The sequence below is a fragment of the Roseixanthobacter glucoisosaccharinicivorans genome, from assembly GCF_043195095.2.
Taxonomy (GTDB): Bacteria; Pseudomonadota; Alphaproteobacteria; order Rhizobiales; family Xanthobacteraceae; genus NCEH01.
The window spans coordinates 4713592-4755000 of sequence record NZ_CM195538.1; the positions used below are offsets into that span (position 1 = coordinate 4713592).

Genomic DNA, 41409 nt, shown 5'->3' on the forward strand with positions numbered 1-41409 from the left:
CCGGGTACCGGCAAGCGCTCCGACGCCTTTGATCCGAACGAGGATCCGGTCGCGCCCGGCGCGCCCCAGCCCCTGGGATCGCCGACGAGCGCCTCCGCCGGCCTCGCGCGGCCGAGCGTGCCGCTGGAGATCGGCCCGGGCGGGAGCGGGGCGCCCGCGCGCGCCGGCGCGCCCGCGCAGACGGCCGCCCTGACGCCCGCGGGCACCGCGCGCGAGATGTTCGATGTCGGTTACGGGCAGATCCAGCGCCAGGATTATGCGGCGGCGGAGCAGACCTTCCGCCAGTTCCTCCAGGCCTATCCCTCTGACCGGCTGACCCCGGATGCGGTCTATATGCTCGGCGAGAGCCAGTTCCAGCGCCAGTCGTTCAAGGATGCGGCCGAGCTGTTCCTCCAGGTTTCCACCAAATATCCCAATTCCACGCGCGCGCCGGAAGCGCTGCTGCGCCTTGGCCAGTCGCTGGCCTCGCTGAACGAGCGCGAGGCGGCCTGCGCCACCTTCGGCGAAGTGGATCGCAAATATCCCCGCGCCGCCTCGACGGTGCGCCAGGCTGTGGAACGCGAGCAGAAGCGTGCCGGCTGCTGAGGCAGCGCCGCTCGCGCCGCGTCCCGTGGGGGATGACGAACTCCCCGCGCTGTTCTCCCAGGTCTTTGCCCATCCGGCGGTTCTGCTGGCCTGCTCCGGCGGCCCGGATTCCACCGCTTTGATGGAACTTGCCGCCCGCTGGGCGCGCCTGTGCCCCGCCGCGCCCGCGCTGTTCGCAGCCACCGTCGACCATGGCCTTCGCGCCGCCGCTGCAGAAGAGGCGCAGGTGGTGGCCGCCCAGGCCCGTCGCCTCGCCATTCCCCATGCGATCCTGACCTGGGCCGGCCCGCGCATCACCGGCAGTATTCAGGCGCGTGCGCGCACCGCGCGCTACGCCTTGCTGGTGGCCCATGCCCGACAGGTCGGCGCGCAGGCCATCGTGACGGCCCACACGCTCGATGACCAGGCCGAGACCATCCTCATGCGTCTCGCGCGCGGTTCCGGCCTCTCCGGCCTTGCCGGCATGGCGGCCGCGACACGGCGCGAGGGCGTGACGCTGCTGCGTCCCCTGCTCGCGATCCCGAAGAGGCGCCTGATCGCCACGCTGGAGGCGTCGCGGGTGGGCTTCGTCGCCGATCCGTCCAATGCGAACCCGGCCTTCACCCGGGTGCGCGTGCGCGCTCTGATGCCGCACCTTGCCGGCGAGGGGCTCGATGCCGCCGGCCTCTCCCGGTTCGGGCGGCGGGTGGCGCGCGCCGAGGCCGCGCTGGAACAGGCGGCGGACCAAGCCCTCGCCGCGCTCGCGCCACAACCCTGGCCGGAGGCGGGGCCGATCCGCCTCGCCCGCGCGGCTTTCTTCACCTTGCCGGAGGAAATCGCCCTGCGGGTTTTGCTGCGCCTGCTCGACGCGGTGGGCGACGAGGGACCCGTCGAGCTTGCCAAGCTTGAGCGCCTTATGGCCCGTCTCGGCGCCGCGCAGGCCGATGGGCGCAGCGTTTTCGCCACGCTTGCGGGGGCGCGCATCCACCTCGCGCCGAGCCGGCTGGAGGTTGCGCGCGCCATGCCGCGCCGTGCCCGCCGCATGGGCAATAGCGCATAATTGAGTCTTCTAGCTGCTGTTCTCCTTGGCAAGACAGAGGGCGCGACCTATTTTAACCTCGGACGCAAGGTGAGCGATGACGCAGAATGGCCATTCCGGGCAACTGGAAGCCCGATGCGGGAGCGCCGTCGCTGCGCTCCCCGTGAGGAATTTATGAACGCCAACCTTCGCAATTTCGCCCTGTGGGTCATTATCGTTCTGCTGCTTCTGGCGCTGTTCTCGCTCTTCCAGAGCCCCGGACAGCGCACCAGCGCGAACGACATTTCCTTCTCGCAGCTGCTCTCCGACGTGGATCAGGGCCGGGTGCGCGACGTGGTGATCGAGGGGCCGACCATCACCGGCTCGTTCACCGATGGCCGCGCCTTCCAGACCTACGCCCCCAATGATCCCACCCTGGTGCAGCGCCTGTACGGAAAGGGCGTTTCCATCACGGCGCGTCCGATCCAGGACAATGTGCCCTGGTTCGTCAGCCTGCTGGTCTCCTGGCTGCCGTTCATCGCCCTGATCGGCGTGTGGATCTTCCTCTCGCGCCAGATGCAAGGCGCCGGCGGCAAGGCCATGGGCTTCGGCAAGAGCCGCGCCAAGCTGCTGACCGAAGCGCACGGCCGCGTCACGTTCGAGGACGTGGCTGGCATCGACGAGGCCAAGAGCGAACTGACCGAGATCGTGGAATTCCTGCGCGACCCGCAGAAATTCCAGCGCCTCGGCGGCCGGATCCCGCGCGGCGTGCTGCTGGTCGGCCCGCCGGGCACCGGCAAGACGCTGCTCGCCCGCTCCATCGCGGGTGAAGCGAACGTCCCCTTCTTCACCATTTCCGGTTCGGACTTCGTGGAAATGTTCGTGGGCGTCGGCGCGAGCCGCGTGCGCGACATGTTCGAGCAGGCGAAGAAGAACGCCCCCTGCATCATCTTCATCGACGAAATCGATGCGGTGGGCCGTCATCGCGGCGCCGGGCTCGGCGGCGGCAATGACGAGCGCGAGCAGACCCTCAACCAGCTGCTGGTGGAGATGGACGGGTTCGAGGCGAACGAGGGCATCATCCTCATCGCCGCCACCAACCGCCCGGACGTGCTCGACCCGGCCTTGCTGCGTCCCGGCCGCTTCGACCGCCAGGTCGTGGTGCCCAATCCGGACGTGGTCGGCCGCGAGCAGATCCTGAAGGTGCATGCCCGCAAGATCCCCATCGCGCCGGACGTGAACCTGAAGGTGATCGCGCGTGGCACCCCCGGCTTCTCGGGCGCCGACCTTGCGAACCTGTGCAACGAAGCTGCCCTCATGGCCGCCCGTCGCAACAAGCGCATGGTCACCATGAGCGAGTTCGAGGACGCCAAGGACAAGGTGATGATGGGGGCGGAGCGCCGCTCGCTGGTCATGACCGAGGAAGAGAAGATGCTGACCGCCTATCACGAGGGCGGCCACGCCATCGTGGCACTCAAGGTTCCGGCGACGGACCCGGTGCACAAGGCGACCATCATCCCCCGCGGGCGCGCGCTCGGCATGGTCATGCAGCTGCCGGAGCGCGACAAGCTCTCCATGTCCTACGAGCAGATGACCTCGCGCCTCGCCATCATGATGGGCGGCCGCGTGGCGGAAGAGCTGATCTTCGGCCATGACAAGGTGACCTCGGGCGCGGCCTCCGACATCGAGCAGGCGACCCGCCTCGCCAAGATGATGGTGACGCGCTGGGGCTTCTCCGACCTGCTCGGCCAGGTCGCCTATGGCGAGAACCAGGACGAGGTGTTCCTCGGCATGTCCATGCAGCGGCACCAGAATATTTCCGAGGCGACGGCGCAGACCATCGACAAGGAAGTGCGGCGTCTTGTGGACGAAGGCTATGCGGAGGCGACCCGCATCCTCACCGAGAATCGCGAGGGCCTCGAAGCCCTGGCGCGCGGCCTGCTGGAATATGAAACCCTTTCCGGCGACGAGATCATCGACCTGCTCGGCGGCAAGCCGCCGGTGCGCGACACGGTGATCGAGCCCGCCAATCCGCGTGGCTCGGTGGTGCCCACTGCCGGCAAGAATCGCCCCCGCCCGGATGGACCGGCCGGCAGCATAGAGCCCCAGCCCCAGTCCTGATCGGAACTGAGGATGATGTCATAGAAAGAAAATGCCCGCCTTGAGCGGGCATTTTTTTTGGCGGAGCCTCAGTGGCTCGCCGGACAGGACGTGGGCGCGGGGCTGGCCCCTGGGCAGGGGGCGGCGCAATCGTCTCACCGCGCCCCTGCTTTGTGCGGCCCAAGCCTGGGCGGATCAGACCTTCCGGCAGAAATCCGTCATGGTCTGCGCCATATAGGCGAGGTGATCCGACGTGAGTCCGGGATAGACGCCGATCCAGAAGGTGGAGTTCATCACCTTATCGCTGTTCGTGAGATCGCCGTGGACCCGGTAGGTCTGAGTCTTGAAATAGGGCTGCCGGATCAGGTTTCCGCCGAACAGCAAGCGGGTCGCGATCTTATTGTCTTCCAGGTGGCGAATCAGCGCGTTGCGCGTGAAGGGGGCGCCGTCCCGGACGGTGAGGGGCAGGCCGAACCAGGACGGATCGGACTTCGGCGTCGCCTCGGGCAGGATCAGAAATTCCTCGAGGGGCTTCAGCGCCTCTTTGAGGACGGCGAAATTGCGGCGCCGGTCGGCGATGAAGCCCTCCAGCCGGTCCATCTGGCCGAGGGCCACGGCCGCCTGCATATCCGTGATCTTCAGATTATAGCCGATGTTCGAATAGGTATATTTGTGGTCATAGCCCTCGGGCAGATCGCCGAGCTGCCAATTGAAGCGCTGCTTGCAGGTGTTGTCCTTGCCCGGCTCACACCAGCAGTCGCGGCCCCAGTCGCGAATGGATTCCAGGGCGCGCTTCAGCACGCTCTTATTGGTGAAGACAGCGCCGCCCTCGCCCATCGTGATATGGTGCGCGGGATAAAAGCTGACCGTGCCGATGTCACCGAGCGTCCCGACCGTGGTGCCGTTGTATGTCGCGCCGAGCGCGTCACACGTGTCTTCCACCACGAACAGGTCGTGCTTGCGCGCGACTTCCAGGACGGTATCCAGATCGAACGGATTGCCCAGGGTATGGGCGACCATGATGGCTCGTGTCTTGCTGGTGATCGCATCCTCGATCAGGTCCGAGCGGATATTGTAGGTGGGCAGATGAACATCCAGGAAAACCGGCACCAGCTGGTTCTGCAGGATGGGATTGACGGTGGTGGGAAAGCCGGTGGCACAGGTGATTACCTCGTCGCCGGGCTTCAGATGATTGGGCACCATGGGCGAGCACAGGGCGCTGGCGGCCAACAGATTCGCCGACGAGCCGGAATTGCAGGTCAAGGCGAAGCGGCTGCCGAGGAATCCCTTGAGGCGCTTTTCGAAGGCATCGTTGAAGCGGCCGGTGGTCAGCCAAAAATCCAGGGACGCTTCCATCAGAAGCCGCATCTCGGTGGCGCCATGCACCTTTCCGGAGACCGGGACAAAAGACGAGCCGGGGACAAAAGGCTTGGGCTTGTGCGCGATATCAGAATACCGAGCGGCAAGTTCGACGATGAGGCGGCGCAGTTCTTCCGGATTATCCGATTCCCCAGAGAGGACGTCGTGGGCCTGCTTAATTAGGATGTCGTTCATGAAACTGGCACCTGATCGTGACGGGCAGGGAAGAACCTAACGCGTTCGCGCCTGCGATATCGGTTATCACTTGCCCAGTCAAACCACCAAGAATCCGGCCGTGCCAGCATGCCGCCACCGCGCCTCCGGGGCCTTCGCTGCGCTCGATCGCGGTCATCGCGTCTTGCCGAACCCGGCGCACTTTGTAATGGTGACGGCATGAAAAGCGCCTATGCTGGGCCATCCACATGCCGCGTTGAATATATTCGATCTTACCGCCAATCGAGTCGATCTCTTTTCTGATGAAATTCCCAGATCCCAAACGAAGTCCCTATTATATTGTGGCGCCGCGCTACACCCGAATGTCTGCGGGCATTAAGTGCCTTCATTTACTGTGCCATATGCTGAACCTGCGCGGCGAGCGTGCTTTTTTTTCCCCAACGCCCCTGGCGGACGGGATCGGCACGCATCCGGATCTTTTGACCCCGCTTTTGACCGAAGAGATCGTAGATTACCATTTTGAGCACGGCGCCCGGCCCATTGTGATCTATCCGGAGGTGGTGTCAGGCAATCCCTTCGACGCGGAGACAGTGGTCCGCTATGTCCTTAATTTTCCGGGGTTTCTTGGTGGAGATACGAGCTTTCCCCCGGAGACGATCGTGTTTGGCTATACCAGCATTCTCGCCGAATTCTGCGGGGCGCCGGACAATGTGCTGTTCCTGCCCCATGTGGACACCCGCATCTTCAGCGCCGCCGACACCGGCGCCCGCGCCGGCACCTGCTACACCGCGATCAAGTATAAATATGTCCACGGGGGGGAAGTTTTCGGAATTCCTCCCGATTGCATCGAGATTACCCGCGACCAGCCGGACTCCCATACGATAGAAGAGCTCGCCGCCTTGTTCCGCAAGAGCGAAGTCTTTTATTGCTTCGAAAATACATCGCTCAGCCTGGAGGCGACGTTGTGTGGGTGTCCCACCATCCTGATGCCGAATCCATTCTTTGAAGTTGCGCTCGCTGATAAGGAGATTGGCCGCAACGGTGTGGCGTGGGGCGATACCCCAGAGCAGCTGGCCCATGCAAAGGCGACGGTGCATCTGGTGGCGGAGGAGTATCGGCAGGCGGAAGTGGCGTTCGAGCGCCAGCTGAGCCATTTCATCGACGTCACCCAGGCGGCGACTGCGGGGCGGAGCTATAGCCGCAAGGTCCGCCGGCCGCTCCTGCCATTCGAGACCGGCGAGGGCTTCAAGGAAGAGCGGGCGCGCCAGGGGCGGGCCATGGCCCGCCATCCGTTCCGCCTGGCGGGGGCGCAATTGCTCAGCATGGGGCGCATGCTTCTCGATCGTTCCGCGGAGCTGAAGCTATTGCGAAGCTCTCGTTTGTTCGATGCGCGGTGGTATCTTGAGCACTATCCCGACATCGCACGCATGAAGGTCGATCCCGTCCGCCATTATCTGTTGCATGGGGCTGACGAGGACAGGGACCCCGGCCCGTTTTTCTCCACCAGGGATTATTACGCCCTGCACCGCGATCTGAAGCAGAAGGGTGTAAATCCGCTCGTTCACTATCTGAGGTCGGGTCAGTTTGACGATGGCCCAGCCTTGGGACCCGATCCAAGTAAGGCGGAGGGTGAGGGGTTGAGCGAATGAGGCGTGCCGTCTTCAGCGTGGCGGGCGCAGCATAGGTAAATATTAGACCGCAGGGCTCAGGGTTGTACAGCGCATTCGTTTTTGTGCAAGCGCAGGGCATGGATTTAGCTTGCGCGGAAGGTCTAAAACGTCGCATGCCCTCACGGTGAGGGCATCATTCAGGCCGGTGCGGCAGCGGTCGAGATTCTTTGCCGGCGTGCCTGAATATCCCACCTATAGTTGCCAAGGCAGGCTTGAACTCAATATCAAGGTGCCTTAGTAGTCCGATCCGTTTTAGGGCGGTGGAACGGGGAAGCATTAATGCAGGCGGTCATTCTCGCTGGCGGCTACGGCACGCGCATCTCCGAAGAATCCAATCTTCGCCCGAAACCGATGATCGAGATCGGCGGAAAGCCTATTCTTTGGCATATATTGAAAATTTACTCGTGGTACGGAGTAAATGATTTTATCATTTGCTGCGGCTACAAAGGTTATATGATAAAAGAGTATTTCGCCAATTATTTTCTTCACATGTCTGATGTCACCATCAACATGGACGATAATTCCATAGAAGTGCATCAACGTAAGGCGGAGCCTTGGCGCGTCACCCTCGTCGATACCGGCGAGGGCACGCAGACCGGGGGGCGTGTCAAACGGGCGGCGCCTTACATCAAGGGCGATTTCTGCTTGACCTATGGAGATGGCGTCGGGTCTGTCGATATCGGGGCGCTCATCAATTTTCATAAATCGCATGGTCAGCTCGCGACCATGACCGCGGTTCAGCCGCCGGGCCGGTTCGGCTCCCTTCAGCTCGACGGCAACCGCATCTCCGCCTTCGTGGAAAAGCCGGTTGGAGATGGCGGCTGGATCAACGGCGGCTTCTTCGTCTTGTCGCCAAAGGTCCTCGACTATATCGCCGACGATCATACGCTTTGGGAGCGGGAGCCGATCGAGCGGCTGGCTCAGGAGGGCGAACTTCAGGCTTGGTTCCATCCCGGCTTCTGGCAGCCGATGGATACCCTGCGCGACAAGACTAGCCTTGAGGCTTTGTGGGAAACCGGCAAGGCGCCTTGGAAGGTGTGGGACCGATGACACCTGAATTCTGGCGCGGAAAGCGGGTATTCCTGACGGGGCACACAGGGTTCAAAGGTGGATGGCTATCGCTGTGGCTTCACGGCCTGGGAGCCGAGGTGACGGGCTTTGCTCTCGCGCCATCGGGCTCAAGCTTCTTTGAAGTTGCACGGATACAAGAGGTGAGCCGGTCGATCATCGGAGATATACGCGACCCAGCCACCCTGTCCACGGCGATGCGCGACGCAAGCCCCGAGATCGTCATCCATATGGCAGCGCAAGCGATCGTCCTGCGTGGCTATGATGATCCGGTAGAGACATACTCCACGAACGTCATGGGGCTCGTGAACCTCTTTGAAGCGGTGCGAAACACGCCCAGCGTTCGCACAATTGTCAACGTCACGAGCGATAAATGCTACGAGAACCGCGAGTGGGTTTGGGGCTATCGTGAAACGGAGCCCATGGGGGGGTATGATCCCTACAGCAATTCAAAGGCATGCGCGGAACTGGTGACCTCAGCTTATCGGCAGTCGTACTTTTCGCGTGCTAAGGAGGAAGGTAGGCTAGTGGCGGTGGGCAGCGGGCGGGCCGGTAACGTCATCGGGGGCGGAGACTGGGCGGCCAATCGCCTCGTGCCGGACATCATGCGTTCGATCGCGGCGGGAGAGCCGGTGAAGATCCGCAATCCGTCTGCAATCCGTCCATGGCAGCACGTGCTTGAGCCATTGAGCGGCTATCTCACTTTGGCGGAGCGCCTCCATGGGGCAGGCGGAAATGACTACGCTAGCGGCTGGAATTTCGGACCTTCGCCGGATGATGTACGACCGGTAAGTTGGATTGTGGAGCATCTGACCAATCTGTGGGGACAGGGTGCGCGGTGGACACTTGATGCAAATCTGGGACCTCATGAGGCTCACTTCTTGTCTTTGGATTGTGCGAAGGCCCGCGCGGGTCTTGGCTGGCGAGCGGCCTGGCCGCTGACGCGGGCGCTGGAGGAGATCGTCACCTGGCACAAGGCGTTTCTGGCCGGGGCCGACATGCAGGATGTCTCGCGTACGCAGATCGCTGCGTATCAAGCGAGCCTGAAGGTCTGAACCAGCTCATGACGATTAAGCCGTTTGTCGCCAGAGATTAAATGGGCGCTGAACCCCGAGGCATGACGGGGCACCGTTCAAAGGAGTTGGTCAAAGGACCGATCATGGCAGATATTGAGGGTGCAAGCGTCGTCTTTGATCTCGACGGAACAATGGTGGACACAGCGCCGGATATTATTGATAGCGTGAATGAGGCGCTTGCCTCGTTGTCCTTTTCCGCAGCGCCGCCTGCGCTGATTTTGCCAGGCGTCAGCCGCGGAGCAGAAGAGATGCTCCGGCTCGGACTGGCTTTCAATGGCGTCGCGGCTGACCCGGAGATCCTCACCAGAGGGATCGATCGCTTCCTCGCACATTATGAGGCCAATATCGCGGTAAAGAGCGCGCCCTATCCTGGCCTTAGGGAGGTATGCGAGCGCCTTACACAGGCGGGCGCCAAGCTGGGAGTCTGCACTAATAAACGGCATAGACTCGCGTCAAAACTGTTAAAAAACCTTAATTTAGATGATCTTTTCCTTGTTGTAGCTGGTCGAGACACTTTTGCAAAAAGCAAACCTCATCCCAGTCACCTCCTAAACACAATTCAAGAACTCGGAGGTGATCCAAGACGAGCTGTTATGGTTGGGGATAGCGATGTTGATATTAATACGGCAGTCTCTGCAAATATTCCGATAATCCATGTTTCGTTTGGTTACGGGCCTCTTTCGTCTGATCGGCGGTCTATTGCAGGGACAATTGACCATTTTAATGAGCTTGAACTTGTCATTAGGGAGATATTCTACGACTAAGCACGGGGTAACATTTCGTGTCTTGACAGAGAATTGTTTCTTGGATATTCGGTGGCCGCGAATTTGGTGGCGATAATTTGGGCGACGGGGTCTGCGATGAATGCTCATCATGAGTTTGCGCGGTGCACTGAGGGGTCGACCAAGATTCCGGATCGTCTTTTTATTTTCGAACTTGCAAATAACCACATGGGAAACGTCGAACATGGAATTCGCGTGATTCGCGAATTTCGCGACGTTGCGAAGGATTTTGATTTTAAATTTGCATTCAAGCTGCAATATCGGCAACTCGATACCTTCATCCATGAGGATTTTAAGGATCGTCTAGACATAAAATACATTAAACGTTTTTCGGAGACGCGGTTGTCGCGCGAGGACATGAAGCGCATCGTCGGTGAAATCCGCGATGCTGGCTTTCTCGCGATCTGCACGCCTTTTGACGAAGCGTCCGTCGACGCAATCATCGAAGATCAGTTCGATGTGCTTAAGGTGGCAAGCTGCTCCTTCACCGACTGGCCCTTATTGGAAAAGATCGCCTCCAGCTCCTTGTCGGTCATCGCTTCGACGGCGGGAATCTCGCAGGACAGCATGGATAATGTCGTTGCATTCATGCTGCATCGCGACAAAGATTTTCTGCTGATGCATTGCGTGGCGGAGTACCCGACGCCGGCTGCCGGCCTTCAGCTCAATCAGATCGATTATCTTCGTAGGCGTTATCCGAGCATTCGGATTGGCTATTCCACTCACGAAAATCCGGATGAAACGGTTGCCGTTGCGATGGCGATTGCAAAGGGTGCGGTCGCATTCGAGAAGCATGTGGGTGTCGTCACCGAGGAATATGCGCTCAATAATTATTCAGCCACGCCAAAGCAGATTCATGCGTGGCTGAAGAGCGCGCAGCATGCTTACGACGTCGCGGGTCGGACAGCGGGCCGGATTGAGCCGACGAAGGCCGAGCTTGATAGCTTGATTTCCTTGCGCCGTGGCGCGTTCGTCAATCGTGATATCGATGTCGGTGAGCGTATTCGCCCGAGCGACGTCTTTTTCGCCATACCGACCCAAGATGGCCACGTGACGGCGAACGACTGGTCCAAATATTCCCATTATTATGCCACTTCGCCGATTAAGGCAAAGCAAGCTGTTTTGCAGTCGAACGCTCGTTATGAGAACGTGCGGGAAAAGGTCAGTGCCGTCGTTCAACGTGTGAAGGATCTCCTCGCAGAGGCGCGGGTCGTGGTTCCCGGGCAGGCAGATCTAGAGATATCACACCATTACGGCCTGGAAAAGTTTGACGAATTTGGAATTACGATGATTACGGTGGTCAATCGTGATTATTGTAAGAAGATTATTGCCGTTCTGCCAGGGCAGAAGCATCCGGAGCAATATCACAACTTAAAAGAAGAGACTTTCCATATCCTTCATGGCGACCTGACGTTGTCGCTGAACGGCCAAAGTCAGGTCTATGGAGTCGGCGCGGTGATTACCATCGAGCCGGGCGTACGCCATGCTTTTGAGACAGCCAACGGCGCTGTGTTTGAGGAGATTTCTTCGACACATATGGGTAGCGACAGTTATTATACGGACGAAGCCATAGGTAAGAATCCGGAGCGTAAGACTTTCCTGACCCATTGGTTGGCGTGAGGTTCTGGTGGAAATTGGGCGTATGGCTGGATACGAAAATGCTTCGGGATATCGTTCGAAATCTGGTTCTTGAATACCTTCCGCCTTCCATCTCTTATTCGATCAATATCTGGAAGAATGTTCGGCTTGGATATCTTGAGCCCGAAATGCCGGTTGTCGAGCGGGTTTTGGGTCTTCTCAAGGCTCGGAGGGGGGGCTTGTTCGCGGTTGACGTTGGCGCGAACCTAGGGCTCTTCTCATATATTCTTGCTAAGTCTGGAGCGCAGGTTCTTGCGATCGAGCCCCAGCCAAAGCTCTTCGCCTATCTCCAAAAGGTCGTCGGCAGGGGTGTCGAGGTTCGGCAGTTTGCGTTATCGGACTCTGAAGGTACAGCGAAGCTCGCGGTACCTCGCATGATGAGTTTGCGCGGTGCAGCGTCTCAACAAGATGCGCTCGCTACAATTGAAGATAGCAACCCCATTAGCAAAAGGTCAGATCTGGATCTGATCGAAGTTCCAATAACGAGCTTGGATCGCCTTCTCTCGGATCGTCAGCAGGTTGATTTTATTAAGATCGACGTCGAAGGTCATGAATTTTCTGTCTTGAGAGGCGGTTTAAACGTCATAAAGACCTTTCATCCAGTTTTCATGATCGAGATTGTGGGAAGACATAGCGCAAACGCGTCGCGTTGCGGAGATATTTTGTTCTTACATGGGTATGTGGCAGTCATTTTAGTATTTAAAAAGTTCATAGTGCTCGAGACTAATGAAGCGTTTCGTGCAGTTCTCGATCAGCCCCTCGTTGAGGGGGTAGACATTTCGAATTTCTTTTTCTTCCAGAGCCGGGACCGTGACATTATTAAATCTTTAAGTGATTGAGTCTTGTTATGCGTGAGGAGACGATGGAATGTTAGCCGCTCGTTTCCCTGCAGCTAAGCGTTTTTTTGTGTCGTTTATACTGCCGCTTGTGATTATTAATTTTGGTAACGCGACCGCTTATCTGTTTCAGTTTTTGCTCGTCCACGCTCTGACGTTGGATGATTTTGGAAGATTCAGTGCCCTTTTTTCCGCGATGAACGTGTTGTGGACACCCGCCGTTATAATTCCACTCATAGCGTGCCAGCTGGCAATAGAGCTGAAGGGGCTAGGCAAGTCCGCAGAGGCCAGACTGTTCTTTCGGGCGACGTTGGTCGTCGGAGGTGTGAGCAGTGTGATCTTTCTTCTGGTGGCGGCAGGTAGTGCCCCCTTAGCGGCGCTCTTTCACGTCTCTTTTCCCGCGATCATCGGGGCGGGCGCGTGCGTCACCTTGTTATTCGTTCAGCCAATTGGTGCGGGCCTTCTGCAGGCGCGGGGGAATTACGTCAGCTTTGCCGTAGCGCAGGGCGCCGTTTCGACATTTCGGGTGGTATTTGGGATCATATTTGTTTGGTTCGCGGGATGGGGCGTGTCGGGGGCCGTCTGGAGTTGTGCGCTACCGGTTATCCTGTCGCTCGCTTTCGTGGTTTGGAAGTTGAGGGACCTGATCGGGATCCCGACAGTTCCCTTGCCGTCGGACACCTCTGCTCGTCTCGTTCGGGTGACTTATCCTCAGGCCGTCACCGCAACCTGCATCGCACTGCTGTCTTACGCGGATATCGTAATTGTCGGCATGCAGGCGAATCCGTCTTGGACCGGGCTGTATTCCGCAGCTGCGATTCTCAGTCGCGTCGTTCTGCTATTACCGAGTGCACTTGCTGGCATTATCTTCTCCGAAGCCGCGCAAAGTCGCGCACGGGGAGAGCTCGGACGCGGAAATTTCAATATGACCTTTGGGCTCACCGCAGCAATAAGTGTCGGCTCAGGCCTATTATTACTATTTAGTGCAGAATTCATCCTAACCCGGTTTTTCGGGAAGGATTTTGCATTGGCGGTGGGTATTTCTCATTTGACGACCGGGGCTATGGTGATGCTGGCCACGGCGCAGGCGTCTATGATGTTTCTCGCAGGCAGGAAAAATTACCATTATCTGCTGCCGCTATGTCTCTTCAGCGGGGGTTTTATTTTTTACGCAACGTTATATGCGACCGATCCGTGGGGCGTTGCAGCCGCTCTTTTTTTTACGAACACGTGCGTCGCCATTGTGGTTTTTGGGTTGACTTTCGTTCCTGCGAATGGTTTCCGAAGGCGTCAAGTGATCTAATAATTTCAAAATCCCAAGGTGCATCATGACGATCCGGCTTGCCGATTACGTTGCAGACTTCGTGGCCGAAGCCGGAGTTAAAGCCGTGTTCTTAGTTCCCGGCGGCGGGAATATGTTCCTTGCGGATGCTTTCGGAAATCATTCAGACCTCGAATACATCCCCCATCATCACGAGCAGGCCGCCACAATTGCTGCCGAAGCCTATTCGCGCATTACCGAGAATATCGGCGTCGCCCTCGTCACCACCGGCCCCGGTGGCACCAACGCAATCACGGGCGTTGCTGGAGCTTGGATCGATTCAGTCCCACTAATGGTCATTTCTGGACAAGTGAAGCGCGCAGACCTGAAGGGCGAGACCGGGGTGCGTCAGATGGGCCCCCAGGAAGTGGACATTGTCGCACTGGTGACACCGATCACCAAGTACGCCGTGACAGTGATGGATCCAAAGCGCATTCGCTATGAGTTGGAAAAGGCCCTGCATCTCGCTCGCACCGGTCGGCGCGGGCCGGTTTGGGTGGATATTCCGCTCGATATTCAAGCCGCGCCAATCGATTCCGAAGCGCTTGAGGGCTATGATCCGACAGACACGTCGGTCGCCGCCCAACCGATCGACGATAAAGTGCAGCAGGTGCTGGACCTGATCTCACAAGCGGAAAGACCACTCTTGCTGGCGGGTCAGGGCGTTCGTCTGGCGGGCGCCGCCCAGGCATTTCGCACCCTCGCCGAGACGTTGAATATACCTGCGGTCACAACCTGGCTTGCCATGGATGTCATGTCGTCCGACCATCCGCTCAATGTCGGAAGGCCGGGAACCGTAGCGCTACGCGCGCCGAATTTCGCCGTGCAAAACGCAGACCTCATCATCGCCATTGGCGCTCGCCTCGACAATGTTACAACGGCTTATAACCCCGCTAAGTTTGGCCGCCTGGCGAAAAAGGTGATGGTTGACATTGATCCGGCTGAGCTGAACAAGCTCGGCGACGCGATCGATATCAAGGTTGAAGCGGACGCAAGGGAGTTCATTGAGAAGGCGATTTTCGCTTCCTCTTCAAGCGCCCCTCAGGATCGGCAGGTGTGGTTGTCACACTGCCAGAATTGGAAAGATCGCTATCCCGTGAATGACGGGAAGCCTTTCCCCACATCAGGCGTTATCGATCACTATCACGCGACAGCGGTGCTGGCGGACGAGATTCCAGAAGACACATTGATCGTTACGGGGAGTTCCGGGCTTGCGGTCGAGATTTTCTATACGTCTTTTCATGTAAAGCCTGGTCAGCGCATATTCCTCACTTCAGGACTTGGCGCGATGGGATACGGGCTCCCCGCCCTGATCGGAGGCGGTGTCGCAAATGGGCGCCGTCCGTTTGTGGCCGTTGAAAGCGACGGCAGCTTGATGATGAACGTTCAGGAATTGTCGACCATTGCTGCCCTCCAGCTCCCGGTACACATCTTCATTTTCAACAATGGCGGCTACGCCTCGATCCGTAACACACAGCGTGGCTATTTCCAGGGCCGCTATGTAGGCACCGGGCCGGAAGCAAAATTGAACTTCCCCGATCTGCGTCAGCTCGCCGAGGTCCACGGGCTCGAAGCCTGGAGCGTTTCAGACGCCAGTAACCTAAGGGAAACGGTCAGAGAAGTGTTGAAGCGCCCGGGGCCCGTCCTGTGTGAGATCCGCTTGCGCCCCGAGGAAAGCCTGCAACCGAAGTCAGCGGCTTTGCCGCAGCCGGATGGCTCAATCCTGTCCATGCCTTTGGAAGACATGAGTCCGCTTCTGTCTCTCCATGAGTTGGAAGAGACCATGATCGTTCCCCTGGATCCCGCGTCCTACAAGGCTCGGGGGCAATCACAGGTCTCTCAGTCCGGCTCCCGCGCCGATGCTATTTTGGGAGAATGACATTGGAAATTTCTGTCGGGACAGCGACGCGCCGCAAAATTTCAATTATGACACCCTGCTTCAATGAAGAAGCCAATGTGGCCATCTGCTATGAAGCGGTCAGGGATTATTTTAAGACCGAACTTCCGGAATATGATTACGAGCATATTTTTATTGATAACGCATCGCAGGACACAACGATCTCTATCCTGAGAAAGATCTGTATTCAGGATGCTCGCGTCAAAGTGATCATTAATACCCGTAATTATGGCCCGCACCGTTCTCCCTATTATGGTTTGCTGCAAATGAGCGGCGACGCCGTGATTCCCATCATGTGCGATCTTCAAACACCTGTAAGTTACATAGGTGTATTTGTGCGTAAATGGGAAGAGGGATTCAAACTTGTACTTGCGACCAGAAAGAAGACCATCAATTCAGTTGTCCTTCGCGTTATGCGCGCTGCATATTATAAATTGATTTCCGCCGTATCAGAAGTGGAGCAAATTCCGAACTTTATCGGTTTTGGACTTTTTGACCGTCAGGTCATTGATATAATCAGAAGTATGGATGACAGTTTTCCATACTTCCGAGGTGTTGTAAATGAAGTCGGATTTGAGAAATTCTTAGTCCCTTATGACGCGCCGGATCGATTGCGGGGAAAGTCAAAGCAAAAATGGTCCGATCTATTTGAATACGCAATCGTCGGTCTAACCTACAGCTCAAGGCTTCCTCTGAGGATAGTTACTTTATCTGGATTCGTTATCGGAGCAATAACATTTGTGATCGGATTAATTTATCTAATATCTAAATTGCTCTTCTGGAATCTTTTTTCGATCGGGCTCGCGCCGGTCCTGTTGGGTATTTTCTTCTTAGGGTCAGTTCAGATCGTTTTCCTGGGCTTCGTTGCTGAGTATGTAGGAATGACCTTCGAACGCGTCCGTCATCGTCCCTTGGTGATCGAGCGAGAACGCATTAATTTTTGACACGGAGCGCGATAATGGCCGAACTGAGCGAAGGGGAGCGGATCGGAACTGCCTATCCATTTCCGCGCCACATGGCCGAACTTGGTCGAAGCGCCATCGTCGACGTCGCAATTATGTTGATCACATTTTGCGTCGTCGTAGCCGCAATCTGGCCGGTCGCCTTTCTCGAAATTGACCCCCATCACGACGGATTGATGCTGAAAGTCGCCAATGATGTTGCTCATGGCGCTGTTCCGTTTCGAGATAGCTTTTCTCAATACGGACTTCTCATACATTTATTTCACGGAATGATCCTTGCCGCTTTTGGCGTTTCACTCAAGACGCTTCTAACAGTTACCGTAATATTTTATGGAATGACCGGAGTTCTATTGCTCCTGCTCTGGGGAGAGTTCATTGATCGGTGGATGGCCTTTATTTGTGTAATCATTTGGGTCCTTCTTGGTCCCTTTTATCTGTTTCCGCTTCTGCCATGGGCTTCCTCAATGGCGCTCGTGCCCCAGGTGGCCGCAATGTTATTTGCGGTACGATACTGGAAGAGCGGTGCGCCCGGCTTTCTGGTTAGTGCTGCATTTTGCGGGGTTCTGACATTCTGGATCCGGATGCCAGTCGGGTTGCTCGTGGTTGCGGCCCTTTTCTCGGTATTCCTGCTCTCTGCGGTCGTGCAGAGCTATCTTTTAAAGAGACGATTTCTCGTTGAAATGCTGTCTCTTGTGATCGGAGCTGCAGCTGGGATAGTGCCCTTTGGTCTTTATCTGATTTTAACAGGCAGTTTAAAAGACTGGTTTCTGCAAAACATCGTAATGGCTGTGGTCTTTGGCCGAACCCTGCCCGCAGCCTGGGGCACGGGCGAAGGTCTTCTACATTCAATTATCAATGGAATGATACCCTATCGACTCAATCTGATCTGGGTTGCGCTCCCGGTGGCGGCGGTGTTGACGGCGCTCGCGCCGCTCTGCCGTTTTGTGATGGCGCCTGAAATGCGGAGATCGTCGGAGCAGTGGCAGATTCTCACTCTCGGTGCGTTGTGCGTTGCGTCATGGGCTCAGTATTATCCGGTATCTGAGGAACGACACGTCTTTTGGGCAAGTTCGCCTATGATTGGCGTCCTGTGTTTGGTTGTTTGTCACTTTGTTCGGCAATTGCTTCTGCATCTTGATACATGTTCTTACCGTCGATTCGGCTGGCGAGTTGCGGATCGTGCCGGCCTAGTTCCTTCCGTGATGGCACTTTCCGTTTTGATCGGCTTTGCAATTCATCCGGTCGCTCAGCGTCTTGAAGGGGCCTTTCTACGAAGCAAAATCTTCACTCAAAGGCTGCAGACACCCTCAGTCTTGGCGGGGATGTACACTACCCCTCAGGATGCTCGCATTCTTTCCGCGATGGAACACGACGTTAAAGAAGTTCAGGAAAAATATCCGAGTAAAGCGATAATAAACGTCGGCTACGACCCGCTATCACTGAATTTCGGTAAATATAATCCGAATTGGCATCCGCTATTTGTTTATTATGATATCGGCGTTTCTATTTATCCAGACTTTCCCTCACAGCTCGGGAAATACATCCGAAAAAATAAGCCAATTATACTAACGTCTGGGTATAATTTGGAGGGGCAAGGCTACCGTGTGATTGGACATTATAAGAATGGCCTGTCTCTGCTGGCGCCAGGCAAGGAAGATACGGACCCCGTTCTCGGAAGCGGCGATGCTGAGCCATCGCACCCGCTGGTACAGGCGTCGGTTCTTAACAGGTTTAACCTCGAAAGTCCGATGCGAGTAACAGGTCACCGCTTTCCGGCCGTCTCGCTCGGTTCGGACGCCACCATTGAAATTTTGCTGATTCCGAGTAACGAGGAAGGTCCTCATTCTCACGTGCTAGGTAATCTATACGGACCGGATCCGTTGCATGGGTTCGAGGTCAGGCACACGTCGGAACAGGGAGTTTACAATTTTACCGTCGGTTCAAACGGTGTGGCCATAAATGTGTTGACCTTTCGGCTTATGCCAAATGTATGCAATTATGTGGTCATCCGGCGTCGTCAAGACCTTTGGGAGGCTTGGGTTGATGGACGGATTGTCGACAGAAGGACGGTGGCTAGTATACAACTCACCAGCAAAAATCAGTTAATAGCAAATAATTCCATGCTCCGCGCGGAATATTATTATGGCCTAATCGAAGAGCTCAGAATTGTCAATAGGGCTCTGACCTCAAACGAGATTGCTCTATCCGCCGAATTGGTGCGAAATAGATGTCAACACGCCAACCCATGAAAAGCGATAATCTTATGCTGTTAATAGCTTTCACCCGTGATTTTCTCGGTCGGGTAGATGACGCCTGCGCTAATGGGTGGATGCGCAATGCCGAGCGATTGAGCGGTGAGAAAGCCCTCCTCCTTAACGCCCAAGATTCTCTTCCGACCCTGTCACACGGGCAAACGCTATTGCTTTTTGCAGATTCCGGGCGCGGGGCGGGCGTTCTTCGCGTGCATTTGGGAGGTGAGGTGCGTGAGCCCGGAGTTGTCTGGGCAAGAGACATTGAAGCTGTTAATCGGCTGCTCGCGACGCCCATAAGCAGCGGAATCTACGAATTATTGATTGCGGGGACATCGGAGCGTGTCAAAAACTATACGCAGAACAGGTACGCGGAAGAGATTCGGCGGTTAGAAGAGAAAAATAGCGCATACGTCTTTGGTGCCAAGCGATTGGGCGAAGTTGTTGTGGGTGGACTCCGGTTATTGGGGTTGGATGTAGCTGGCGTTGTGGACAACAATTCAAAACTTTGGGGTAGCCATCTCGGGGGCACTGTTATTCAGGGGGTGGCGGATGATTTAGACCGCAGCGTTCCTGTTGTTATCGGTACCACACGGTTTCCATTTACACTTACGAAGCAATTGAAGAGCGCGGGGTTTGAAGTTGTCATTCCATATTCTGTGATGAATGTTCTAGATTCAGCCGCGTTCCCTGATGAAATTCCGTACATAAATAATCAAGACGACATCGCCGTTCACCGCGAAAATTATATTTCAGAATACCTGAATTATGAGGATGAAAAGTCACGGGCAGTCATGAACGCGCTATTGCTATATAGGCTCACGTTAGACCCAATTTATATTCAAGGCAATTTCGAATCCGAGAGTGATCAATATTTCGACAAGGACCTTGTGTCGTTCAGCCAATCCGAGGTCTTTGTAGATGCCGGCGGGTTTGATGCACAAACTACTAAATGGTTTGTTGAGCGCGTTCATGGCGTGTTCAGGAAGATTTATTATTTCGAGCCGGATCCTCGGCTGATGGCGGTTTCCCAAAATGTGCTCGCGCCTTTCCGCGATATTGAATTTGTGCAAGCGGGAGTGTTCGACGAAGATGGTACGGCTCGGTTTGTCAGCACTGGCACCGTAAACGGGGCAGTCAGTACCGATCCTTCCGCTGGTGATATGAGCATTGATGTAAAGAAAATCGACTCAGTCGCAATGCTTCCCGTCTCTTTTATTAAGATGGATGTCGAAGGGATGGAAGCGGAAGGTTTGCGAGGCGCTCGCGGTCAGATCCGGGAACATGCACCAACCCTAGCCATTGCGTGTTACCATAGGGGTGAGCATATCTGGGAACTGGGGCGGCTAATTCGCGACCTAAATCCTACGTACCGTCTGAATTTACGACATTACACTGAGGGCGGTCTAGAGACAGTGATCTATGCTTATTCGGAGAAAAGCCAAAACTGAACTGTGACAATTATTGATATTCACCTTCGAGCGCGCTTCGAGGTGGGCTACGAATCTGGGTGGTTACGATGAAGCGGGCTAGCTTATCCCCTTGGGTCATCTTTATTGCATTGATAGTTTTATCGCAGTCCGTTGCGAGTGAGGTGCTGCTGGGAAGTGCAATTGCGAGCGAAATTGATGCTCAGGAAAAGGCGCAGGGGGGGCAGCAAGGTAGTTTCTGGTTGAGCTTGAGTGAGCCGGGCAAACAACCAAGTGTGATTGATGCAAAGCCGGGAATCTATGATGTCTTTGTTCGCGTTAGTCCATCGTTTCCCGAGCATGTCGTTTTGCACGGTAATGAGTCGGTAAAATTGACGGTGACGGGAGAGGGGGTGCGGAAATTTCCGATCGATCTAAAGTCGATCGGGTTGAACGAGGGCTGCTGCGCCGATAATCACAAATACTTGCAGTTAACCTATATGGTGCCCTCGTCCGAAAGCGAGCCAGAGGTCGGCATTTCCGCAGCGTTTCAGCGAATTTTAGCTGAGCGCCCGGGAGGTGTGACGGAAGTTGATCAAAGTCTCATTTTTTTAAATAGCCTAGATGATGCCTATAAATATTATAACTCCAATAGTTATCCCAATTATTTTAGGAAATGGAGAAAATACTCCTGGCTAGATAAGGCCGCAGAATCTTTCGGCGCTGGTGGAAGCTCCTCTGTTGTTGTCAAGGGTGTTAAAGATGGCTCAATATTTAGTGTAAATACGAATATTGATGTAAGCCGTTCTGCGGAAATTCGTATCCAGCTTAATCAATGCGCCTCCGGAGCCAAGATACAGGCAATTTTTGAAAATGCGGAAAAGTCGTTTCCCGTTCCTCTGATAATAGACCGAGCTAATTACATTAAAATTCCCCTTGGTCCCATAAAAGCGCGTGCCGCTTTAGCCAATGGGGGAGATACTGTTCGCCTCCGGAAGATAATCGCATATTCGGACCTTAGCGTAGCGGATATCCTGGCCTGTCATCCGCTGCGCGAACTTGAAACGTTTACCGCTGTTGATCCGGCTTTAAGGTCTGCCGCATTGATAACGCCCGAAAGCAGGGTTTTTGATCTGGGCGCGGGTGTCAGAGTTTTGCGCGTGCCGCTTGATTCGATAAGTGATCGAGCGGATTGGGGACGCTTGCTTCAATCTTTAGACGTTGTGGTCCGTCCGGCGGCTGGGGTCGCCGAGACGGATCTCTTTTTATTGAACGTCTCATTCGTTGATCCGATGCCCGGCGAATTGATGCCGCCGGTGTCAGCCTGCGGAAGTCTACCGAGGGATTATCCCTCGGGTGTGAGGCCCTTTACTCTCGGGCCATGCCCGGTTTGGGTCAGGTCATTCAATTTCGGCGGATTAGATCCCACGCCCTCGTCGGGTGAGGGCGGCGACCTCAACGTCGCGGTGAGTGCCTCCGGTGGAGTTAGATATCGCATGGATCACACCGGGCTGACATCCGTGACCTTCTCATTGAAGGGGGCGGACGATTGGCTGACGGTATCCGTCTTGCCGGCCGCTCTTCAGCGGCCTTCCCAACCTGCCGCTTTGGAATTGGTTTTTGACCCGCAGCTTCAGGTGACGACTGCAGACAACAAGATTGTCAGGCCCGGCTTGTTTTTCTTCAGTTCGCCACAAGACCTGAAATTTCGCATTACGAAGCCGGAAGCGGACGCGCAAGGATCGGGCGGGCTTTATAAATTTATAATCCGCTACGCCGGCGGCAACGTGTCGGGCGTGCCAGTGAATGACGCGAAAGTTAAGGAATACTGCCTTAACGATAGCGCATTGCAAGTATGTCAAGCGGGATCTCTTGAAAATCTTGCGGTCGGAGACGCTGGCCTTGTATTTACGGGTCCGAGCGCCAACATCTTGCGTGCCTCTTTGAGTGGGGTCATTGATCTGCCGGAAAAGTCGGCTGTCCAGGTTCTTGGTGATGCCGAAGGTAATTCCGTGAAAATGGAATTGGATCTGATTACGGCCGATAACAAATTGACGCATCGAGTTTTAAATATTGGTGAAATAGTCCCGCTATTTGGCCAGCCAACGTCAGTAAAAGAAGCGGTTCTCAAAATTATTCCGCCCGACGGAAAATTCAGAGTCTCATTACAGAGTGTCAACTTCTTGGCGATGGCGCCGGATGTTGCTGTATCGCCATTGAATGTGGTTTACTCGGTCTCTCGGAGTTTGTCGCTCCCCGTTGATGGTCTCACCCTCGCAAAGGGGGTGGAAGTGCAAGCCGAGCGAGGCGGCCTTAATATTCGCCGCTTAGAAGCGCCTTCGGTTGTCGAGCCGATCGTTCAATGGAGTTCAAAAAGTCCGGTGAGTGTCAGCGAGCTGTCAAGTCTGATTGTAGGCGTTCAAGGTGATTCCTATAATCCGTCTCATATGTCTTTGGAGATCGAGGCGACGATAGCGGGCAAGATGCGGCTATCGCGTTATGAGGTGAATGGGCGCGATAAGCTGACGATACCTAAAAGTGAAATCCTTCCCCCTTCTCCCGATGGCGCGACCGTTCCTACGTTCGTTTTCCGCCTTTTTGCTGAACCGCGCGGGAAGCCAAGTATATTTCCGACCGTTCTGACTCTCCACGCCTTAGCCAATGTGGCACGGCCAGGGCGCGATCTCGCCTCGCTCTTCCCAATTGTAGGCGTTGGTGGGAGAGAGTTCTATCTCAACCGGAATGAACTCGACGTTCTGGAGGCTAAGGAGTATCCGAACTGGATTAAGCTTGGCCGCGTCGAACTGAAGGGGTCTTCTCCCGTAGTGCGGGGAAATAATCCGATATTTCGCGCTACCGACCTTCTTTTGGATCCCGTGAAGTAGACAAGCGGGGCGCCGCGCTTGCTGGTTCAGAAAACGAAAGATGAAGTCTCATGAGTGATTTGATTGGACGTTACCGGTACGAAACATTTTTCAACTCCGAGCATCGCAAACGGTTCTTTCTCCCCTCCAAGATGGTGTGGGGAACGGGGGTGCGAGACGAGTTATTCAATATTATTGGCGACGATACGACTGTCGGACTGTTTTTCGATCAATTTTTCGAACGCGATCCGTTTGTTCAAACTATTCGCGAGCGCGCGGGCGATCGGCTGGTAATTGATCAGGCGTGTTATGCGCTGCCAAAAGCGCAGTCCTTGATAGATATTGCGGGTAAGACGAGCCCGCCGGATCTCGTCGTTTCGGTTGGTGGGGGGAGCACCATTGATGCCGCGAAGGCGGTGGTGGCGCAGTGGATTTTCGGTACGATCGACGATGTGGGGATGGGTGCAAAACGGGGTATGCCGTGGCTGAAAAATGCCAAGCGCCCGTTGATTGTCGGCGTTCCGACGACGGCCGGGACGGGTGCGGATGCGTCGCGCTATTACGTGACCTACGATCAGGACGACAAAGGCAAAATCCATGGCAAAAGTTGGGATTTGACCGCGGATTGGATCCTTGTCGATCCTTATTTCCTAAGAAGCGCTCCTGACGATCTGCTTGTTCTCTCCGCTTTTGATGCATTCGTGCATTTTTTCGAATCGTTTATTTGCCGCTTTGAGAGGTCCTGGGCGGGCGATCTGGCCTCGGTGGACGGAATCGGGCGAATTCTCGTCGGTTTAAAAGCGGTCTTGGCAGGGGACCGATCGGATGACGCGCTGTTACAGTTGCATTATGCCGCCGCCATGGGCGGTGTTGCCATTTCGAATATTCGAACGGGCAACATTCACGAGGCTGCTGGAGCTCTTCTCGAATTGATCCCCAGTTCCCATGCTGAAACTCTATTCGTATTTTTTGATTCCGCCTATGCTCAATACAGGTCGGCGATTGGCGATCGCGAAGGTCTGCTCATGCGGCATCTCGCAGCTCATTTTCCAGAATTGGGCTTTTCGTCCTTCGACGAAATTCGAAATTGGTGGAGTGGGGTATTCGAACAGCACGGCCTTAAGGCGCGTATTCAATCCGCAATGGCGACGGTGACGGATTGGAAGCAATCCTACACCCATATTTTCAACCGCACTTTCGACGACAAGGTATGGTGCGATAAAGAAAGCCCCGTCCCGTTAGATGCCGAGGCTGTGGCGCTTTTCATACGCGCAGGGCTGTTGGCATTCCTTCCGGTTTCGGTGCAGTCCGCCCTGGATTGAGCCGGGTGGGCGCATGGCAAGGCAGGAAAACATGATGGGCATCGGCGCTCCTCCGGATGATGTTTCCGACCGGCCCGCGTGGCGCCTGGAGGATGACTTTGATTTCGTCGTCGATTCTGTCGGCGAAGGCTGGGCAGCGATGCGGGGTGCCCGTGTCTTCATCACCGGTGGGACTGGTTTCGTGGGTCGCTGGCTGCTTGAAACCCTGAGCCGTGCGGAGCAACGCCGGGCTCTAGATATTAAGGCGATGGTGCTTACGCGCGACGTCGCCAGGTTTCGCGCGAAGGCGGCGCATCTTGCAGATGACCCGATGTTCGAGTTCGTAGCCGGCGATGTGACGAGTATGGCGCCACCGTCCGGAGAATTTACTCATATCGTGCATGCCGCAACCGACTCGGGAACGGATCTGCATATTTCTGATCCACTTAAGATGTTTGACACGGTCGTCGCCGGCACGCGGAGGGTTCTGGACTTCGCGGTGGAACGTAAGGTCAAGAGAGTGTTGTTCCTAAGTTCCGGTGCCGTTTACGGTCCTCAACCTTTCGAAATCAGCCATCAACGGGAAGTGTGGGCGGGAGGGCCGAATTTTAGCGATCCGAGACATGCTTATGCGGAGGGCAAGAGGGCCGCAGAAATGCTATGCGGAATTTATGCCCGACAATCTGGAATCGAAGTCACGACGGCTCGGATATTTGCCTTGGTGGGACCCTTTCTTTCGCTCGATGCTCACTTTGCAATCGGGAATTTTATTCGCGACGCTATTGCGGGAAAAAAAGTGGTGGTCCATAGCGATGGGCGTGCGCTCCGATCTTACCTCTACGCGGCCGATTTGGCGGCCTGGCTTTGGTCGATGCTCGCAAGGGCGCCAAGAGACAGCCACTATAATGTCGGGTCAGAAGAAGCCATTTCGATCCGGGACCTCGCTGCCCGCGTTGCGCAGGTGGTCGGCACTGGCGAGTATGAGGTGCTAGGCAAGCCGGATGGGAACTGGAACCCTGGCCGGTACGTGCCCTCCACGGAGCGCATTCGCACCGAGCTCGGCCTCACAGCAAAGGTGTCTCTGAATGATGCCATTTGGCGCACGGCGATGTGGAGCCGGCCTCGCTGACTGCCGTCCGCCCGTGGCTTGATTCAGGGTGAAGTGCGGTCTGTTTCGATTCAAGGACCTGACACGAAGCGCAGCCCTTTTTTAGAAACGCGGTCGATCAGGACCCAGAAGGAGCCCGAGGTTGAGATTTCGGCGGCGCGGGCATTCCGCTCGCAGGAGAGCGATGCTGGTCCCCTAAGCGAAACACCCTTCAGAGCGGCATGGCGGTTTCCGAGGTGGGACCGTTACCGAATTAAAGGCGGATCACGACCTCACTCCGCAGCACGTGCGCGGCCGCCATCCTGGCGCTCCGCCTTAAGAAGTGGCGCGGGTGATCCGCGCGTGTCCACCAATGCCAGCACATATGCTTGCGATCTGCGGAGCCGGCAGGGTATCATCCACCCTCAAATGGGTGTTCTCAGCGTCAGATGCGACCTTGTCCATATATCACATTGCAACAATAGTTTGTCTTGAGGTAAATCGGTAAGCCTCGTCGTTTGAAAGGCGCGCACCGTTGTTCGGGGTGCTGACGACACGCCCGCGAGCGGGCGGATTTGGTGCATAAGCCGGCTCGCAATCTCTGAGGGCGCTGGGAGCGAACGTGTTGATGGAGATGGACAGCGGCCATTTGGTGGAACTGGCGGCTCTACGGGCGACGTTGGACAAGGAAATCGCCCGAGCCGAAGAGCGCATACGCCAGCAGGAAACCGAACTCGGAAACCTGAGTCTGCGCCTCGAAGCGGCCCTTTCGCGCGCCGAGATGGAACGCCGCCGGCGCCATAGTGTCTCCGATCTGATCCGAGCCCAGCCGGTTTCCGCCCGCCGTGGGGTGCGGGGCGTGAAGGGGCGGCTGATCCGGCGGTTCGGCTCGGGCGAATTGGCGGCCAATTGCCGCCTGCTGCTGGATTCCGGTCTTTTCGATCGGCAGTTTTACCTGGACCAGTATCGCCAGCCCGATTCCGTCAGTGTCGAGCCGGTCGTGGACTATCTGCTGCGCGGCGGCTTCGAAGGCTGCTGGCCGAACCCCGTCTTCGATTCCGATTTTTATCTCGCCACCTATCCGGACGTGGGCAGCGCGGCCTTGAACCCGCTGTGGCATTATATTCTCTATGGCGAGGCCGAGGGCCGGGTTCCCAGCGCGAACTTCAGCCCGATCGCCTATCGCGATGAGCATCCCGAGCTGGAACCGTGGCAATCGCCGCTGGCGGACTATCTTTCCAAGCAGGTGCCGGACCGGCGGCGCAGCAGCGGCCTTAAGGCGGTTCCGGGGGCGCTTTGGCGCGCAGGGTTGCGCTGGCTGCGGGCCTCTCGCTACAAGAAAATGGCCAAGACCACCGTTCCGGCATACCGGGCCGGGCTTCTGGGAAATCACGCCCGCCACGTCGCGTTCCGCCCCGGCCGCAAGGGCATGATGGATGATGCGCTCCCCACGGTGCGCACCGGAACCTACGAATGGCGCAACCAATCGCCCAGCTATGCCTATATCGCCCCGCGGTGCCCGCCCGATCTGGATGAGCGCATCGCGCGCTTCCGTGCGACGCCGCGCTTCTCCATCATCGTGCCGCTCTACAATACCCCGCTCGACGTGCTTCGCCGCATGGTGGCCTCGGTCGAAGCGCAATGGTATCCGCACTGGGAATTGATCCTGGTGGACGACCGCAGCCCCCGCGAGGAGGTGCGCCAGGCCCTTGCCCTGCTCAGGGACCCGCGCGTCATCGTCAAGAATCTCACCGAGAACAGGGGCATATCCGGCGCGACCAACGAAGCCATAGCCCTGGCGGGCGGGGATTTCCTGGTCTTCCTCGACCATGACGACGAACTGACCGAGGATTGCCTCTACGAGCTTGCGGCCTGCATCGACCGGGAGGATCCCGACTTCATCTATAGCGATGAAGACAAGATCGCGACCAACGGCACGTTCGTGGAGCCGTTCTTCAAGCCGGACTGGTCTCCCGACACGCTCATGAGCCTGATGTACACGTGCCACGTGAGCTGCGTGCGCCGCAGCCTGGCGCTGAAAGTCGGGCCGCTCCGCTCGGAATTTGACGGTTCGCAGGATTGGGACTTCGTCCTGCGCCTCACCGAGATGACCCGGAAAATCTCCCATATTCCGAAGGTCCTGTATCATTGGCGCATCATGCCGGGTTCGGCGGCCGCCGAGTTCGACGCCAAGCCGGAAGCGCTTTCAGCCGCGGTCAACCTGCGCCTGGAAGCGATGCAGCGACGCGGTGTCAGCGGCGCCTGCGAGCCGGTGGAAGGGCTGAAGGCCTATATGCGGGTACGGTACGATGTGGTGCAGGCGCCCCGTGTGTCGATCATCATCCCGTCCAAGAACAATTGGGCCGTGCTGCGGCAATGCCTGCGCTCGATCCAGGACCGGAGCAGCTATCGGAATTTCGAGCTGATCGTGGTCGATAATGGCTCAACCGAAGCGGAAGCCATCGCCTATCTGGACAGCCTCAAGGCGGAAGAAGGCGTGCGCGTGGTGCTGCACGATTACCCGTTCAATTTCTCGGCGCTCTGCAATGTCGGGGTGCGCGCCGCGTCGGGCGAGATCCTGCTGTTTCTCAACGACGATACCGAAGTGATCACCCCCGACTGGCTCGACCGCATGATCGGTTATGCCCAGCAGCGCCACATCGGCGCCGTCGGGGCCAAGCTTTTGTATCCCAAGTCGCAACGGGTGCAGCACGCGGGCGTGGTCTATATCGCCGATGGCCCGAGCCACGCCTTCCTCGGCGCAAATGCCAAGGACCCCTGCTATTACGCACGCAACATGCTGGATGCGAACTGGCTGGCGGTCACCGGCGCGTGCCTCATGGTGGAGCGTAGCAAGTTTGAAGCGGTCGGCGGGTTCGATGAATCCTTCCCGGTTGCCTATAACGATGTGGATCTGTGCTTCCGCCTGGTGGAGGCGGGTCTGTTCAATGTGGTGTGCCCGGCCGCCGAGCTGCTGCATTACGAATCCATGAGCCGTGGCATTGATCACGTCAGTGCAGAGAAAATGGCGCGCCTGCGCGCCGACAAGCGGCGGCTGGACGTGGCGCATCCACTTTTCTTCATGCGCGATCCCTTCTTCTCCCCTAATTTGCACCCGAACGATCTGACTTTCCGCGTTCCTTCCTGAGGACGGGATGCGTAAAGTCTGCGTGGTGTGACGGCGCAAGCGGCTTTGCGCCATCACGCGAGAAGAAGGGTGAAGGGGGTCCGGTTTTGACAATGAACGCGGCTTTGGAGGCGGCAGATATCGTCTGGTTCGATGTCTGCAAGACCTTGTTCATCCGCCCATTGGTGGAGCCGGAGCATCTTTTTGACCTGGTGGGTGCGAGCGTCGGCATGCCCGACTTCAGGTCCCGTCGCCTCGCCGCCGAGGCATTGGCGCGCCAGCAGGCGGGAGTTGAACAGCCGCTCACCCTCGACCTGATCTATGATCACCTGGAGGCGAGCCCCACCGAGCGCAATCTCGCCAAGCGCACGGAATATCGGTTCGAGCAGGCCCTGTGGCTGCCCAATCCGCGCGTGGAGCCGATGTTCCGGGACGCCGCCGCGCTGGGGCGCGCGGCTCTCGCGGGTTCAACCCATCTTCCTGCCGCCTTTTTCGAGGAATTGCTCGCGCACCACGCCTTGCCTCGGGCGCCGCTCTTCCTGTCGCAGGATGGGGCGGGGTCGCTCGATCCGGTCGCCCTGGCGATGCGCATCGCCCATGACCTCGATGTGGCGCCGGATCGGATTTTCCCCCTGGTGCATGAGGGTGCCGAGAGCGCGCCGCTCGAACAAGGTGCCTTTCCCCTGCCAACGGAAGGGGGGGCCGCCTCGGTCGCCTTCGGCATGAATCGTCTCGCCAGCGGCCTGCCTCAAGGATCCTGCGAAGCGCTGGGCTTTCGTGTCGCGGGCCCGGTCGCGACGGGATTCCACCATTGGCTGGATCAGCAGGCGCGGCGCGACAATATCGACCTGCTGCTGCTTTGTCCGGGGGTGGGAGCCGCCATCGAGAGGATGTCCCGCCATCCCGACGCGCCATCTTTGTGCCGCCATGATTATTTCCGCGTCGGTCCCACCGTGATCATGCTGGCCGGCACCCATGACCGCAATTTCGATACCCGCATCGACATGCTTCTGGCGGGAGCGCACGGGCTGCGGACGTTCGAATTGCTGCAACGCTTGGATATTCCCGCGCCCGCCAGCTTCGTGCTGGCCGATATTGGGCTCGGCGACGATGTCGTCATAGATGCAACCACCGAGCCGCTGGTGCGACGGTTCCTCAGCGCGTATCGCTGGGAAATCCTCAAGGTGGCGCGCCGCAATCGCCGCGGCTTGTTCCGCAGCCTGCTGGACCATGGGCTCACCCCCAAGATGCGGGTTGCGCTGGTGGATATCGGCTGGGACGGCACGCTGGTGGAATCCTTCGCCCAGGCGCTGGAACATATGTTCGACGTGGAGATCTTCGGCTATTCCCTGTGCTTGCTCGATACGCCGGAAAGCCGTCGGCGCCAGGGGCGGTTCAATCTGAAAGGGCTGTTCTCGCGGGCAAGCCTGCCGGCGGAGCGGCTCGCGGCCCTCGGCGGCAATCGTACCGCGATCGAGCTTCTGTTCACGCCGCCGCACCGGGAGATCATCGGCCTCGACGATCTGCCGGGTGCCATCGTGCCGATCGAGAGTGAGATCGGCCCGTCTTCGGAGCGGCTGGCGGGGGTTTCGAACGCGGTAATGGAGGGGATCGCGGCGTTCGCGGCTCCCTTCAACACTTTTTGCGTGCGGGCAAGATTCCAGCCCGAGCCGATTGCGGTCTGCCAGCCCTTCCTCGTGGTCGCGACCGATCCGGAGGCCGTGGCCGGGCCGATCGTGGCCGCGCTTGAGACGTAGGACGCGCTCTGATCCGTCTTCGATCCTGACCCCCACATGAAAAAGCCGCCCGTGGGGGCGGCTTTTGTCGTTTCGGCGGATCGCTCCCTCAGGACGCGTGCGATGGCGCGGGATGGGGCGCATCGTGCCCGCTGGCGCCATGGCCATCGGACGCGGGATGAAGATCCGGCAACGCCTCGCCATGCTGCACCAGCGGGCGGTTTCCGGCGAGGCGGCGCAGCAGCACATAGAACACCGGGGTGAGGAAGATGCCGAACACCGTCACCCCGATCATCCCCGCGAACACTGCGACGCCCATGGCATGACGCATTTCCGCACCCGCGCCGGTGGAGGTGACCAGCGGCACCACGCCCATGATGAAGGCCAGCGAGGTCATCAGGATCGGCCGCAGGCGCAGCCGGCTCGCCTCGATGGCGGCCTCGATGGGCTTTCGGCCCTGGAACTCCAGTTCGCGGGCGAATTCCACGATCAGGATCGCGTTCTTCGCCGACAGGCCCACCAGCACGATCAGGCCGATCTGGGTGAACACATTGTTGTCCCCGGCGCTGAGCCAGACGCCGGCCATGGCCGCGAGCAGGCCCATGGGCACGATCATGATGATCGCCAGCGGCAAGGTGAGGCTCTCGTACTGGGCGGCGAGCACCAGGAACACCAGGAAGATCGAGAGCGGCAACACCCACACCGCCGAATTGCCCGCCAGGATGTCCTGGTAGGTCAATTCCGTCCATTCGAAGCCGAAGCCCTTGGGCAGGGTTTCGGCGGCGACCCGCTCGATGGCCGCCTGCGCCTCGCCGGAGGAGAAGCCGGGCGCCGGCCCGCCGTTCACGTCCGCCGAAAGGAAGCCGTTATAGCGCATGGCCCGTTCCGGTCCCGCCGCCGAGCGCACCTTCAGCAGCGCGGACAGCGGCACCATCTCGCCGGTCTTGGAGCGCACCTTGAGCTGACCCACGTCTTCCGGGCGGGCGCGGAACGGCGCGTCGGCCTGCACGCGCACGGTGTAAGTGCGGCCGAACTTATTGAAATCGTTCACATAGGACGAGCCCAGATAGATCTGCATGGTGTTGAACACGTCCGTCACCGCGACGCCGAGCTGGCGCGCCTTGGTGCGGTCGATGTCGGCGAACAATTGCGGCACGTTCACCTGGTAGGAGGAGAACAGGCCGGCCAGCTCGGGCTGCTGCATGGCCTTGGCCATGAACGCCTTCGTGGCTTCGTCGAGCGCCTCGTAGCCGAAGCCGGCGCGATCCTCCAATTGCAGCTTGAACCCGCCGATGGTGCCGAGCCCCTGGACCGGCGGCGGCGGGAACATGGCGATGATGGCTTCGCTGATGGAGGCGAACTTCTTGTTCAGCTGCATGGCGATGGCGCCGCCATTCAGCTCCGGCGTCTTGCGCTCCTCGAACGCCTTAAGGCCGACGAACACGATGCCGGAATTGGAGGAATTGGTGAATCCGTTGATCGACAGGCCCGGAAAGGCAATGGCCGATTCGACGCCGGGCTGCTTGAGCGCGATGTCGCTCATGCGGCGGATCACCTCTTCCGTCCGGTCGAGGGTGGCGCCATCCGGCAATTGGGCGAAGCCGACCAGATATTGCTTGTCCTGCGCCGGCACGAAGCCGCCTGGAACCGCGCGGAACAGCACCACGGTGCAGGCGACCAGCACCAGGTAGAAGCCCACCATGATGCCCTTGCGGGAGATCGCACCCTTCACCCCATTGCCATAGGCGCGGGACCCGCGGGTAAAGACGGAGTTGAAGCCGCGGAACAGCCAGCCGAGCGAGCGGTCCATGATGCGGGTCAGGCGGTCCTTCGGCGCATCGTGGCCGCGCAGAAGCAGAGCCGCAAGGGCCGGCGAAAGGGTCAGCGAATTCACCGCCGAAATCACGGTGGAAATCGCGATCGTGAGTGCAAATTGCTTGTAAAATTGTCCCGACAAGCCGGTGATGAAGGCGAGCGGCACGAACACCGCGATCAGCACGAGGGCAATCGCGATGATCGGGCCCGACACTTCCTTCATGGCGCGATAGGTGGCTTCGCGTGGGGCGAGGCCCTGCTCGATGTTGCGCTCCACATTTTCCACCACGACGATGGCGTCATCGACCACGATGCCGATGGCGAGCACCAGGCCGAACAGGGTCAAGGCATTGATGGAGAAGCCGAATACATACATCACGCCGAACGTGCCGACGATCGAGACCGGCACCGCCAGCAGCGGGATGATGGAGGCGCGCCAGGTCTGCAGGAACAGGATCACCACCAGCACCACCAGCAGCACAGCTTCCAGCAGGGTGTGGATGACCGCGTCAATGGAGGCACGCACGAACTGGGTGGTGTCGTAGACGATGGAATAATCCACCCCGTCCGGCATGTTCTCCTTGATTTCCGCCATCACCCGGCGAACTTCGTCGGCGATGCGGATGGCGTTCGAGCCGGGCGCCTGGAACACCGGCACTGCGACGGCCGACTTGTTGTTCAGCAGCGAACGCAGGGCGTAATCGGCGGCGCCGAGCTCGATGCGGGCGATGTCGCGCAGGCGCACCACTTCGCCATTGTCGCCGCTCTTCACGACGATGTCGCCGAACTCTTCCTCGGTCTGGAGGCGGCCCTGGGCGTTGACGGAGAGCTGAAGGTCGAGCCCGTCAACGCCGGGCGAGGCGCCCACCGTGCCGGCCGCAGCCTGCACGTTTTGCGCCTGGATCTCGGCCACCACATCGCTGGCGGAAAGCCCGTGCTCGGCCACCTTCTGCGGGTCCAGCCACACGCGCATGGAATAATCGCCCGAGCCGAACAATTGCACGTCGCCCACGCCGGCGATGCGGGCGAGGCGGTCCTTCACGTTCAGCACCGCGTAATTGCGCAGATAGGTCATGTCGTAGCGCCCGTTGGGCGACAACAGGTGAACCACCAGCATCAGGTCCGGCGAGCTCTTGATGGTGGTGATGCCGAGGCGGCGCACGTCTTCCGGCAGGCGCGGCTCGGCCTGGGAGACGCGGTTCTGCACCAATTGCTGGGCCTTGTCCGGGTCGGTGCCGAGCTTGAAGGTGACGGTCAGCGTCATCAGGCCATCGGTGGTGGTCTGGCTGCTCATGTAGAGCATGCCTTCCACGCCATTGATCTGTTCCTCGATGGGGGTTGAGACGGTTTCCGCGATCACCTTGGGATTGGCGCCAGGATAGTTGGCGCGCACCACGATCTGGGGCGGCACCACCTCGGGATATTCGGAAATCGGCATCACCCGAAGCGCCAGCAGGCCGCCGAGGAAGATCAGGACCGAGAGCACGCCTGCGAAGATCGGGCGGTCGATGAAGAATTTGGAGAGATTCATGACATCCTCCCCCGCAGGGGCATAAGCGGTCGGGCTCCGCGGGCGGGTAGCCCGGGAGCGGAGAAAACGCGGCTACAGGTGACGCGGCCCGTCCCCGGGGAAGCTCCCTGGGAGCGGGCCGGCAGGATCAGCGTTGGGCGACGTCGTCAGCCGCGGCGGCCTGGGCGGTCTTGGTGACGTCCATGGGCACGGTCTGCGGCACCACCAGCGCGCCGGGGCGGATGCGCTGCAGCCCGTTCACCACCACGCGCTCGCCGGCCGTCAGGCCGCTGGTGACGATACGCAGGTTGCCGACGGGCTCGCCGAGGGTGATTTCGCGATAATTGGCCTTGCCCTCGCCATCCACCACCAGGACGAACTTCTTGTTCTGGTCGGTGCCGACGGCGCGCTCGCTCACCAGCAAGGCATCCGCATTGGTGGTGCGGCCCATGCGCAAGCGGGCGAACTGGCCAGGAATGAGGCGGCCGTCGGGATTGTCGAACACCGCGCGCACCCGCACCGTGCCGGTTTTTGCGTCCACCTGATTGTCGATCAGCTGAAGATGCCCGCGCACCGGCGTGCCGTTGCTGGTGACGGTCAGCATTTCCACCGGAATGCGCTCCAGCGGCAGCTTGTCGCTGCCGGTCTCGGGCGAGAGGCCGGCAAGCGCGCGCAGAACCACTTCTTCGTCCGCGTGGAAGCTGGCGTAGATCGGGTCGGTGGAGACCAAAGTGGTCAGCACCACCGAGCCCGGTCCCGCCGAGATCAGATTGCCCGCGGTCACTTCCAGCTTGCCGACGCGGCCGGAGACGGGGGCGCGAATTTCGGTGTAGCTGAGATTCAGCTCGGCCGATTGGAGCGTCGCCTGGGCGGCGCGCAGATTGGCCTGGGCCTCACGATGGGCATTCAGCCGCTCGTCGAGGTCGCGCTGGGCGACCGTGCGGGATTCGAACAGACGCTGTCCGCGCTCCAGATCCGCCTTGGTCAGAGCAACGCGCGCCTCGGCGGCGGTCACCTGGGCCTGGGTGCGATCCACTTCGGCCTGATAGGGCGCGGGGTCGATGGTGATGAGCAGCGCGCCTTCCTTCACCAGCGCACCCTCGCGGAAATGCACGGCCTGGATCGCGCCAGCGACGCGCGAGCGCAGTTCCACACGCTCGATGGCCTCGAGCCGGCCGGAGAATTCATCCCACACCGGCGCATCGCGCTTTTCGATGACGGCGACCGAAACCGGAACGCCGGCCGGTGCCTTGGCGGGATCGCTCGCCTGGGCGGCACCGTGAGGCATGACATAAGGAATGGCGAGGCCGGCGGACAGGGCGGTCGCGGCGAGGGCGGCGATGACGAGGCGGCGGGTGGTGATGATCCGGGTCATAGGAGCGATCCTGGCGTTCAGATAAGGGCGGACTGTGCCGGCAGGCCGGGCCGCATGGCGGCCCGAAGCTCGGCGAAGAAAGCGGAGAACAAATCGCGCAGCCGCTCGGCCCAGGCGGCCTCGCGCGATGCGGCTTCGGAAAGGCTGGCGGGCCAGCCGGTGGGGCTGTCGAAGACGTGGGCCTGCACGCACACTTGCGCCTTGCGCAGCTTGTCGGCATATCGAACGCTCTCGTCCCGCATGGGGTCGTCTTCCGCCGTGACCACCAGTGCCGGCGCAAGGCCGGTGAGGCGCGAGGCGGAGGCGGGCGCGGCATAGGGATGGGCGGCCTTGTCGGCGGAGCCCAAATATTTCTGCCAGCCGTCCGCCCATTTGCAGCCCACCGGGCCGGCATCGGCCTCGCGGATCGAGCAGGTGGCGAGCGAGGGGTCGAGCATGGGCGAGATCAGGATCTGCCCCGCGAGCGGCGGGGCCTTCTGGTCGCGCGCCATCAGCGCGACGCCGGCGGCCAGATTGCCTCCGGCTTCCTCGCCGGCGACCAGCAGCGGCGCGCGCTTGGTGCTCCATTTGGCGCGCTCGCGGTTGAGGCCTTCCAGAGCTGCGAACGCGATGTCGAGCGGGTAGGGAAAAGGCTTTTCGCAGGCCAGCGGATAATCAAGCGACACCACGGTGGCGCCGGCTTGCGCCAGCAAGTTCGCGATGGTGCACCCGGCATCCAGCGTGCCAGTGATGAAGGTGCCGCCGTGCAGGTGGAGAATGAGCGGCGCCGTGCGCGAGGCACCCGGCCGGCGCAGCACGCGCACCGGAACGGCATCGCCACTCGACATCACGATACGATCTTCGCTCCAGGGCAGGGGCATGGCAGGGGTCCGGATTGGCGCAAAGCCAGCCAATCGTTCATCGGCGTTTTGCGATGCGTCATGGATATGCCCCTAAGTCGCTTGAATAAAGATGCAATTTTTGACTACATTATTTCCATATGTGAATAATGAGCGCCAAAGCCGCTAAGGGCTCTGTTGATATGGATCAATTTGCTGCAATGCGGGCTTTTGTGGGCGTGGTGGAGGCCGGCACATTCACCCGGGCCGCCGATCTCCTGCGGGTGCCTAAGCCCACGCTCACCAAGCAGATTCAGCAGCTCGAAGCGCATCTGCGCACGCGCTTGCTCAACCGCACCACGCGGCGCGTGACCGTGACGCCGGACGGCGCGGCCTATTATGAGCGGGCCGTCACGCTCTTGGCGGACCTTGACGAACTGGACGGGTCGATGACCCAGCAGCAAGGCACGCCGCAGGGGCGGCTGCGGGTCGATATCAGCCCCAGCCTGGCGCTGCTGGTTCTCATTCCCTCACTGCCGGATTTCTACGCCCGCCACCCCGATATTCAGGTCGACCTCGGCGTGACCGACCGGCCGGTGGATTTGCTGAGCGAGAATGTGGATTGCGTCATCCGGGGCGGCGAGATAACCGACCCGTCCCTGGTGGCGCGGCGCATCGGCGAACTCGGGATGATCACCTGCGCGGCCCCGGCCTATCTCGCGCGCTACGGCACCCCCACGCATCCGAGCCAGCTGGATGGTGACTTTCCCGTAGTGCGCTATTTCAGCGCCCGCACGGGGCGATATTTCCCGCTGGAATTCGTGCGCGACGGGCAGACGCTGGAGATCGACGGCCGCTATGCGCTCTCGGTGAACGAGGGCAATTCCTATCTCGCCGCCGGGGTGGCCGGCCTTGGCATCATCCAGCCGCCGAGCTTTCTTGCCCATGCCGCCCTCGGGCGCGGCGATCTCGTGTCGGTGCTGACCGCATGGAGCACGGAGCCGTTTCCGCTTCATGTGGTCTATCCGCCCAACCGACATCTCAGCGCGCGGCTGCGGGTGTTCGTGGATTGGGTGGCCGAGCTGTTCGCCGCCCACGACCTCATTCAGCGCCGCTCGACCTTGCGGTGATCGTCAGGCGGGGGTGCGGATGACCCAGTGCTTGCGCATGGTTTCCAGCACTTCCCAGGTGCCCGAAAATCCCGGCTCCAGCACGAAGGCTTCGCCTGGCCCCGCCTCGATGCGGCTGCCGTCGTCCCCAGTCACGATGCAGCGGCCGGTGCGCACGAGGCAATATTCCCATTCCTCGTAGGTCACCCGTCATTTTCCCGGCGTCGCCTCCCATTCGCCGGTGCACAGGCGTTCGGCGGGCGCGTCATAGGTGACCCAGACGCGGGTCTGCGGCGTGCCGGAAATCAGCACATCCGCCGCGATTGGCGTTGTTTCAGCGGATTGTTCGTCGCACGCGAGTTTGTGCAGGCGCATTTCACTCTCCCCTTAGAGCCGCAGCACGCAGGCGCCACCGGTCAAACCGGCCCCGGCCGCCGTGAGCACCAGGGTTTCCCCGCGCCGGAACGCGCGGTCGCGATGCGCGAGGGACAGGGATAAAGGAATCGTCGCGGCCGAGGAATTGCCGTAGCGGGCAATGCTGCGCACCACTTTTTCCGGCGCGATGCCGAGCTGATGGGCCACCATGTCCAGCATGCGCGCATTGGCTTGGTGCGGCGCGAGCCAATTCACTGCACCCGCATGCAGGGCCGCAGTCTGGAGCGCGGCCTTTGCGGATTCGGTCATCATCCGCACCGCCTGGACGTACAGCTCGCGGCCGTCGGTGATGGTCATGCGGGTTTCTTCGAACGGCAGGTCCGGGCCGAACGGCCGGCTGCTGCCGCCGCCGGGAATGGTGACGAGATCATAGCCGGCGCCGTCGGCGGCCAGCGACACGCCGAGAATGCCGGTGTCCGGCTCTTCGGATGGGGCCAGTACGACCGCGCCCGCCGCATCGGCGAACAGCACCGCACTGCCCCGCTCGGCGGGATTGATCCGGCGGCTCAGGATATTCGCGGCCACCACCAGCGCCGGCTTGCGATGCAGCCGCACGAAGCCTTCCGCCAGCACCAGCGCATAGAGAAAGCCCGCGCACGCGCCCGCGAGATCCGCTGCGCCGGAACGGGTGAGGCCCAGCCGGTGCGCCAGCAGCGGGGCGGTGGGCGGCAGAAGTTGATCCGGCGTCGAGGTGGCAAGCAGGGTCAGGCCGATGTCCGCGCGTGGAAGATCCGCCTCGGCAAGCGCCATTTCCGCCGCGCCCTGGGCAAGGCCCGAGAGCGTCTCGCCAGGCTGTGCCCAGCGGCGCGCCTCGATGCCGGTGCGCCGGGCGATCCAGCCGGGCTCCAGCGCCAATTGCGCTTCCAGCTCGGCGTTCAGCACCTCGCGCGCCGGCACGGCATGGCCAAAGCCGATGATGCGGCTGGTGGAAAAGGCGCTCATGGGGCGGTTCCGAACAGGTCCGCTGCCGCGCCGACGGCTTCATACAAGCCGTCGAGCTCAGCGGGGGTGATGCAATAGGGCGGCATCAGATAGAGCACGTTCCCAAGCGGGCGAACCAGGAAGCCGCGCTCCAGGAAGAACGCCCGCAGCTTCGGACCCACTTCGGCGAGATAGCCGCCCTTCGCCACCTTCAGGTCCAGCGCGGCAATCGTGCCGCAGCGCCGGGGATTTTCGAACCGCCCGTCGCCCGCGAACCTTGCGATGCGTTCGGCCTGGAGGGAACAGAGGGCTGCGACCCGTTCCCGCACCGGCTCGTCCCGCCATACCCGCACATTGGCGAGGCCGGCGGCGCAGGCGATGGGGTTGGCGGTATAAGAAGAGGAATGGAAGAAGGTCTTGGCCCGGTCGGTGGAATAATGCGCCTCGAACACTTCCGCCGTGGCAAGCGTCGCCGCCAGCGGAATCGCGCCCCCGGTCAAGCCTTTGGACGTGCAGAGGATGTCCGGTGAGATCCCGGCCTGCTCGCAGGCGAACAGGGTGCCGGTGCGGCCCCAGCCGGTCATCACCTCGTCGGCGATGAAGAGGGTGCCGGTCTCTTGCGCGATGCGCTTCAGCTCGGCGAGGACCTGCGGCCCATACATGCGCATGCCGCCGGAGCCGAGGATCAGCGGCTCGACGATGAGCGCGGCGGCCTTTCCGGCGCGGGCGAAGCCTTCGAACGCGTCCAGCGTCTCCTGTTCCCGGCCCGGCGCGGGGAAGGGGATGGTGTCGACCGCGAACAGCAGGGGCTCGTATGCTGCATTGAACACGCCGCGCGCGCCCACGCTCATGGTTCCGATGGTATCGCCGTGATAGCTGTCCTCCATCACCACGATGCGGCTGCGCCCTTCGCCGCGATTGCGGAAGGTGCCGAGCGCCATCTTCAGCGCCACTTCCACGGCGGTGGAGCCGGAATCCGAATAGAAGACGTGATCGAGCCCAGCCGGGGTGAGCTTCACCAGCTCGCGCGCCAGCGCTTCCGCCGGCGCATGGGTGAAGCCGGCGAAGATGATCTGGTCCAATTCCTCCGTCGCCGCGCGGATCGCCTCCATGATGGGGGGATGGCGATGGCCGTGGGTGATGACCCACCAGGAGGAAATCGCATCCAGGATGCGCTTGCCCTCCGCCGTTTCGAGATAGGCCCCTTGGGTGCGCGCGATCAGCGGCGGAGTCGGTTCGGTCGCATGCTGGGTGAAGGGGTGCCAGACGGGGGAGGCGTTCATCATAGGGGTTCCGCGCGTTCGGGCGCAAAATCGCCGATGTCGAAGGCGGCGGAAAATGCAGCCGCCAGCGCATCGGGGGTCAAGGGATCGAGGCGCGGCAGGCGGCCGAGGATCCGTGCGCCGGAGAAGGCGCCGATCGTCTCCTGGCTGTCTCTCATCTCGTCGCCGACGAAGGCGATGCCCAGCAGCGGAATCCCGCGTCGCTTCAGGGCTTCCACCGAAAGCAGTGTGTGGTTGATGGTGCCGAGTTGCGTGCGCGCGCACAGCACCACCGGAAAACCCCAGCGGGCGAACTGGTCGATGGTAAGGAGCGAACGCGTCAGCGGCACCATGAGCCCGCCCGCGCCCTCGATCACCAACGGGCCCTGGACCTGAGGCGGCACCAGCGCGCCGGGGTCAATGGCGACGCCGTCCAGCTCCGCCGCCAGATGGGGCGATGCCGGCGTGTTGAGGCGATAGGCCTCCGGCAGAATGCGGTCGGCAGGCAGGCGGGTGAGCCGCCGCACCAGTTCGCTGTCGGTCTCCTCCTCCAGCCCCGATTGCACCGGCTTCCAATAAGAAGCGCCGAGCGCGCCCGCGAGGGCGGCGGAAAAGACGGTTTTGCCGATACCCGTATCGGTGCCCGTCACGACCAAACGAAAGCTCATGCCGCGACCCGCTCCAGCGCCTCGGCGATGGCGCCCGTGAGGCCGTCGATGATGGCCTCGTCCACGTTCAGGGTGAGCGAAATGCGCAGACGTGCCGTTCCTTCCGGCACCGTGGGCGGGCGGATGGCGCGGCAATCGAAGCCCGCCGCGCGCACATGCGCCGCCACCGCCGCCGCGCGCGCATTGGAGCCGAGGATGACCGGCACGATTTGCGAGCCGCTGGCCGGCCAGCCCATGGCGCCGAGCCGTTCGCCCGCGCGTGCAACCAGTGCGGAAAGGCGGGCGCGGCGCTCCGGCTCGTCCTTTAGCATGCGCAGTCCCTCGCGCACCGCCGCCGCCATCAGCGGAGACGGGGCGGTGGCATAGATGAAGGGGCGGGCGCGGTTCACCAAAAAGTCGATCAGCGTGGCATGCCCCGCCACCAAAGCGCCCGAGGCGCCGAGCGCCTTGCCGCAGGTGTGCAGGGTGATGAGGGCATCGCGCCCTTCCAGATGGGCCGCGCGCCCGCGCCCGTCGGGCCCGAACACGCCGGTGGCATGGGCTTCGTCGGCGATCAGGAAACCGTCGTGCCGCTCGGCAATTGCGATGAGGTCGTCCAGCGGGGCAGCGTCGCCATCCATGGAATAGATGGTCTCAACGACGATCCACGGCGTGCCCCGCCCGCCGCGCGCGCGCCAGGCGATGATCGCATCTTCCACCGATTGGGCATCGTTGTGGAGCGCCGCGACGGTCTCAGCCTTGCCGGTCTTCATACCCTCGTGGACGCTGGCGTGGATGAGCGCGTCATAAACCACGAGGTCGCCGCGCTGGGGCAAAGCGGAGAGCAAGGCGACATTGGCATTATAGCCGCCGCCGAAGAACAGCGCGCGCCCGGCGCCGAAGAATTCGGCCGCCTCCGCCTCCAGCGCCTCATGTTCGGGATGATTGCCGCGCAGCAAGCGCGAGCCGGCCGCGCCCACCGGGACGCCGCGGGCGACCGCCGCCTCCACCGCCGCCGCGAGACGGGGGGAGGCGGCAAGGCCGATATAATCATTGGAGGCGAAATCGTATCCCGCCCGGCCTTCCAAGGCCCGCCGCCGGCTCTTGGCCTTGAGGCCGGCGAGGGTGGTTTCGAACCGTGCGAGCCGTCCGCTCATTGGGCGACGTCCGCCTCCTCGGGCGAAATCCCCAGGCGCCGGAAGAGGGCAGCGTCGTGATCCTCGCCGGGATTGTCGGCGGTGAGCAGGCATTCGCCCACAAAGATCGAGTTGGCGCCGGC

Annotated in this window: 31 protein-coding genes (2 of these 31 cut by a window edge); 20 read left to right on the top strand and 11 right to left on the bottom strand. The window is 59.9% G+C overall.

The annotated features are described in order from the left end of the window. From ybgF to ftsH, 3 genes are all read left to right on the top strand, one after another. A protein-coding gene (gene ybgF, locus V5F78_RS21720; RefSeq protein WP_394071911.1) for a tol-pal system protein YbgF crosses the window boundary here: on the top strand, window positions 1-585 show its 3' portion. It extends 393 nt beyond the left edge of the window; only the last 585 of its 978 coding nucleotides appear in the window; its start codon lies off the left edge, out of view; its stop codon occupies window positions 583-585. After that, on the top strand, window positions 572-1624 hold the full coding sequence (tilS, locus tag V5F78_RS21725) for a tRNA lysidine(34) synthetase TilS (RefSeq protein WP_394071910.1): 1053 nt from the start codon (window positions 572-574) through the stop codon (window positions 1622-1624). Before ybgF ends, tilS begins: the two co-directional genes overlap by 14 nt. Before the next feature lie 153 nt (window positions 1625-1777). Next, the gene (gene ftsH, locus V5F78_RS21730; RefSeq protein WP_394071909.1) at window positions 1778-3703 is read left to right on the top strand and encodes an ATP-dependent zinc metalloprotease FtsH; all 1926 of its coding nucleotides are present in this window, start codon (window positions 1778-1780) and stop codon (window positions 3701-3703) included. A gap of 174 nt (window positions 3704-3877) precedes the next feature. On the opposite strand, the gene rfbH is transcribed toward ftsH, so the two are convergent. Next, on the bottom strand, window positions 3878-5236 hold the full coding sequence (rfbH, locus tag V5F78_RS21735) for a lipopolysaccharide biosynthesis protein RfbH (protein ID WP_394071908.1): 1359 nt from the start codon (window positions 5234-5236) through the stop codon (window positions 3878-3880). A 281-nt stretch (window positions 5237-5517) separates the two neighbouring features. On the opposite strand from rfbH, the gene V5F78_RS21740 reads away from it, so the two are divergent. The 16 genes from V5F78_RS21740 (at window position 5518) to V5F78_RS21815 (ending at window position 30259) form a co-directional block, all read left to right on the top strand. Then, window positions 5518-6864, top strand: coding sequence for a hypothetical protein (locus V5F78_RS21740; RefSeq protein ID WP_394071907.1), 1347 nt, complete (start codon window positions 5518-5520; stop codon window positions 6862-6864). Between the two features lie 300 nt (window positions 6865-7164). After that, complete coding sequence (gene rfbF, locus V5F78_RS21745; RefSeq protein WP_394071906.1) at window positions 7165-7935, top strand: glucose-1-phosphate cytidylyltransferase; 771 nt, start codon at window positions 7165-7167, stop codon at window positions 7933-7935. Next, the gene (gene rfbG, locus V5F78_RS21750) at window positions 7932-9008 is read left to right on the top strand and encodes a CDP-glucose 4,6-dehydratase (protein WP_394071905.1); all 1077 of its coding nucleotides are present in this window, start codon (window positions 7932-7934) and stop codon (window positions 9006-9008) included. The genes rfbF and rfbG overlap by 4 nt, the downstream gene beginning before the upstream one ends. Window positions 9009-9112: 104 nt before the next feature. Further along, window positions 9113-9793: an HAD-IA family hydrolase gene (locus V5F78_RS21755; RefSeq protein WP_394071904.1), complete on the top strand. Its 681-nt coding sequence runs from the start codon at window positions 9113-9115 to the stop codon at window positions 9791-9793. A gap of 51 nt (window positions 9794-9844) precedes the next feature. Further along, entirely contained in the window at window positions 9845-11431 is a 1587-nt protein-coding gene (locus V5F78_RS21760) for an N-acetylneuraminate synthase family protein (RefSeq protein WP_394071903.1), read from the top strand. A gap of 38 nt (window positions 11432-11469) precedes the next feature. Then, window positions 11470-12288 carry an FkbM family methyltransferase gene (locus tag V5F78_RS21765; RefSeq protein WP_394071902.1) on the top strand — a complete coding sequence of 273 codons (819 nt, stop codon included), beginning with the start codon at window positions 11470-11472 and terminating at the stop codon, window positions 12286-12288. A 28-nt stretch (window positions 12289-12316) separates the two neighbouring features. Then, on the top strand, window positions 12317-13588 hold the full coding sequence (locus tag V5F78_RS21770; protein ID WP_394071901.1) for an MATE family efflux transporter: 1272 nt from the start codon (window positions 12317-12319) through the stop codon (window positions 13586-13588). A gap of 25 nt (window positions 13589-13613) precedes the next feature. Next, entirely contained in the window at window positions 13614-15485 is a 1872-nt protein-coding gene (locus V5F78_RS21775; protein WP_394071900.1) for a thiamine pyrophosphate-binding protein, read from the top strand. Window positions 15486-15487: 2 nt separating this feature from the next. Then, entirely contained in the window at window positions 15488-16447 is a 960-nt protein-coding gene (locus V5F78_RS21780) for a glycosyltransferase family 2 protein (RefSeq protein ID WP_394071899.1), read from the top strand. A 14-nt stretch (window positions 16448-16461) separates the two neighbouring features. Further along, on the top strand, window positions 16462-18714 hold the full coding sequence (locus tag V5F78_RS21785) for a LamG-like jellyroll fold domain-containing protein (RefSeq protein ID WP_394071898.1): 2253 nt from the start codon (window positions 16462-16464) through the stop codon (window positions 18712-18714). Further along, entirely contained in the window at window positions 18711-20165 is a 1455-nt protein-coding gene (locus tag V5F78_RS21790) for an FkbM family methyltransferase (protein ID WP_394071897.1), read from the top strand. Before V5F78_RS21785 ends, V5F78_RS21790 begins: the two co-directional genes overlap by 4 nt. Before the next feature lie 68 nt (window positions 20166-20233). Then, the gene (locus V5F78_RS21795) at window positions 20234-23008 is read left to right on the top strand and encodes a hypothetical protein (RefSeq protein ID WP_394071896.1); all 2775 of its coding nucleotides are present in this window, start codon (window positions 20234-20236) and stop codon (window positions 23006-23008) included. A gap of 50 nt (window positions 23009-23058) precedes the next feature. Continuing rightward, complete coding sequence (locus V5F78_RS21800) at window positions 23059-24309, top strand: iron-containing alcohol dehydrogenase (RefSeq protein WP_394071895.1); 1251 nt, start codon at window positions 23059-23061, stop codon at window positions 24307-24309. 13 nt (window positions 24310-24322) lie between these two features. After that, window positions 24323-25417 (top strand): NAD-dependent epimerase/dehydratase family protein, encoded by a 1095-nt coding sequence (locus V5F78_RS21805; protein WP_394071894.1) that lies wholly within the window; start codon window positions 24323-24325, stop codon window positions 25415-25417. 586 nt (window positions 25418-26003) lie between these two features. Further along, entirely contained in the window at window positions 26004-28523 is a 2520-nt protein-coding gene (locus V5F78_RS21810) for a glycosyltransferase family 2 protein (protein ID WP_394071893.1), read from the top strand. Window positions 28524-28615: 92 nt separating this feature from the next. Next, window positions 28616-30259: a hypothetical protein gene (locus V5F78_RS21815; protein WP_394071892.1), complete on the top strand. Its 1644-nt coding sequence runs from the start codon at window positions 28616-28618 to the stop codon at window positions 30257-30259. Between the two features lie 88 nt (window positions 30260-30347). Here V5F78_RS21815 and V5F78_RS21820 read toward each other — a convergent pair whose 3' ends face one another. The 3 genes from V5F78_RS21820 to V5F78_RS21830 all read right to left on the bottom strand — a co-directional run bounded on the left by V5F78_RS21820 (window position 30348) and on the right by V5F78_RS21830 (window position 35798). Then, on the bottom strand, window positions 30348-33584 hold the full coding sequence (locus tag V5F78_RS21820) for an efflux RND transporter permease subunit (RefSeq protein WP_394071891.1): 3237 nt from the start codon (window positions 33582-33584) through the stop codon (window positions 30348-30350). A gap of 127 nt (window positions 33585-33711) precedes the next feature. Beyond that, window positions 33712-34938 (bottom strand): efflux RND transporter periplasmic adaptor subunit, encoded by a 1227-nt coding sequence (locus tag V5F78_RS21825; RefSeq protein WP_394071890.1) that lies wholly within the window; start codon window positions 34936-34938, stop codon window positions 33712-33714. A gap of 17 nt (window positions 34939-34955) precedes the next feature. Then, window positions 34956-35798, bottom strand: coding sequence for an alpha/beta hydrolase (locus tag V5F78_RS21830; protein WP_394071889.1), 843 nt, complete (start codon window positions 35796-35798; stop codon window positions 34956-34958). Between the two features lie 161 nt (window positions 35799-35959). Between V5F78_RS21830 and V5F78_RS21835 the strand changes: the two genes are divergently transcribed. Continuing rightward, a complete protein-coding gene (locus tag V5F78_RS21835; protein WP_394071888.1) occupies window positions 35960-36886 on the top strand; it encodes a LysR family transcriptional regulator in 927 nt (308 codons plus the stop codon). Window positions 36887-36889: 3 nt separating this feature from the next. Here V5F78_RS21835 and V5F78_RS21840 read toward each other — a convergent pair whose 3' ends face one another. The 7 genes in view from V5F78_RS21840 to bioB are tightly spaced (at most 12 nt apart) and all read right to left on the bottom strand, a layout consistent with a single transcriptional unit that may run on beyond the window. Continuing rightward, window positions 36890-37072, bottom strand: a complete 183-nt coding sequence (locus V5F78_RS21840; protein WP_394071887.1) for a cupin domain-containing protein — start codon at window positions 37070-37072, stop codon at window positions 36890-36892. Between the two features lie 3 nt (window positions 37073-37075). Further along, entirely contained in the window at window positions 37076-37240 is a 165-nt protein-coding gene (locus tag V5F78_RS21845; protein ID WP_394071886.1) for a hypothetical protein, read from the bottom strand. 12 nt (window positions 37241-37252) lie between these two features. Beyond that, the gene (locus V5F78_RS21850; protein WP_394071885.1) at window positions 37253-38242 is read right to left on the bottom strand and encodes a beta-ketoacyl-ACP synthase III; all 990 of its coding nucleotides are present in this window, start codon (window positions 38240-38242) and stop codon (window positions 37253-37255) included. Then, complete coding sequence (locus V5F78_RS21855; protein WP_394071884.1) at window positions 38239-39504, bottom strand: adenosylmethionine--8-amino-7-oxononanoate transaminase; 1266 nt, start codon at window positions 39502-39504, stop codon at window positions 38239-38241. The genes V5F78_RS21850 and V5F78_RS21855 overlap by 4 nt, the downstream gene beginning before the upstream one ends. Then, complete coding sequence (gene bioD, locus V5F78_RS21860) at window positions 39504-40151, bottom strand: dethiobiotin synthase (protein ID WP_394071883.1); 648 nt, start codon at window positions 40149-40151, stop codon at window positions 39504-39506. The genes V5F78_RS21855 and bioD overlap by 1 nt, the downstream gene beginning before the upstream one ends. Further along, window positions 40148-41287, bottom strand: coding sequence for an 8-amino-7-oxononanoate synthase (locus V5F78_RS21865; RefSeq protein WP_394071882.1), 1140 nt, complete (start codon window positions 41285-41287; stop codon window positions 40148-40150). The genes bioD and V5F78_RS21865 overlap by 4 nt, the downstream gene beginning before the upstream one ends. Continuing rightward, on the bottom strand, window positions 41284-41409 hold the 3' end of the coding sequence (gene bioB, locus V5F78_RS21870; protein WP_394071881.1) for a biotin synthase BioB. Its footprint extends 909 nt past the window's final position; the window shows 126 of its 1035 coding nt (coding positions 910-1035); its start codon lies beyond the right edge, outside the window; it ends in the stop codon at window positions 41284-41286. The genes V5F78_RS21865 and bioB overlap by 4 nt, the downstream gene beginning before the upstream one ends.

Excerpts from the sequence above, each read along its gene's own strand:
- V5F78_RS21800 (WP_394071895.1), top strand. The coding sequence starts at position 23,059 with ATGAGTGATTTGATTGGACGTTACCGGTACGAAACATTTTTCAACTCC.
- V5F78_RS21755 (WP_394071904.1), top strand. The coding sequence starts at position 9,113 with ATGGCAGATATTGAGGGTGCAAGCGTCGTCTTTGATCTCGACGGAACA.
- V5F78_RS21830 (WP_394071889.1), bottom strand. The coding sequence starts at position 35,798 with ATGCCCCTGCCCTGGAGCGAAGATCGTATCGTGATGTCGAGTGGCGAT.
- bioD (WP_394071883.1), bottom strand. The coding sequence starts at position 40,151 with ATGAGCTTTCGTTTGGTCGTGACGGGCACCGATACGGGTATCGGCAAA.
- V5F78_RS21785 (WP_394071898.1), top strand. The coding sequence starts at position 16,462 with ATGGCCGAACTGAGCGAAGGGGAGCGGATCGGAACTGCCTATCCATTT.
- ftsH (WP_394071909.1), top strand. The coding sequence starts at position 1,778 with ATGAACGCCAACCTTCGCAATTTCGCCCTGTGGGTCATTATCGTTCTG.
- V5F78_RS21790 (WP_394071897.1), top strand. The coding sequence starts at position 18,711 with ATGAAAAGCGATAATCTTATGCTGTTAATAGCTTTCACCCGTGATTTT.
- V5F78_RS21820 (WP_394071891.1), bottom strand. The coding sequence starts at position 33,584 with ATGAATCTCTCCAAATTCTTCATCGACCGCCCGATCTTCGCAGGCGTG.
- V5F78_RS21855 (WP_394071884.1), bottom strand. The coding sequence starts at position 39,504 with ATGAACGCCTCCCCCGTCTGGCACCCCTTCACCCAGCATGCGACCGAA.
- rfbH (WP_394071908.1), bottom strand. The coding sequence starts at position 5,236 with ATGAACGACATCCTAATTAAGCAGGCCCACGACGTCCTCTCTGGGGAA.
- V5F78_RS21765 (WP_394071902.1), top strand. The coding sequence starts at position 11,470 with ATGCTTCGGGATATCGTTCGAAATCTGGTTCTTGAATACCTTCCGCCT.
- V5F78_RS21805 (WP_394071894.1), top strand. The coding sequence starts at position 24,323 with ATGGCAAGGCAGGAAAACATGATGGGCATCGGCGCTCCTCCGGATGAT.
- V5F78_RS21775 (WP_394071900.1), top strand. The coding sequence starts at position 13,614 with ATGACGATCCGGCTTGCCGATTACGTTGCAGACTTCGTGGCCGAAGCC.
- rfbG (WP_394071905.1), top strand. The coding sequence starts at position 7,932 with ATGACACCTGAATTCTGGCGCGGAAAGCGGGTATTCCTGACGGGGCAC.
- V5F78_RS21810 (WP_394071893.1), top strand. The coding sequence starts at position 26,004 with ATGGAGATGGACAGCGGCCATTTGGTGGAACTGGCGGCTCTACGGGCG.
- V5F78_RS21770 (WP_394071901.1), top strand. The coding sequence starts at position 12,317 with ATGTTAGCCGCTCGTTTCCCTGCAGCTAAGCGTTTTTTTGTGTCGTTT.
- V5F78_RS21845 (WP_394071886.1), bottom strand. The coding sequence starts at position 37,240 with ATGCGCCTGCACAAACTCGCGTGCGACGAACAATCCGCTGAAACAACG.
- V5F78_RS21825 (WP_394071890.1), bottom strand. The coding sequence starts at position 34,938 with ATGACCCGGATCATCACCACCCGCCGCCTCGTCATCGCCGCCCTCGCC.
- V5F78_RS21865 (WP_394071882.1), bottom strand. The coding sequence starts at position 41,287 with ATGAGCGGACGGCTCGCACGGTTCGAAACCACCCTCGCCGGCCTCAAG.
- V5F78_RS21850 (WP_394071885.1), bottom strand. The coding sequence starts at position 38,242 with ATGAGCGCCTTTTCCACCAGCCGCATCATCGGCTTTGGCCATGCCGTG.
- rfbF (WP_394071906.1), top strand. The coding sequence starts at position 7,165 with ATGCAGGCGGTCATTCTCGCTGGCGGCTACGGCACGCGCATCTCCGAA.
- V5F78_RS21795 (WP_394071896.1), top strand. The coding sequence starts at position 20,234 with ATGAAGCGGGCTAGCTTATCCCCTTGGGTCATCTTTATTGCATTGATA.
- V5F78_RS21815 (WP_394071892.1), top strand. The coding sequence starts at position 28,616 with ATGAACGCGGCTTTGGAGGCGGCAGATATCGTCTGGTTCGATGTCTGC.
- V5F78_RS21740 (WP_394071907.1), top strand. The coding sequence starts at position 5,518 with ATGAAATTCCCAGATCCCAAACGAAGTCCCTATTATATTGTGGCGCCG.
- V5F78_RS21835 (WP_394071888.1), top strand. The coding sequence starts at position 35,960 with ATGGATCAATTTGCTGCAATGCGGGCTTTTGTGGGCGTGGTGGAGGCC.